The sequence below is a fragment of the Variovorax sp. HJSM1_2 genome (genome assembly GCF_049316285.1).
Taxonomy (GTDB): Bacteria; Pseudomonadota; Gammaproteobacteria; order Burkholderiales; family Burkholderiaceae_C; genus Rhodoferax_B.
In genome coordinates, this window is record NZ_JBMOXA010000010.1 from 172,718 (window position 1) to 227,645 (window position 54,928).

The 54,928-nt window shown below is 63.2% G+C and carries 50 protein-coding genes and 1 pseudogene (1 of these 51 only partly in view); 31 read left to right on the plus strand and 20 right to left on the minus strand.

The annotated features are described in order from the left end of the window. Positions 1-860: the 5' end (the start) of a pyruvate dehydrogenase (acetyl-transferring), homodimeric type gene (gene aceE, locus ACFQ95_RS13555; RefSeq protein ID WP_422831739.1), read on the minus strand. The gene continues 1,846 nt to the left of window position 1, outside the view; only the first 860 of its 2,706 coding nucleotides appear in the window; the start codon lies at positions 858-860; its stop codon lies off the left edge, out of view. Between the two features lie 197 nt (positions 861-1,057). Between aceE and ACFQ95_RS13560 the strand changes: the two genes are divergently transcribed. From ACFQ95_RS13560 to ACFQ95_RS13580, 5 genes are all read left to right on the plus strand, one after another. Continuing rightward, on the plus strand, positions 1,058-3,628 hold the full coding sequence (locus ACFQ95_RS13560; RefSeq protein ID WP_422831741.1) for a PAS domain-containing sensor histidine kinase: 2,571 nt from the start codon (positions 1,058-1,060) through the stop codon (positions 3,626-3,628). Positions 3,629-3,632: 4 nt separating this feature from the next. Beyond that, positions 3,633-4,256 (plus strand): response regulator transcription factor, encoded by a 624-nt coding sequence (locus ACFQ95_RS13565; protein ID WP_422831743.1) that lies wholly within the window; start codon positions 3,633-3,635, stop codon positions 4,254-4,256. 85 nt (positions 4,257-4,341) lie between these two features. Beyond that, on the plus strand, positions 4,342-5,199 hold the full coding sequence (folD, locus tag ACFQ95_RS13570; protein WP_422831745.1) for a bifunctional methylenetetrahydrofolate dehydrogenase/methenyltetrahydrofolate cyclohydrolase FolD: 858 nt from the start codon (positions 4,342-4,344) through the stop codon (positions 5,197-5,199). 90 nt (positions 5,200-5,289) lie between these two features. Then, complete coding sequence (locus tag ACFQ95_RS13575; protein WP_422831747.1) at positions 5,290-7,347, plus strand: M3 family metallopeptidase; 2,058 nt, start codon at positions 5,290-5,292, stop codon at positions 7,345-7,347. Between the two features lie 41 nt (positions 7,348-7,388). After that, positions 7,389-8,054: a glutaredoxin family protein gene (locus ACFQ95_RS13580; protein ID WP_422831749.1), complete on the plus strand. Its 666-nt coding sequence runs from the start codon at positions 7,389-7,391 to the stop codon at positions 8,052-8,054. A 72-nt stretch (positions 8,055-8,126) separates the two neighbouring features. Here the strand turns inward: ACFQ95_RS13580 and rpiA are convergent, their stop codons facing one another. Next, positions 8,127-8,819 carry a ribose-5-phosphate isomerase RpiA gene (gene rpiA / locus ACFQ95_RS13585; RefSeq protein ID WP_422831751.1) on the minus strand — a complete coding sequence of 231 codons (693 nt, stop codon included), beginning with the start codon at positions 8,817-8,819 and terminating at the stop codon, positions 8,127-8,129. Between the two features lie 44 nt (positions 8,820-8,863). Between rpiA and ACFQ95_RS13590 the strand changes: the two genes are divergently transcribed. After that, on the plus strand, positions 8,864-9,919 hold the full coding sequence (locus ACFQ95_RS13590) for a quinone-dependent dihydroorotate dehydrogenase (protein WP_422831753.1): 1,056 nt from the start codon (positions 8,864-8,866) through the stop codon (positions 9,917-9,919). An 81-nt stretch (positions 9,920-10,000) separates the two neighbouring features. Here ACFQ95_RS13590 and ACFQ95_RS13595 read toward each other — a convergent pair whose 3' ends face one another. The 6 genes from ACFQ95_RS13595 to ACFQ95_RS13620 form a co-directional block, all read right to left on the minus strand. Beyond that, on the minus strand, positions 10,001-10,246 hold the full coding sequence (locus ACFQ95_RS13595) for a hypothetical protein (protein ID WP_422831755.1): 246 nt from the start codon (positions 10,244-10,246) through the stop codon (positions 10,001-10,003). 67 nt (positions 10,247-10,313) lie between these two features. Further along, positions 10,314-11,501 carry a DUF3182 family protein gene (locus tag ACFQ95_RS13600; RefSeq protein WP_422831756.1) on the minus strand — a complete coding sequence of 396 codons (1,188 nt, stop codon included), beginning with the start codon at positions 11,499-11,501 and terminating at the stop codon, positions 10,314-10,316. Between the two features lie 306 nt (positions 11,502-11,807). After that, a complete protein-coding gene (locus tag ACFQ95_RS13605) occupies positions 11,808-12,269 on the minus strand; it encodes a surface-adhesin E family protein (protein WP_422831758.1) in 462 nt (153 codons plus the stop codon). Between the two features lie 63 nt (positions 12,270-12,332). Then, complete coding sequence (locus ACFQ95_RS13610; protein WP_422831759.1) at positions 12,333-13,442, minus strand: diguanylate cyclase; 1,110 nt, start codon at positions 13,440-13,442, stop codon at positions 12,333-12,335. After that, positions 13,439-14,566, minus strand: coding sequence for an NAD(P)/FAD-dependent oxidoreductase (locus ACFQ95_RS13615; RefSeq protein WP_422831761.1), 1,128 nt, complete (start codon positions 14,564-14,566; stop codon positions 13,439-13,441). Before ACFQ95_RS13615 ends, ACFQ95_RS13610 begins: the two co-directional genes overlap by 4 nt. Further along, positions 14,566-15,414 carry an N-formylglutamate amidohydrolase gene (locus ACFQ95_RS13620; RefSeq protein ID WP_422831763.1) on the minus strand — a complete coding sequence of 283 codons (849 nt, stop codon included), beginning with the start codon at positions 15,412-15,414 and terminating at the stop codon, positions 14,566-14,568. The genes ACFQ95_RS13615 and ACFQ95_RS13620 overlap by 1 nt, the downstream gene beginning before the upstream one ends. 192 nt (positions 15,415-15,606) lie before the next feature. On the opposite strand from ACFQ95_RS13620, the gene ACFQ95_RS13625 reads away from it, so the two are divergent. Next, entirely contained in the window at positions 15,607-16,341 is a 735-nt protein-coding gene (locus ACFQ95_RS13625; RefSeq protein WP_422831765.1) for a glutathione S-transferase family protein, read from the plus strand. A gap of 56 nt (positions 16,342-16,397) precedes the next feature. Here ACFQ95_RS13625 and ACFQ95_RS13630 read toward each other — a convergent pair whose 3' ends face one another. Together ACFQ95_RS13630 and ACFQ95_RS13635 are read right to left on the minus strand one after the other, a co-directional pair. Further along, complete coding sequence (locus ACFQ95_RS13630) at positions 16,398-17,153, minus strand: sulfite exporter TauE/SafE family protein (protein WP_422831767.1); 756 nt, start codon at positions 17,151-17,153, stop codon at positions 16,398-16,400. A 211-nt stretch (positions 17,154-17,364) separates the two neighbouring features. Next, positions 17,365-18,579 carry an MFS transporter gene (locus ACFQ95_RS13635; RefSeq protein ID WP_422831768.1) on the minus strand — a complete coding sequence of 405 codons (1,215 nt, stop codon included), beginning with the start codon at positions 18,577-18,579 and terminating at the stop codon, positions 17,365-17,367. A 267-nt stretch (positions 18,580-18,846) separates the two neighbouring features. Here ACFQ95_RS13635 and ACFQ95_RS13640 point away from each other — a divergent pair, with 267 nt between their 5' ends. Next, a complete protein-coding gene (locus tag ACFQ95_RS13640; protein WP_422831769.1) occupies positions 18,847-19,227 on the plus strand; it encodes a response regulator in 381 nt (126 codons plus the stop codon). Positions 19,228-19,363: 136 nt separating this feature from the next. Here ACFQ95_RS13640 and ACFQ95_RS13645 read toward each other — a convergent pair whose 3' ends face one another. Further along, entirely contained in the window at positions 19,364-19,996 is a 633-nt protein-coding gene (locus ACFQ95_RS13645) for a response regulator (RefSeq protein WP_422831770.1), read from the minus strand. A 179-nt stretch (positions 19,997-20,175) separates the two neighbouring features. Here ACFQ95_RS13645 and ACFQ95_RS13650 point away from each other — a divergent pair, with 179 nt between their 5' ends. The 6 genes from ACFQ95_RS13650 to ACFQ95_RS13675 all read left to right on the plus strand — a co-directional run bounded on the left by ACFQ95_RS13650 (position 20,176) and on the right by ACFQ95_RS13675 (position 25,299). Next, positions 20,176-21,558, plus strand: a complete 1,383-nt coding sequence (locus ACFQ95_RS13650) for a CHASE3 domain-containing protein (protein WP_422831771.1) — start codon at positions 20,176-20,178, stop codon at positions 21,556-21,558. Positions 21,559-21,769: 211 nt separating this feature from the next. Further along, the gene (locus tag ACFQ95_RS13655) at positions 21,770-21,934 is read left to right on the plus strand and encodes a DUF1328 domain-containing protein (protein WP_422831772.1); all 165 of its coding nucleotides are present in this window, start codon (positions 21,770-21,772) and stop codon (positions 21,932-21,934) included. A gap of 39 nt (positions 21,935-21,973) precedes the next feature. After that, positions 21,974-22,249: a hypothetical protein gene (locus ACFQ95_RS13660; RefSeq protein ID WP_422831774.1), complete on the plus strand. Its 276-nt coding sequence runs from the start codon at positions 21,974-21,976 to the stop codon at positions 22,247-22,249. A 198-nt stretch (positions 22,250-22,447) separates the two neighbouring features. Next, positions 22,448-22,765, plus strand: coding sequence for a BON domain-containing protein (locus ACFQ95_RS13665; protein ID WP_422831776.1), 318 nt, complete (start codon positions 22,448-22,450; stop codon positions 22,763-22,765). 155 nt (positions 22,766-22,920) lie between these two features. Further along, entirely contained in the window at positions 22,921-24,123 is a 1,203-nt protein-coding gene (locus ACFQ95_RS13670; protein WP_422831778.1) for a zinc-binding metallopeptidase family protein, read from the plus strand. A 312-nt stretch (positions 24,124-24,435) separates the two neighbouring features. Next, complete coding sequence (locus tag ACFQ95_RS13675; protein WP_422831780.1) at positions 24,436-25,299, plus strand: TIGR00730 family Rossman fold protein; 864 nt, start codon at positions 24,436-24,438, stop codon at positions 25,297-25,299. Positions 25,300-25,306: 7 nt separating this feature from the next. On the opposite strand, the gene ACFQ95_RS13680 is transcribed toward ACFQ95_RS13675, so the two are convergent. Further along, a complete protein-coding gene (locus ACFQ95_RS13680) occupies positions 25,307-26,758 on the minus strand; it encodes a SulP family inorganic anion transporter (protein WP_422831782.1) in 1,452 nt (483 codons plus the stop codon). Between the two features lie 152 nt (positions 26,759-26,910). After that, a complete protein-coding gene (locus ACFQ95_RS13685) occupies positions 26,911-27,891 on the minus strand; it encodes a tripartite tricarboxylate transporter substrate binding protein BugE (protein WP_422831784.1) in 981 nt (326 codons plus the stop codon). Between the two features lie 168 nt (positions 27,892-28,059). On the opposite strand from ACFQ95_RS13685, the gene ACFQ95_RS13690 reads away from it, so the two are divergent. Continuing rightward, on the plus strand, positions 28,060-28,965 hold the full coding sequence (locus ACFQ95_RS13690) for an AEC family transporter (protein WP_422831786.1): 906 nt from the start codon (positions 28,060-28,062) through the stop codon (positions 28,963-28,965). On the opposite strand, the gene queG is transcribed toward ACFQ95_RS13690, so the two are convergent. Then, a complete protein-coding gene (gene queG / locus ACFQ95_RS13695; RefSeq protein ID WP_422831788.1) occupies positions 28,962-30,065 on the minus strand; it encodes a tRNA epoxyqueuosine(34) reductase QueG in 1,104 nt (367 codons plus the stop codon). The genes ACFQ95_RS13690 and queG overlap by 4 nt on opposite strands. On the opposite strand from queG, the gene tsaE reads away from it, so the two are divergent. The 11 genes from tsaE (at position 30,024) to ACFQ95_RS13750 (ending at position 42,334) form a co-directional block, all read left to right on the plus strand. Beyond that, on the plus strand, positions 30,024-30,590 hold the full coding sequence (gene tsaE, locus ACFQ95_RS13700; RefSeq protein WP_422831790.1) for a tRNA (adenosine(37)-N6)-threonylcarbamoyltransferase complex ATPase subunit type 1 TsaE: 567 nt from the start codon (positions 30,024-30,026) through the stop codon (positions 30,588-30,590). The genes queG and tsaE overlap by 42 nt on opposite strands. Continuing rightward, positions 30,587-32,041: an N-acetylmuramoyl-L-alanine amidase gene (locus tag ACFQ95_RS13705; RefSeq protein WP_422831792.1), complete on the plus strand. Its 1,455-nt coding sequence runs from the start codon at positions 30,587-30,589 to the stop codon at positions 32,039-32,041. The genes tsaE and ACFQ95_RS13705 overlap by 4 nt, the downstream gene beginning before the upstream one ends. 125 nt (positions 32,042-32,166) lie before the next feature. Beyond that, positions 32,167-32,958 (plus strand): FadR/GntR family transcriptional regulator, encoded by a 792-nt coding sequence (locus tag ACFQ95_RS13710; protein ID WP_422831794.1) that lies wholly within the window; start codon positions 32,167-32,169, stop codon positions 32,956-32,958. Between the two features lie 113 nt (positions 32,959-33,071). Then, on the plus strand, positions 33,072-33,983 hold the full coding sequence (ltnD, locus tag ACFQ95_RS13715; RefSeq protein ID WP_422831796.1) for an L-threonate dehydrogenase: 912 nt from the start codon (positions 33,072-33,074) through the stop codon (positions 33,981-33,983). Beyond that, positions 33,980-35,248: a 3-oxo-tetronate kinase gene (gene otnK, locus ACFQ95_RS13720; protein WP_422831798.1), complete on the plus strand. Its 1,269-nt coding sequence runs from the start codon at positions 33,980-33,982 to the stop codon at positions 35,246-35,248. Before ltnD ends, otnK begins: the two co-directional genes overlap by 4 nt. Positions 35,249-35,265: 17 nt before the next feature. Then, positions 35,266-35,943 (plus strand): aldolase, encoded by a 678-nt coding sequence (locus ACFQ95_RS13725; RefSeq protein WP_422831830.1) that lies wholly within the window; start codon positions 35,266-35,268, stop codon positions 35,941-35,943. A gap of 22 nt (positions 35,944-35,965) precedes the next feature. Then, complete coding sequence (gene otnI, locus ACFQ95_RS13730) at positions 35,966-36,763, plus strand: 2-oxo-tetronate isomerase (protein ID WP_422831800.1); 798 nt, start codon at positions 35,966-35,968, stop codon at positions 36,761-36,763. Positions 36,764-36,832: 69 nt separating this feature from the next. Further along, on the plus strand, positions 36,833-38,089 hold the full coding sequence (locus ACFQ95_RS13735; protein WP_422831802.1) for a multidrug effflux MFS transporter: 1,257 nt from the start codon (positions 36,833-36,835) through the stop codon (positions 38,087-38,089). Further along, the gene (miaA, locus tag ACFQ95_RS13740; RefSeq protein ID WP_422831804.1) at positions 38,086-39,066 is read left to right on the plus strand and encodes a tRNA (adenosine(37)-N6)-dimethylallyltransferase MiaA; all 981 of its coding nucleotides are present in this window, start codon (positions 38,086-38,088) and stop codon (positions 39,064-39,066) included. The genes ACFQ95_RS13735 and miaA overlap by 4 nt, the downstream gene beginning before the upstream one ends. Further along, a complete protein-coding gene (locus tag ACFQ95_RS13745; RefSeq protein WP_422831806.1) occupies positions 39,063-39,719 on the plus strand; it encodes an ABC transporter ATP-binding protein in 657 nt (218 codons plus the stop codon). Before miaA ends, ACFQ95_RS13745 begins: the two co-directional genes overlap by 4 nt. A 14-nt stretch (positions 39,720-39,733) precedes the next feature. Further along, positions 39,734-42,334: an FtsX-like permease family protein gene (locus ACFQ95_RS13750; RefSeq protein WP_422831808.1), complete on the plus strand. Its 2,601-nt coding sequence runs from the start codon at positions 39,734-39,736 to the stop codon at positions 42,332-42,334. 19 nt (positions 42,335-42,353) lie between these two features. Here ACFQ95_RS13750 and ACFQ95_RS13755 read toward each other — a convergent pair whose 3' ends face one another. Continuing rightward, the gene (locus ACFQ95_RS13755; RefSeq protein ID WP_422831809.1) at positions 42,354-43,637 is read right to left on the minus strand and encodes a diguanylate cyclase; all 1,284 of its coding nucleotides are present in this window, start codon (positions 43,635-43,637) and stop codon (positions 42,354-42,356) included. A gap of 222 nt (positions 43,638-43,859) precedes the next feature. Further along, positions 43,860-44,774, minus strand: a complete 915-nt coding sequence (locus tag ACFQ95_RS13760; RefSeq protein WP_422831811.1) for a transglutaminase family protein — start codon at positions 44,772-44,774, stop codon at positions 43,860-43,862. Between the two features lie 169 nt (positions 44,775-44,943). Here ACFQ95_RS13760 and ACFQ95_RS13765 point away from each other — a divergent pair, with 169 nt between their 5' ends. Then, positions 44,944-46,008 carry a lipocalin-like domain-containing protein gene (locus ACFQ95_RS13765; protein ID WP_422831812.1) on the plus strand — a complete coding sequence of 355 codons (1,065 nt, stop codon included), beginning with the start codon at positions 44,944-44,946 and terminating at the stop codon, positions 46,006-46,008. A gap of 17 nt (positions 46,009-46,025) precedes the next feature. Here ACFQ95_RS13765 and ACFQ95_RS13770 read toward each other — a convergent pair whose 3' ends face one another. After that, on the minus strand, positions 46,026-47,009 hold the full coding sequence (locus tag ACFQ95_RS13770) for a Bug family tripartite tricarboxylate transporter substrate binding protein (RefSeq protein WP_422831814.1): 984 nt from the start codon (positions 47,007-47,009) through the stop codon (positions 46,026-46,028). 259 nt (positions 47,010-47,268) lie between these two features. Between ACFQ95_RS13770 and ACFQ95_RS13775 the strand changes: the two genes are divergently transcribed. Then, entirely contained in the window at positions 47,269-49,332 is a 2,064-nt protein-coding gene (locus tag ACFQ95_RS13775) for an AsmA family protein (protein WP_422831815.1), read from the plus strand. Between the two features lie 18 nt (positions 49,333-49,350). On the opposite strand, the gene ACFQ95_RS13780 is transcribed toward ACFQ95_RS13775, so the two are convergent. Further along, positions 49,351-50,004 (minus strand): peroxiredoxin, encoded by a 654-nt coding sequence (locus ACFQ95_RS13780; RefSeq protein WP_422829728.1) that lies wholly within the window; start codon positions 50,002-50,004, stop codon positions 49,351-49,353. 239 nt (positions 50,005-50,243) lie between these two features. Here ACFQ95_RS13780 and ACFQ95_RS13785 point away from each other — a divergent pair, with 239 nt between their 5' ends. The 3 genes from ACFQ95_RS13785 to ACFQ95_RS13795 all read left to right on the plus strand — a co-directional run bounded on the left by ACFQ95_RS13785 (position 50,244) and on the right by ACFQ95_RS13795 (position 53,125). Then, complete coding sequence (locus ACFQ95_RS13785; protein WP_422831817.1) at positions 50,244-50,990, plus strand: hypothetical protein; 747 nt, start codon at positions 50,244-50,246, stop codon at positions 50,988-50,990. A 78-nt stretch (positions 50,991-51,068) separates the two neighbouring features. Continuing rightward, the gene (locus tag ACFQ95_RS13790; RefSeq protein ID WP_422831818.1) at positions 51,069-51,695 is read left to right on the plus strand and encodes a hypothetical protein; all 627 of its coding nucleotides are present in this window, start codon (positions 51,069-51,071) and stop codon (positions 51,693-51,695) included. Further along, the gene (locus tag ACFQ95_RS13795) at positions 51,680-53,125 is read left to right on the plus strand and encodes a S1 family peptidase (protein ID WP_422831819.1); all 1,446 of its coding nucleotides are present in this window, start codon (positions 51,680-51,682) and stop codon (positions 53,123-53,125) included. The genes ACFQ95_RS13790 and ACFQ95_RS13795 overlap by 16 nt, the downstream gene beginning before the upstream one ends. A 107-nt stretch (positions 53,126-53,232) precedes the next feature. On the opposite strand, the gene ACFQ95_RS13800 is transcribed toward ACFQ95_RS13795, so the two are convergent. Both ACFQ95_RS13800 and ACFQ95_RS13805 read right to left on the minus strand, forming a co-directional pair. Beyond that, entirely contained in the window at positions 53,233-54,672 is a 1,440-nt protein-coding gene (locus ACFQ95_RS13800; protein WP_422831821.1) for an aldehyde dehydrogenase family protein, read from the minus strand. 157 nt (positions 54,673-54,829) lie between these two features. Further along, a pseudogene (locus tag ACFQ95_RS13805) lies at positions 54,830-54,928 on the minus strand (5-dehydro-4-deoxyglucarate dehydratase); the annotation flags it as partial.

Below are 54,928 nucleotides of genomic sequence, written 5' to 3' on the forward strand. Positions count from 1 at the left end.
TGGATGATCTTGCCGTTGCCACGCACCGGGCCGTCCAGGCGCTGCAGGTTGCAGTTGATGACAAAAACCAGGTTGTCGAGCTTCTCGCGCGCAGCCAGGCCGATGGCACCCAGGGATTCCACTTCGTCCATTTCACCGTCGCCGCAGAACACCCAGACCTTGCGGTTTTCGGTGTTGGCGATGCCACGCGCATGCAGGTATTTCAGGAAGCGTGCCTGGTAGATGGCCATCAACGGGCCCAGACCCATGGACACGGTAGGGAACTGCCAGAACTCGGGCATCAGCTTGGGATGCGGGTAGCTGGAGAGACCCTTGCCGTCCACTTCCTGGCGGAAGTTCAGCAGTTGCTCTTCGGTCAGGCGGCCTTCCAGGTAGGCACGTGCGTAGACACCAGGCGATACGTGACCTTGGATGTAGAGGCAGTCGCCGCCATGGTTTTCGCTCTCGGCATGCCAGAAGTGGTTGAAGCCGGCGCCAAACATGCTGGCCAAAGAAGCAAACGAGCCAATGTGGCCGCCCAGATCGCCACCGTCCACGGGGTGATGACGGTTGGCCTTGACCACCATGGCCATGGCGTTCCAGCGCATGTAGGCGCGCAGGCGTTCTTCGATCTCGATGTTGCCGGGACAGCGCTCTTCCTTGTCCGCCTCGATGGTGTTCACATAACCCGTGTTGGCGGAAAACGGCATGTCGATGCTGTTTTGGCGGGCGTGCTCGAGCAATTCCTCAAGCAAAGAGTGGGCACGCTCAGGGCCTTCGGCGGCGATGACGGCCGACAAAGCGTCCATCCATTCACGGGTTTCCTGATGGTCGACGTCGTTGGCGGCAGAGCCACGTGCGTTTTCGGGTATGGCGGACATGCGCTGTCTCCTCTTGGGTGTTGCACTATTTTGAACGGAACGATCATGATTTTGACCGGCGCGCGGAGTTTCTCACATTTGTTTTCTCGTTTCAATATATGAGGGATCATTTCACAATGTAATATCTTGTAGTTGAAACAATACTCAAATCAACTCGACCGAATTTCAATCAGGTCGCACCCGCCTACACTGCTCACATGTATTCGCGACCGACGCCCCTGAACCCCATCTCACCCAAGCGAACCAACTGGTGGAAACGCTGGTGGGGCAGACAAACGCCGCACCGGCAAGATCGCTACGCCATGCTGGCACCGCTGATTGCGGTGCTGCTTTTTTTTGCGGCCATAGGTTCGTCTTTTATGTACCTGCGACTGCAGGAACTCGACCGCGAGCAGGAAGCGGTAAAACGCGATGTGGAGTACACCCAGCAGCAGATTCGCCTGCGTCTGCTGGAGCGCCAAGAGCAGCTGATGCGCATTGGCCGCGACATTTCGAACGAAGAGGTGGACGCGCAGGAGTTCACCAGCCGCGCCGAATCGCTGATCGCCCAGCACCCCGAAGTACAAACCGTGAGCTGGATAGACGAGCGGCGGCGCATCATTGCCGCCTATTCATCACCCAGCCTGGCCGCCGCGCAGGAGCGCAAGGTGGACCAGGTGCTGCAGCCCGGGGGCGACACCGAAAGCACGTTCAGCCTGGCGCGCGATCTGCAACAACCAGTCTATGCGCAGCCCGGCGATGTCGAAGGCCCGGCCATGCTGCAACTGCACATTCCGCTCAGCGACCGCGGCCGTTTCTCCGGCATGTTGCTGGCCGAATACTCGAACGAGGGTTTGCTGCGTTTCGGTGTACCCGCCGAGGTGCAAGCCAAGTACGCCGTGTCGCTGTTGGGCGCGAGTGGCCAGACCCTGGCGGGCACGGCGCTGCCCAAGCGCACCGGCGGCAACCGCTACCTGCCGTGGTCGGCCCAGACCGAGTCTTATGAAGTGCCGGTGTCGCCGGTTGGCAATGGCCTGGTGCTGCGTGCCCAGGCCTACCGCACATCCCAGGGGGTGATTGGCAGCGGCCTGTTCTGGCTGGTCGGCGCCTTGAGTGTGCTCACCGCCTGGATGCTCATCGGCAACTGGCGCCACACGCGCCGCCGGCTGCAAGCCCAGCAGGCGCTGATGGCCGAAACCAACTTCCGCCGCGCCATGGAAAACTCCATGGCCACCGGCATGCGGGCCCTGGACCTGCAAGGCCGCATCACCTATGTGAACGCGGCCTTCTGCCAGATGACAGGCTGGAGCGACTTTGAACTGGTGGGCCGCACCGCCCCCTTCCCCTACTGGCCCGAAGAGGACGTGGACTACCTGGCCGCACGCCTGGAAGACGAGCTCAACGGCCGCTCCACGCCCGGCGGCTTCCAGGTGCGCGTGAAGCGGCGCGACGGCACGATTTTTGACGCGCGGCTCTACGTCTCCCCCTTGATCGACGCCGTGGGCAAACAGACCGGCTGGATGACCTCGATGACCGACATCACCGAGCCCAACCGCATCCGCGCCCAGCTCTCGGCCTCGTACGAACGCTTCACCACGGTGCTCGAAGCCTTGGACGCGTCGGTCTCCGTGGCGCCGCTCAACAGCCACGAACTGCTGTTTGCCAACAAGCTCTACCGCTTGTGGTTTGGCGTGCAGACCGAAGGCCACGAACAACTGCTGGCGCAAGCCGGCGTAGACAGCTCGGCCAACGACGAAAGCAGCGACGAGGTGGACTCGTTTGCCGGGCTGCCGACCGACAGCCTGACCAACACCGAGAGTGAAAGCTCGGAGATCTTCTCGCCCGGCCTGGGCAAGTGGCTGGAAGTGCGTTCGCGTTACCTCACCTGGGTGGACGGCCGCCTGGTGCAGATGGTGATTGCCACCGACATCACGCCGCGACGCCGCGCCGAAGAGCAGTACACGCTGCAGACCGAGCGCGCGCAAACCTCCAGCCGCCTGATCACCATGGGCGAGATGGCGTCCAGCGTGGCGCACGAGCTGAACCAGCCGCTGGCCGCCATCTCCAACTACTGCAGCGGCATGAGCTCGCGTATCAAGGGCCAGGGCATCAGCCAGGAAGATCTGCTCGCGGCACTCGACAAAACCGCGCGCCAGGCGCAGCGCGCGGGCCAGATCATCCAGCGCATCCAGTCGTTTGTGAAACGCAGCGAACCCAAGCGCACACTCTCCACCATCGAAGACATCGTCGACGAATCCATCGAGCTCGCCGGCATCGAACTGCGCCGGCGCAATGTGCGCCTGAGCCACTACCTGGCCGCACGCCTGCCCAAGCTGATGGTCGACCCCATCCTCATCGAACAGGTATTGGTCAACCTGCTGCGCAACGCCGCCGAAGCGATTGACTCGGCGCAACGCCCCACCGCCCAGCGCAACATCGAATTGCGCGTCTTGCCCAAGACCGACCAGGACCAGCAAGGTGTGGAGTTTTCGGTGACCGACACCGGTGCCGGCCTGGCGCCGGAAGTGCGCGATCGCCTGTTCGAAGCCTTCTTCAGCACCAAGGCTTCGGGCATGGGCATGGGCCTGAATCTGTGCCGCAGCATTATCGAGTCACACGCCGGAAGAATGCAGGCGCAGAACCTCTACAATGGCTCGGAGGGTATAGGGTGCAGGTTCTCCTTCTGGATACCGCTGGCTAAGCCCAATCTCCCTAGTGCCCCAAGTGTTCCGACTGTTCCTGCTGTGGCGCTTGACGCTCCAGCCTCTCCCACCATGACCCCGGAGTGACTGCATGAGTTTGATTCCGAAAAAAGGCACTGTGTATGTGGTTGATGACGACGAAGCCGTCCGCGACTCGCTGCAGTGGCTGCTCGAAGGCAAGGACTACCGTGTCCGCTGCTTCGATTCCGCCGAATCGTTTTTAAGCCGCTATGACTCCCGAGAGGTAGCCTGTCTCATAGTCGACATCCGCATGGGCGGCATGACGGGCCTGGAACTACAAGACCGCTTGATGGAACGCCGCTCGCCGCTGCCCATCGTCTTCATCACCGGCCATGGCGACGTGCCCATGGCAGTCGACACCATGAAAAAAGGCGCCATGGACTTCATCCAGAAGCCGTTCAAGGAAGACGAACTGGTAAGCCTGGTCGAACGCATGCTCGAACACGCCAAGGTCAACTTCACCGACCACCAGCAAGCCGCCAGCCGCGACGCCTTGTTGTCCAAACTCACGTCGCGTGAAAGCCAGGTGCTGGAGCGCATCGTCGCCGGCCGCCTGAACAAGCAGATTGCCGACGACCTGGGCATCAGCATCAAGACGGTGGAAGCGCACCGCGCCAACATCATGGAAAAGCTCAACGCGAATACCGTGGCCGACCTGCTGAAGATCGCCCTGGGGCAACAGAACCCCAAGTAACGCCACGCAAATTCACTACTACATTAGTAGCACCTTACGCCCGCCCACCTTACGTTAGCGGGCGTTTTTACTTAAATTTCAAACCATGACCGCAGCACTCATAGACGGCAACGCCCTCGCCCAATCCATCCGTACCGACGTCGCCGGCCGCACCCAGGCGCTCAAGGCCCGTGGCATCACGCCGCGCCTGGCGATTGTGTTGGTCGGTGAAGACCCGGCCAGCCAGGTCTACGTAAAGCACAAGGTCAACGACAGCCAGCAAACCGGCCTGGAAGCCACGCTGGAACGCTTTCCCGCCGACCTGACGGAAGCCGCCTTGCTGGCCCACATCGACAAGCTGAACAACGATGCCGCCGTGCACGGCATCCTGGTGCAACTGCCGCTGCCCAAACACATGGACGCACACAAGGTGATTGAGCGCATCGCCCCGGCGAAAGATGTGGACGGCTTCCACGTCGCCAGCGCCGGCGCGCTGATGGTCGGCCAACCGGGCTTCTGGCCGTGCACGCCGTTTGGCTGCATGAAGATGATAGAGTCGATTGGCTACAACCTGCGCGGCAAACACGCCGTGGTCATTGGCCGCAGCAACATCGTCGGCAAACCCATGGCACTGATGCTGCTGCAGCAAAACGCCACCGTCAGCATCTGCCACAGCGCCACACCCGATCTGAAAGCCATGACGCTGCAGGCCGACGTCATCGTCGCCGCCGTGGGCAAACAAAACATACTGACGGCGGACATGGTCAAGCCCGGTGCCGTGGTCATCGACGTGGGCATGAACCGCAATGACCAAGGCAAGCTGTGTGGCGATGTCGACTTCGACGGCGTCAAGCAAGTCGCCGGCTGGATCACACCCGTGCCCGGCGGCGTAGGCCCCATGACACGTGCCATGCTGCTGGTCAACACCCTCACGGCCGCTGAAAACGCCTCCAAATCCGTCTGAAGTTGGCCCACAACGGCAGGAACTAAACCAGCCTGCCGAAGTCCAGTTCTAAGCCCTTGAAGCCACCCCCATCGTCGCCACTTTGAGACTATGAACAATCCACTACTCGACTTCTCCGACCTGCCGCTGTTCGACCGGATCCTGCCCGAGCATGTGGCCCCTGCCATAGAAGTGCTGCTGGCCAAGGCCGACAAGGCGCTTGAAACCGTCACCGCAGCAGACTTCCCGGCCGACTGGAATGCGATGTCCGCCAGCCTGGACGTGGCCACCGAAGAACTGGGACGCGCCTGGGGCGCCATCAGCCACCTGAACAGCGTGGCCGACAGCCCTGAGCTGCGCGCCGCCTACAACGCCGCCCTGCCCATCGTCACCGAGTTCTGGACCCGCCTGGGCGCGGACGAGCGCCTGTACGCCAAGTACAAGGCCATGGACCCGGCCAAGCTCAACCCCGAGCAAGCCCAGGCACAGCGCAACGCCGTGCGCAACTTCGTGCTCAGCGGTGCCGAACTCACGGGTGCGGCCAAGGAACGCTTCGCGGCGATTCAAGAACGCGCGGCCGAGTTGAGCCAGAAGTTCAGCGAAAACGCCCTGGACGCGACCGACGCCTACGCCTACTACGCCGGTGCCGATGAAGTCCAAGGTGTGCCGGATGACGTGCTCGAAGCCGCAGCCGCCGCCGCCAAGGCCGATGGCAAACAAGGCTACAAGATCACGCTGAAACTGCCCTGCTACCTGCCGGTGATGCAGTTCGCCCACAGCAGCGCCCTGCGTGAAAAGCTCTACCGCGCCTACGCCACACGCGCCTCCGACCAGGCCCCGGCCGATGCGCTGAAGTTTGACAACAGCGCGCTGATCCGCGAAATCCTGGCACTGCGCCATGAAGAAGCGCAATTGCTGGGCTACAAGAACTTTGGTGAAGTGTCGGTGGTGCCCAAGATGGCCAAGTCGCCCGACGAAGTGATCCACTTCCTGCGCGACCTGGGCTCACGCGCCCGCCCCTACGCCCTCAAGGACGCCGCTGATCTGCGCGAGTTCGCGGCACAAAACCTGAACCTGGCCGACCCGCAGCCTTGGGACTGGGCCTATATAGGCGAAAAGCTCAAGGAAGCGCGCTACGCCTTCAGCGAGCAGGAAGTGAAGCAATACTTCACCGCGCCCAAGGTATTGGCCGGCCTGTTCAAGATCATAGAAACACTGTTTGAAGTGTCTATCCGCCGCGATCACGCGCCGGTGTGGCACCCCTCGGTCGAGTTCTACCGCATCGAGCGCCCTGCAGCCGCAGGCAGCACCGATGGCAAGCCGCAACTCGTCGGCCAGTTCTACCTCGACCCCTCGGCCCGCACCGGCAAACGCGGTGGCGCCTGGATGGACGATGTGCGCGCCCGCTGGCTGCGCCCCGACACCCACACGCTACAAACCCCCGTGGCGCAACTGGTCTGCAACTTCGCCGAAGGTGTGGGCGGCCAACCGCCACTGCTGACACACGACGATGTGACCACGCTGTTCCACGAGTTTGGCCACGGCCTGCACCACATGCTGACCCAAGTGAACGAGCGCGATGTCTCGGGCATCAGCGGCGTCGAATGGGATGCGGTGGAGCTGCCCAGCCAGTTCATGGAGAACTTCTGCTGGGAATGGGACGTGCTCAAACACATGACCGCCCACGTGCAGACCGGCGCCGCCTTGCCACGCGAGCTGTTCGACAAGATGACCGCCGCGAAGAACTTCCAAAGCGGCCTGCAAACCCTGCGCCAGATCGAGTTCTCGCTGTTCGACATGTTGCTGCACACCGAACATGCACCCGACCTGGACTTCATGCCGCTGCTGCGCAAGGTGCGCGCAGAAGTGGCGGTGCTGCCCGTGCCCGAGTTCAACCGCAGCGCCAACACCTTCAGCCACATCTTCGCCGGTGGCTACGCCGCTGGCTACTACAGCTACAAGTGGGCTGAGGTGCTAAGCGCCGATGCCTATGCCGCGTTTGAAGAAACCGCGGGTGCTGACGGCTTGCCAAACATAGAAACCGGCCGAAAATACCGTCAGGCCATTCTGGAAGCCGGTGGCAGCCGCCCGGCGATGGAGTCGTTCAAGGCCTTCCGTGGGCGTGAGCCCTCGCTGGACGCCCTGCTGCGCCACCAAGGCATGGCCTGATTTATTAAACGCCGGTTTTTGCTCAATCTCTGGAGTTGCTGATGCCTTTGCCCCCGAAGCTATTGCCCCTGCTGGCCACCACGATGTTGTTGCTGGCAGGCCATAGCGCCATGGCCCAGGCGGTCTACCGCATCGTCGGGCCGGACGGCAAGGTGACGTTTTCTGATCGTCCCCCGCCGCCCAGTTCGCCGGCCAAAGCCAGTGTGGATACCCGCGCCGAAGCCGCCGCCAACAGCGCCGGCACTGGCAATGTGCTGCCCTACGCGCTGCAGCAGGTGGCGCGGCAGTACCCGGTCACGCTGTACACCAGCAAAGACTGCGCGCCCTGCAACAGCGCACGCAATCTGCTCAACAGCCGGGGCGTGCCGTACAGCGAGCGCACCGTCAGCAGCAATGAAGACAACGACGCGCTGCAACGCATCAGCAACGACAACGCCCTGCCGTTTGGCACCATTGGCGGCCAGCAGCTCAAGGGCTTTTCGGATCTGGAATGGACGCAATACCTCGACGCGGCCGGCTACCCCAAGACCTCGCAGTTGCCGACCAACTACCGCCGTCCTGCGGCCACACCCTTGGTCGCTGTGAAGGCGCCTGAGCAGGCCGCCCCGGCTGCCGCGCCGCAAGCCAATGCGCCGCAAGCGCCACCACAAGACCCGCAGCCGCGCAACGCCCCGTCGCCAAGCAATCCGACCGGCATTCAGTTCTAGCAAACGCTTCGCCCCAAACAAAACGCCCGACTTGATCGGGCGTTTTGTTTGGATGCTTAGATGCGTTGCAGCTTAGAACGTCAGCGTCTTCACACCTTCGGCCGTGCCCAACAGGCACACATGCGCCTTCTGGTGCGCAAACACACCCACGGTGACAACGCCAGGCCATTGGCTCACGTCGGTTTCAAAGGTCAGTGGGTCGGTGATAGCCAGGCCGGTCACGTCGACGATGTGCTGGCCGTTGTCGGTCACCAGTGGTTGGCCGTTTTTCTGGCGCACTGCGGCCTGGCCGCCCATGGCCGCAAAACGGCGCATGACGTGGGCCGTGGCCATGGGAATCACTTCCACCGGCAGCGGAAACTGGCCCAGCGTCTGCACCAGCTTGGAGGCATCGGCAATACAGACAAACTTGCGCGACTGTGCGGCGACAATCTTTTCGCGTGTGAGAGCAGCGCCACCACCCTTGACCATGTGGCCCTGGTGGTCGATTTCGTCGGCGCCGTCGATGTAGACCGACAGCTCTTCCACCTCGCTGGCCTCAAACACCTTGATGCCCAGGGCCTGCAGGCGCTCGGTAGAGGCGACCGAACTGGACACCGCACCCTTGATCTGGTCCTTGATGGTGGCCAGCGCATCGATGAACTTGTTGACGGTGGAGCCGGTCCCCACACCGACGATTTCGCCGGGCACAACGTACTGCAGCGCAGCCTCGCCAACGAGTGTTTTCAGGGCATCTTGAGACAAAACGGGAGCGGGTGAGTTCATCTGGGAGAATCCGGGTTGCTATAAGTTACAGCCTGAATTATCCAATGTCTCTGATTCCTTACGGGCTCGCCCGTCCTTTCCTGTTCGGCATGGACGCCGAAGCCGCGCATGAGCTGACGCTCAACAGCCTCGCCATGGCCCAGGGCACACCGCTGCAATGGGCCTATTGCCAGACACGTGTGGACGATCCCATCACCCTGGCCGGCCTGCAGTTCCCCAACCGCGTGGGATTGGCGGCGGGCCTGGACAAAAACGCACGCTGCATAGACGCGTTTGCCACCATGGGTTTTGGTTTTGCCGAGGTCGGCACGGTCACGCCCAAGGGCCAAGCCGGCAACCCCAAGCCACGCATCTTCCGCCTGCCCGCGCGCCAGGCGCTGATCAACCGCCTGGGCTTCAACAACGAAGGGCTGGACGCCTTTATCGCCAATGTGCGCCGCGCCAGGTTTCGCCAGCAGCACCCGGGCAAACCCATGCTGCTGGGCCTGAACATAGGCAAAAACGCCAGCACCCCCATCGAGCAGGCAACCGACGACTACCTCATAGGCCTGGCCGGCGTCTACCCCCATGCCGACTACGTCACGGTCAACATTTCCAGCCCGAACACCAAGAACCTACGCGCCCTGCAAAGCGACGAGGCGCTGGACCAGTTGCTGTCGGCCGTGGCAGAACGGCGTGAAACCCTGGCCACCGAGCACGGCAAACGCGTGCCGATTTTCGTCAAGATCGCCCCCGACCTGACCGAGGAGCAGGTGCAGGTGATTGCCGCCACATTGCAGCGCCACGGCATGGACGGCGTGGTCGCCACCAATACCACCTTGAGCCGCGAGGCCGTGGCCGGTCTGCCACATGCCGAAGAGGCCGGCGGACTGAGCGGTGCCCCCGTGCTCGAGGCCAGCAACCGGGTCATACGCCAGTTGCGCTCGGCCTTGGGCAAAAACTATCCCATCATCGGGGTCGGCGGCGTGTTGTCGGCGCAGGACGCACAGAGCAAGATCGATGCGGGCGCGGACGTGGTGCAGATCTACACCGGCTTGATTTACCGCGGCCCCGCCCTGGTGCGCCAAGCGGCCGAAACCTTGCGGCAACACCGCAAGTAACGACCGCTTTAAAGCCCGCTAGCGCCTTTGGCGGCGCGGGCACGAAGCGGACCCCGGGCGCCGGCGGCGTTCATGCGGTGTTCAGGCCTTGACACGTTCCAGTAAGGCCCGGCCGCTGTCGGTGGTGCTATAGACCACCGCCACGTCTATCACCGGGCCGCCCTCCTCACCTGGGAATGAGGGCAGTATCTTGGCGTCCAGATAACCACCATCCACCAGCTTGGCCACATAGTCGATCATCACCGGACAAGACTCGGTGACCGGCGCACCGGCACTCTCGATGCTGCCATCAAGTTGTTTGAGGTAACTCAGCAAAACGGCTTCCATCAGATGCTCCCAGAAGTGAAATCGGCGATACGGTTGAAGATTGAGGCAGAGTTAAGCCCGACCACGTTCAGCGCAGTGTGCTGGCGGGCAGGCTGCTGCTGTAGCCATCGAGGTCCAGCACTGCGTATTTGGTGAGCGGGCCCAGATCGGGGTCCTCGCCCTGAAAATACACCACGGCATATTCGGGCAGCGCCTGGTACGGCCCAAACTTCTCAAAGCAACTCGCTCGCAAGGTCTTGAGACCCTTGTCCGCATGGAATGCCTCCAATGCAGCCATCTCCGCGGCAGACGCAGCCCCCATGTGCCACGACGGCTGCAGCACACCGGAGCAGCGCTGTCCAACGGCATTGAAGCCATGCACCACGTCGTAGTGCGCACGCGAGGCACAAAACCCGGGAAAGCAGGCTCTGACAGCCATGTCGTAGACCAAGGCATGTTCCACTGCGGTACGAACGGCCCCCGACGGCAGTGTGGCCAGCAGCACGTCAAAGCCGCCACGCACCACCATCAGATCGGCGCCGCCGTAGACCAGGGCGCCGTGCTGGTCTGGCGTCAACAGCTGACGGCCAAAATAGCTGGCCACGATGCCAGCCACAGACACCTGCCCCACACTCAAGGTCTCCACGTCGGACAACTCGTGCTCCAGCACCACCCCGTGGCTGCGCAGCTCCTGGTTGTCCATGACCGCCAGCAGCGCATTAAACGCCGTGCGGTCGTGCACCACGGTTTGCCCGCGCCCACCGGCGGCTGAAACCGGCTTGATGCGCATCGCCCCCAGCGGCAGCAGCCGTTCCGCCGCCAGTGCCGCATCTTCACGAGAAAAGGCGGTGTATCCGGGCAGCACCGCTTTGGCCACCATGGGGTAGAAGTCGGGGCTCCAGCCTCTAGGCGCTACCGCCTCGGGTGAATAAAGCGGGTGGCTGATGGCCTTGCTGGCGACAAAAGCCTCGGGCACCAGGCCACCAAAAAAATCATCCGCGCCGCGAATGCCCAAGGACTGTGCGTGGTCCAGGCCCACCAGGGTTTCGCAGGGCACCAAGTAGGTTCGCTCTGGCCAGCTGGGCTGCGGCAATTCATCCGCCAAGCGGTAGCCCTTGAGCCGCGCGATGCGCCGCGCAATTTCCCTGCGGGTGACAGCTTCGTGGCCCTTTTGCTGGCCTGGCAGTCCCTGGGTGTAGGGCATGACCACGCCCAGATCTTCGTTCGAACGCAAGGGCGATCGGATGGCGGAACGCTGCAAGGTCTCGACAAACATGGAACACCCCTTCAAAACCAAGGCAAAAAATACACGCAGTTTTTGTGCCCGGCCCGCCAAGATAAGCGGGATGCATGCACGCAAAAGTTCAGCAGAAAACGTCTGGCCGCCGGGACTTCATCAACTGAAGCTAAAGCCTGGCGTGGAGCAGGTTTTCATCTGAGCGCCATTGTTGAGGGCCGTGAGGGCCTGCGGTGTAAGCCTTGTCCGATAGGGCTGTCGGTCAAGAGAGGGTGTGTTGCCGCAACTGCGCGGCACAACCCGGGATTGACTCGAACACCGCCTGAGGGGCTGCGCCAGGCTACGTTATTTGCTCTTTTTGACCGTGTTGATGCTGCACGCGGCCTTGACGATGCGATCTTTTGGGTTTGCCGCCATGTCGCGAAAGGCCAGCATACGCACATCTTTTTCGTCGTAGACCACGCTGCGCATGCTGCCGGTCCACAGCGGCCCGGCATACAACATCTGCGAGCGGTGCCGCGCCACACCGGTTTCGCAGTCGATCATCACGGAGGACACATAGGAGCGAAATGCCTGGCCGTCCCGGGCCATGCGATCCTGTGACCGGTTGGCCCGGATGCTGACCAGGCGCGAAGTGTCAAAGACCACGGCGCTGGTCACATCGACCTGCACGGTCTCGCTCAGCGGGTCCAGCGGATCGCCCAGGATGGTGAGCCAGATGGGCTCGACCACCGGAGCCGCCGCATTGCCGCACAGCGACAGCAGCCAGAGGCCGGCAGCGGCAAGAAGGTGTTTCCCGGTGGTCATAGGTTGGAGTTTAGGCCAAGCACCAGCAGCAAAACCGTTTGATCACATTGCTTTTTGCGGCCGTCAAACCACCACCACGCGGTTTCGTCCGCCGGTCTTGGCGCTGTAAAGCGCTTTGTCCGAGCGGGCGATGGCGTCGTTCAAGGCCTCATAGGGCAATACCTCGGTGACGCCCAAGGACACGGTGAACGAAATGCCTTGCTCGGTGATGACGGCATCCGGCGCACGCAGGTCCAGGGTCAGGCGTTGGTCTTGTGCCACGATGCGAAAACGTTCAGCCAACTTTTGGGCGCCGGCGTGGTCGTTGTCGGGCAGCATCAGCAAAAACTCCTCACCGCCCCAGCGCGCAACAATGTCTTCTTCGCGGCAGGTGCGGCGCAGCAGTTCGCCCACGCGCACCAGCACTTTGTCCCCGGCGTCGTGGCCATGGATGTCGTTGATCTGCTTGAAGTGGTCGATATCGATCAACACCAGCGCCAACGGGCGTTTGTGGCGGTGGGCACGCGCCATCGCATGTTCGGCCAAGGCCAGGAAATGGCGCCGGTTCGACAGGCCGGTGAGTGAATCACGCGTGGCCAGTTCATGCAGGCGCTGCTCGGCATGGACCACCGCATTGCGGTACACGTGGGCGACGTAGGAGAACATGGCAAACACAATGCTCACATTGAACGCGTTCACCACATGAACACCCCAGCGGTTCAATGGCGTCCACGGGCCATAGGCTTCGGCCGCCATGTCCAGCCCAAGATAAAACGCCAGCAGCAGCAACACCAGACAGACCGCCTGCCGACGCGGCGCGTTGCTCACCACAATCGCCGGAATGAACATCATCAGGTAGTAATGAAAGCCCGCGCCCCAGCCTATCAGCATGGTGCCTATGGCGGCGTGGCCCAGCACCTCGGCCCAGATCAACACCAGCGCCAGAACATTGCGCCGCCGCTGCAGCAGCGCATAGGCCACGGCGTAGATGGCAACACTGGCCACATTCATCCAGGCCAGAAATGGCGAGTCCAGCAGGTGGAACAAGATGAACAGCAGGACGTCGACACACGCCGCCATCACGACCACACGCTGCACCATTACCCAAAAGGCCCGCCCCACGCGCCGCCCGTCTCCGGGCAAACGTCCGGCCTGCGGCGCGGCTTGCACCGGCGAACTCAAGCCCTGGTTCATCGCGCGCCTGGCTGGGCTTGCACGGGCGCCTGCAGGCAGGCCAGGACCTGCTGGGCAATCGCCAGTGAGCTTGTCAGCCCAGGCGATTCGATACCAAAAAGATTGACCAAACCGGGCACGCCATGCACGGCCGGGCCCTGGATCACGAAGTCTTTGGCGGCCTCATGCGGGGCCTGGATCTTCGGCCGTATGCCGGCGTAGCCGGGTTGCAGCGCGCCATCGGGCAGGCCTGGCCAATACTTGCGCACTTCGGCGTAAAAGCCGTCGCCGCGGCGCGGGTCGACCTGCAGGTCGGCGGGGTCGTCGACCCACTGCACATCCGGGCCAAACTTGGCCTGGCCACCCATGTCCAACGTGAGGTGCACACCCAAACCAGCGGCTTCGGGTGCGGGATACACCAGGCGCGAAAACGGCGCGCGGCCACTCAGGGTGAAGTAATTGCCCTTGGCGTAGTAGGCGCTGGGCACATGTTCGGCGGCCAGGCCGGCAAAGCGGCTGGCCAAAGCCGGGGCCGACAAACCGGCGGCGTTGACCACCCAATCGGCTTCAAGCTCGGTGCCGTCTTCCGCTACCAAGACAATAGCACCTTGCGCACACTGCGCTTGCTTCAGAGGCGAATTCAGTGCCAACATGCCGCCGGCGTTCTCAAGGTCACCTAGCAGGCTCAGCATCAGCGCATGGCTGTCGACAATACCCGTGCTGGGCGAATAAACCGCGCCCACACAAGCCAGATGGGGCTCCATGGCGCGTGCTTCTTCGGCGCTCAGCAACACCAGGTCGTCGACACCGTTGGCGGCCGCTTTGGCGATGATGCCCTGCAATTGCGGCAACTGCGCCTCGGACGTGGCCACAATCAGTTTGCCGCAACGTCTATGCGCAATGCCGCGCTCGACACAGTAGTCGTAGAGCAGCTGTTTGCCCTGCACACACAGCTTGGCCTTGAGCGAGCCTTGGGCGTAATAAATGCCGGCGTGGATCACTTCGCTGTTACGTGAACTGGTGCCTGTGCCTATGGCATCCGCCGCTTCCAGCACCATCACTTCACGCCCAGACAAAGCCAGGGCGCGCGCCACCGCCAAGCCGACAACACCGGCGCCTATCACCACACATTCGACGCGGTCCATCACAAGGCCCTGGGGTCGGTTTCAAGCAACAAGGCGACCAGCGACTTCAGGTTGGCCTGCAAGGCGTTGAAGCCTGCGTTCATTTCCAGGGTTTCTTCGTTCATGTACAACTTGCGGTTAATTTCGATTTGCAGACTGTGGCGCTGCGCCTGGGGTTGGCTGTAGCGGCGCACCAGCTCTACGCCTTTGTAGGGGTGGTTGTAGGCCACGTCATAACCCAGGCCACGCAGGTGTTCACACACCAGTTGCGACAGCGCCGGGTGCGCGGTCGTGCCATCGCGGTCGCCCACCACAAATTCGGCGTGCGCCTCGCCGGGGAAACCGGTGGCAAATTGCGAGGCTATCGCCGGCATGGAGTGGCAATTCAGATGGATGCAATAGCCGTGCCGTGCGTGGGCCGCATCAATCGCCGCGGCCACGGCCGCGTGATAGGGCTGCCAGCAATTGGCAATACGTGCCTCGCCCTCGGCCACCGACAGCTTGCGCTGGTACAGCGGCACGCCGTCATCGGTGGCGCGCCAGATCAGGCCCTTGCCCAGGCGCACCTTGGCCAGCACGGCGGGGTCTTCGGCTACCGGGTGCGGCCAGGGCGCGTCGAACATGTCGACATCAATCTCGGTGGTGTTGCGGTTGGCATCCAGATAACTGCGCGGAAAAAGCGCCTCCACCCATGCCGCGCCCATGGCCGGGGCAAAGTCGTAGAGCTTTTCAACATGGGTGTCTTCCGCTTGCCGCAGCAGCGGCAGCGCACACGCGTATCCAAAGTCGCTGGGGTAGTCGGTGCCGCTGTGAGGCGAATCGAGCACGAGAGGCGAGTCGCCCTCTTTGAATCGATAAACGGTATTCATTCATTGCCATTGTGCCCGACGAATGTGTTAAGCGCAGGTGGCGAAAGCCCTAGCGGCATCCTTCTTACAGCGACAAAATAGCCCCTGGAAACCCCTTTTTTCGCCACCCCTGGCATTTGGCTGGAAATGGGCAACGCGGGCATACTGGGTTTTTCGCCAACAGGTTTTTACTCATCTTTGCCGACACGCCACATGATCGAGTTCCACTACTGGCCCACACCCAACGGTTGGCGCGTTTCCATCATGCTCGAAGAGTGCGCCCTGCCCTACCAGATGGTGCCGGTCAATATTGGCCGGGGCGAGCAATTCACACCCGAGTTCATGGCCTTGATTGGCCCGCACAACCGCATGCCCGCCGTGGTGGACCACCAGGCTGGTGAGGGAGCTGCGCCGATCACGGTGGTGGAAAGCGGCGCCATCCTGACCTATCTTGCCGAGAAGACCCAGCGTTTTCTGCCGGTCTCAGGCCCAGCGCGTTATGAAACCTTGCAGTGGCTCGCCTGGCACTACGGCAACCTGTCGCCGGCCTGCGCGCAGAACATCCACTTTCGCCGCTATGCCCCCTCGGACAGCGGCGCAAACGCTTACGCGGTGGACCACTTCACGCGCGAGGTGCATCGCCTCTATGTGGTACTGGAAGCGCAACTCGAGAAAACCGGCGCCTATGTGGCGGGCGCCGAGTTCAGCATTGCCGACATCGCCATCTTGCCCACGGTACGGCTGCACACCGGGCACGAGATCGACCTGGCAAACTTCCCTCACGTTCAGCGTTGGTATAACCAGGTATCGGCACGCGAGGCTGTGCAGCGCGGCCTGAACCTGGGCCAGGAATTGCGCGCCCCCGTGCTGAGTGCGCAGGCGCGGCTAGCCTTGTTTGGCGACAACGACCCCGAGCCCCCCGCGCCGGAGGTCGACGAAGGCACTTAAGCGGCTCGTAAGCGGCGCTCAAGCCTCGTCACACACGGCAACAGCCTGCCAAGCGCCTAGCCCAGCCGCCCCAGCAAACGCGGCACCGACGCGGCCAACAGGGCCACGCCGGAGACGGTGAGCAGCCCCAGCACGATCTGCCGGAAACGGGCCTCGCTGAGACCGATATAGAGCTTGGCGCCTAGCCACACGGGCAACAACATGGCCGCCGCGACGATGGCCAGGAACGGCAACTGGTCGCGCGTGACGATGCCGGCGCCGATGTAGGTGCCCATGGTCACCAACAGCATGGACAAATTGAAGTTCTGGATCACCGCGCGTTGGGCCTCTTTTTCCAGGCCCCGCAGCGTGCACCACAAGGTCGGCAAGGTACCGCTAAAGCCGCCTATGCCGGCCATCACCCCACCCGCCGCGCCCACCGCACCGTCGGCCCACCGGCCACCACGGCGGATACGCGGCAGGCTCTTGGCCATCAGCATCACCGGGCACCAAAGCACCAGCAGCGTGCCCAGCGCAGCCTTGAAAGTATCCATGTCCAGGCGCGGCAGCAACCACACCCCCAGCGGCACGCCTAGCAGCCCGCCGAACACAAACGGCAGCAAACGCTTGGCATCAAAGCCGCGCCGTACCGACATCGCCGCGATGATCTGCCCGGTGAGCGCACCAAACACCGCCAACGTGGCCGCCAGCCGGGGCTCCAGCACCCAGGCCCAAAACGACATCGCCACCATGCCAAAGGCAAAGCCCGACAGCCCCTGCACAAAACCGGCTACCGCGGCGCCCAGCGCCACCACCAGGTAAATCCACACCATATGTCTCCTTGCTTGCGCTTGTTGGCAATTGACTCTGCACAAAAGCCATGAGGCCAGCCCCCGGATTCAGTTCGGCTACATCACACTGCTGTGGCCACGGCTATGGCCTGGGCCGCTTGATTGAAACCACCGGCAAAGCTATGAATTCGGAAGCACCCTACGCTCTACCTGTCTACGCAAACGCCCATTCCATCTACATTCCTGTGGCCACTCAAGACATGCGGTCACGGTTGGCCAAAGACGGAAACAGGCGCAGCCACAACGCCGCCACCAGCAGCGTCCCGACGCCGCCCAGCACCACCGACCCCACGGGCCCCAGCAGCGCCGCCGTGGCGCCCGACTCGAACTCACCCAGTTGGTTGCTGGCCCCAATGAACACGGAATTGACCGCGCTCACGCGTCCACGCATTTCGTTGGGCGTCTCCAGTTGCACCAGGGTCTGGCGCACCACCACACTGACCATGTCGGCACCACCTGAAATCGCCAGCACCAGCATGGACAACCACAGGTAGGGCGACAGCCCGAAGCTCACCATACACAGGCCATACACGGCGACTGCCAACAACAAGGTGCGCCCCACGCGGCGTTGCAGCGGCCAGCGTGTGAGCACAACCGATGTGAGCAAGGCGCCCACTGCAGGCGAAGCGCGTAGCAAGCCCAGCCCCCAGGGCCCGGTGTGCAGGATATCCTTGGCGAACATCGGCAACAACGCCGTGGCGCCGCCGAGCAGCACGGCAAACAGGTCTAGCGACACCGCGCCCAACACCGGCTTGCGCTCCCAGATGAAACGCACCCCGGCCAGCAGCGTGTGCATGGAAATAGGCTCGCGTGGCGGCGGTACGTGGTCGTAGCGCAAGCCGCCCACCAGAATGCAGCCCACACCGAACAACACGGCGCAAGTGCCATACACCGCGCTGGCGCCGGCGACAAAAATCACCCCACCCAGAGCCGGGCCACCAATCACCGCCGACTGCGTGCCCACCGAACTCAGCGCCATGGCGCGCGCCAGCATGTTCGGCGGCACCAGCATGGGCGTGAGCGCTTGCTGGGCCGGCATTTGAAACGCCCGCGCCACACCCAAGGCCACGGACAAGGCCAGCAGCAGGTCGCGGTGCACCCAGTGGCCATGGGTAGACCACACCAGCAGCAGCGAAACCGCCGCCTGCGTGACCATACACGCGGCCACGATACGGCCGCGGTGCACCCTGTCGGCCACATGCCCGGCCACCAGGGTGAGCAGCAGCGCCGGCGCAAACTGGTACAGCCCCACCAGGCCCAGGTCCCAGGCACTGCCCGTCAGGTCATACATCTGCCAACCAATGGCCACCATCAACATCTGCTGGCCGGCCGTGCCAAACAATCGAGAAACCCACATGCGCACATAGGCGCGTTGGCGCAACAGCGCCGCTAAACCAGCATCGGACATATTCTTTTAGGCAGCAGTTTTTGAAGACGGAAAACAGTGGCACGGCGACGCAAAATAAAGGCGCTCATGCGGGTTGAAATAGACCAGAAAATGTGTGGTTCTGTAGGCCAGGTCTTACAAGCGAGTGCCGTGGGCACTGGCAGAATCAAAACCGAATACAGGGCAAGATGGCAAGCATGCGTATTCGTATTTTTTTGAGGCCTTACAGCACCAGCCGAAGACGGCGGCTGACAGGGCTTCTGACCAACACAAGAAGAGTGGTTCATCGTGGGACTTAGAACATACATCGTCGAAGACAGTCCGACGATCCGCGAAAATTTGATCGCCACTCTTGAAGAATTGGCCGGCGTCAGCGTGGTGGGCACCACAGAATCAGAAAATGGTGGTACCTCTTGGCTGACCGGCAATACGCAAGGATGGGACCTTGCCATTGTCGACCTTTTCTTAAAACAAGGTAGCGGACTCGGCGTTCTCTCCGCCTGCCGCAAACGCGCACCCAACCAGAAAATGGTGGTGCTGAGCAACTACGCCACCGCTGACATTCGCCAGCGTTGCCTGCAGTTGGGTGTCGACGCGGTGTTCGACAAATCCAATGAGATTGATGCGTTGATCGACTTTTGTGTCGACCAGGCGGCGCAAACGCCTTGATGTCGGCCCAGCGTCGGCCGATTCCCGTTCACCCCACCGCCGTCACCTTCAAGGCTACGTGCACACCTCAAGACCCAAAGAAAAAGCCGAATGCAACTTCTGCATTCGGCTTTTTCCGCTGTCCAGAATCTGGCGATCAATCGATCAGCTTGTTCTTCAGCGCATAGTAGGTCAGATCGCTGTTGGTGGTCAGGTTGAGCTTTTCCATCAGGCGCGTGCGGTAGGTGCTCACGGTCTTGACGCTCAGCGACAAAGCGTCGGCAATGTCACCCGCCGTTTCACCCTTGGCCAACTTCAGGAACACCTGGAACTCACGTTCAGACAACTGCTCATGCGCTGGCGCGTCGCCCTTGCGGTTGATCTGCTGGGCCAGCAACTCGGCCACGGCAGGGGTGATATAGCGCCGCCCCAGCGACACGGTGCGAATCGCATTCACGATCTCCGAAGGATCACATTCCTTGTTCAGGTAACCACTCGCGCCCTGGCGAATCAGGTTCATGGCGTAATGCTCCTCGGGATAACCGCTGAGGATCAGAATCGCCAGGTCGGGTGCTTTGGCGCGGATCATCGCCAGCACATCCAGGCCGGACTGGCCGGGCATGGACAAATCCATCAACAACACGTCCATCTCTTCGTTACGCACCAGATCGATGGCCTCGCGCCCGCTGGCCGCCTCGCCCACCACGCGCAGGTCCACCTGCTCGGAAAAGAATTGGCGCAAGCCGGAACGCACGATGGCGTGGTCATCCACGATTCCAATTTTGATCATCTCAATTTCTCACAACTCGTTAGGTCGAATGCGACCAGTCAACTTCTTTTATCGCGCCGAACTTTGAACCGATTTTGCCGCCAACGGTCCTCTCCATTGTTCTGCAAAATTCGGCCCTTAGCCATCGGGCTCCCCACCAACCTCGGCGCCGTCCAAGCGGCGCCCCTTCCCTGCGCGTCATGAAACGACTCTCTATTCCCAAAATGGCCATCAGCCTGCCGCTGGCCATACTGGCTGCGGTACTGCTGGTAGGCATCAACGAAACCGGCTACGTGCGTTCGGTGGCTGCGTTGAAAAACATCACCGAGGCCCAGCAAAACGCCAACCAGTTGAGCAAACTACTGCAATTGATGGTGGACGCCGAGACCGGCCAACGTGGTTATCTGCTGACAGGCGATGCTGGCTACCTCAAGCCCTACGAAAGAGCCACTGGTGAATTGCAGAAAAACCTGGAGACACTGCAATCCTTCTACACCGCTCATTCACAGGACTTGCCGAGTTTTACGCAACTCTCGCGTTCGGTGCAAGGCAAACTGTCTGAAATGGATGTCAGCGTGCGCCTACGCATGCAAGGCAACGACGACGCCTGGAAGTTTGTGTTGACCACCGACGTGGGGCGCGAGCAAATGGACGCCATTCGCAACCAGTCGCTGGCCATGATAGAGCGCACACAGTCGGCCGTCGCCAGCGGGCAACATCAGATCAACCGCTCCCTGCTGTTGTCACGCATAGGCATTGCGCTGGTCGCTTTGGTGGGTTTGCTGGCGTTCTACATGTATCTGCGCCAAACCCGCGTGGTGCACGAACTCAATCTGCGCGAACAGGAAAACCTGCAGAAAGAGCGTGACCAGTTGGGCCAACTGGTGAAAGACCGCACCGCTTCGCTGGCCGAGCTGGCCACTCACTTGCAGACCGTGCGCGAGCAGGAACGCGGTCACCTGGCGCGCGAACTGCACGATGAACTCGGCGCCTTGCTGACCGCCGCCAAACTCGACGTGGCGCGGCTCAAGTCCAAGCTGGCGCCGGCAGCCCCGGAAATTGTCGAGCGGCTGCAGCACTTGTCGGAGTCCCTCAACAGCGTGATCGCACTCAAGCGGCGCATCATCGAGGACCTGCGCCCTTCGGCCCTGTTCAACCTCGGTCTGCTGGCCTCGCTGGATATTTTGACGCGCGAGTTCAGCGAGCGTTCCGCGATTCCGGTCGCGGTCAACTTTGAACCGGTGGAGCTGGAGGACGGCATAGAACTCATCATCTACCGGCTGGTGCAGGAGTCGCTCACCAACATCTACAAGTACGCCCAGGCCACAGAAATTGAGGTCAGTCTCACCGTCAAAGGCGCCAAGCTCAGGGTCTGTGTGTATGACAACGGCGTTGGTTTCAACACAAAGCTCACGAGTTCCGGCCACGGCTTGGCAGGCATGCGGCACCGCGTGGAAGCCGTCGGCGGCACACTGGACATTGAATCGCCGCCCTCTTCCGGCACCCGCAAAGGCACGCTGGTTCTGGCCGTGCTGCCGGTTCTCAAGCCCACACCAGCCGTCGACAGCCCGACCGAAGGCTAAGCGCCAGCGGCCATTCCGTTCACCGGGCTTGCGTGTATTGAAGTGGTTTGTGTGCGGGTTTTAGCCTACAAAGGCGGCGCGCAGCCACTGACGTGCTGATCCGCTTCCTGCCGATGCGAGCCCTTTGGGGCCGCCCTTAAGCTTGCGTCAGGTCATTCGAATCCGAGTGCCCGCAACCCACAAAAGGGCGCAGCCCTAGAAGGAGCTCGAGATGCTGCACTATTCAGTCGTGTTCTTGGTGATCGCCCTGATTGCCGCCGTCTTCGGCTTCGGTGGCATTGCCGCTGGCGCTGTCGAGATCGCCAAGATCCTGTTCCTGATCTTCGCCATCATGGCTGTGGTGACCTTCGTCATCAGCTTGTTCAAACGCGGCTGACGACCGGGCCAGTAGATCACACCGCAAGGAGCCAACACCATGCCGTTTTTCGAATCTCAAACACCTGCCGCCAAGGAGCAGCCGCACCAGGTCAAGACGGCTGGGCGCAAACTGTCGGACAGCGTCTTGCAGTCGGCCGAACAAGCCGTGGTCGACGCCGGGGTACAAGCCCGAGCCGGATGCGGCATGGCAGAAAGCACGGCCCGATGCGCGCGCCAGTATGTTGTCGAACGCCCCTTGAGCGCCATCATGGTGGCGACCGCGGCCGGCGCCTTGGCAGTAGGTGCGCTGTGGGCCTTGCGCTCGCAACCTTGACAGCCCGGCGCTGCAAGATGTTCCACCGCGCAGGCAAGGCGGGTTCTTTTTATGAAAGCGCTAGATCAAAGGCCTCAGCGCAAAGTCAATTCATCAAGCCGCATGGCTTTTCCAAACACCATGCAATCGGTCGGGGTGGTGCCACAGACCGGTCAGTTTTTCTAACCCAGGCACTGTAGTCACAAAGAAGGAATAACTATGAAATACGCTCGTGCACTTGTTTTTGCTGCCATGGCAGGCATCACCATCGTCACCGCCACTGGCTGTTCCGTCGCACGTAACCAACAATCTGTTGGCTCCTATGTGGACGACTCCACCATCACGACCGAAGTGAAGGCCAAGATGGTGGGCGACAAAACGGTAGATGCCGGCGCCATCAATGTGCAGACCTTGAAGGGTGTGGTGTCGCTGGCTGGTTTTGCCAAGTCCGGTGCCGAAAAGTCGCAGGCTGAAACCCTCGCGCGCAGTGTCAAGGGCGTTACTGGCGTAGAAAACAAGCTGGTCGTGCGCCCCTGACCGCAGCCCGCCGTTTCAGTTGCGTTGACCATATCGGACAAGGCCACTGATTCGGGTCACAATCATGCCGAGCCAGCCCATTTTGACGGGGCTGGCTCGGCGTTGCTTTTTGTGCTGAACAAAAACAGCTTCGCCGCTGCCTTACCGCTGCCACCATGAAACTCTTTAGCTGCGACAACTGCGGGCAAGCATTGTTTTTTGAAAACGTGCTGTGCCTGAACTGCGGTGCCAAGCTTGCAGTTTTGCCCGAACCTGGCCTGCCACTGGCGGCGCTCACAGCGGTGGCAGTCGATGTGCCGCCGCCCACAACCGAAGCCTTGACACAACCGGCCAACACAGATGCCACGAATGCCACTGACGCCGCCGACAATGCAGTTGCGCCGCCAGCCGTCGCGCCCGTAGCACCTGCCGCGGCAGCTCTCTGGCAACGCGTTCAGGGTGCAGACGGCGCACCACGTTATCGCCTTTGCCACAACCACGAGGTCTACCAAGCCTGCAACTTCGCCGTGGCAGAAAGCGACACCAATCCGCTGTGCATCTCCTGCCGGCAGACGCAGTTGCTGCCCGACTTAAGCCTGCCCGACAACGTGCAACGCTGGGCCAAGATCGAAGCCGCCAAGCGTCGCATGTTCTACACCCTGGCACGCCTGGGCCTTGCCGCCACCCGCAACACCGACGCGGCGCTGTTCTCCCCGGTCTACGCCTTTTTGGCCGATGTCCCCGGCCAGCCGCCGGTGCTCACCGGCCACGCCAACGGCGTGATCACACTCAACATCGCCGAAGCCGACGACGATGAACGCGCCCGCCGCCGCGTCGCGCTGGGCGAGCCTTACCGCACGCTGCTGGGCCATCTGCGCCACGAATCAGGCCATTTCTACTGGGACCGGCTGATCCGTGACGGCAATCGCATCGAGGACTTCCGAGCGGTGTTTGGCGACGAATCACAGGACTATGGACAGGCTTTGCAGGCGCACTATGCCAACGGGACATCAAGCGTCTGGCACGGCGCCTTCGTCAGCGCCTATGCCCAGGCCCACCCCTGGGAAGACTGGGCCGAAACCTGGGCCCACTACTTGCATATGGTCGACCTGCTGGAAACGGCAGCGGCCTACCAGACCAGCCTGGTCATTCCAAGCCCCGGCCCTGACGAAACCCAAAGCCCCGACAATCCGTTTGAAGGGGGTGAAAGCGACTTCGACGCCATGATCCACCAATGGGTGCCGGTCACCTTGTTACTCAACAGCTTGAACAGGAGCCTGGGGCAAAACGACGCCTACCCTTTTGCGTTGTCGGAAGCGGCGCTGCACAAGCTACGCTTCGTACACGAGGTCATCCAAGGCTGCAATCGGAACAACTAGGGCCTGTTAACACTATGGATGGGAGCGCGAACGTGATTAAAAAGCCGCCAATCAAGGCGCTGTGTCATCAGAACTTTGGCGGCCAGGCGTCCGCCTGGCCTAGGAGTGCAACGCGGAGTGGCGGCTTTTTAAGCACGTTCCCAACGGGTTGCGGCCCAAAAGACCAGCCGCGTCGTTGCAAAGCCTTGCCGGGGTTCACCCCGGCTGCGTTTTGCGCCTCGCCCCTGGCCTTTTGGACTCGCAACGCGTCTCCCATCCATAGGGTTAACAGGCCCTAAAAAAACGTGCGCCAACAGACGCACAATCAACACCATGGAAACCACCGAAAAACTCAACGACCGTGCCGTCGCCCTGGACTGGAGCGACCTGCAAGCCCACACCAACGACGGCGAACCGCTGGCCCCCGACGCCTACCGCCTGGCCTTTGCCGACCCCGAATTTCTGCTGCGCCGCGAGACCCGCGGCATTCGTTTCCAGTTGGAAATGCTCAAACCCGACCTGGCGCAGCAAGCGCAAGGCATAGAGAACACCATCGTGGTGTTTGGCAGCGCCCGTTTTCCCGAACCCGAAGTGGCCGCCGAAGAACTTGTCAAAGCCAAAGCCGGCGGTGATGCGCTCGCCATCAAAACCGCAGAGCGCCGCGTGCGCAACGCCCACTTCTACGACCAGGCGCGCCTGTTTGGCCGTGTGGTGGCCGAATACAGCAACGCCCGCCCGCCGGCCGAGCGCCTGTACATCGCCACCGGCGGCGGCCCCGGCGTGATGGAAGCGGCCAACCGCGGCGCGCACGACATGGGCGCCATGAACGTGGGCCTGAGCATCGCCCTGCCGCACGAACAAAGCGGCAACCGTTTTGTATCGCCGTCGCTGAACTTCAAGTTCCATTACTTCGCGCTGCGCAAAATGCACTTCATGATGCGCGCCAAGGCAATGGTGGCCTTCCCGGGCGGCTTTGGCACACTCGACGAATTGTTTGAAGTGCTGACACTGGTGCAGACCGGCAAGGCCAAGGCCGTGCCCATCATCCTGTATGGCACCGACTACTGGAAACGCCTCATCAACCTGGAGGTGCTGGTCGAAGAAGGCGCCATCTCGCCGGCCGATGTCGACCTGGTGAAGTACGTCGACACACCGGAAGATGCCTGGCAGGTGATACGCAGCTTCTACCAGTTGTAGAAGCGGCTCAGCCCGCGTCGAGGTCTAGCCTGGCCACCAGCGCCTGGCTGTGGGGATTCAGCCCCAGCACCTCGACGCTGCTGCCATGTTTGCGCAAGCGCTGGCATACCTTGTCGAGCGCGGCCACGGCCGTGATGTCCCAGAAGTGTGCGCCCGACACGTCGATCTGCACCGCACGGCCGTCCACCTCGCGCACATCAAAAGCATCCACCAGCATGTCGGCCGATGCAAAAAACACCTGACCGGACACTCCGTAGGTCAGCACTTCCTGGCCACTCACCGTCACCTTCAGCAACTGCGCCACCTTGAAGGTGAAGAACACACCGCTGAGCAACACCCCCACGGCCACGCCGGCTGCCAGGTTGTGTGTGAGCAGTGTCACCACCACGGTGACCAGCATCACCGCACTCGACAACTTGGGATGGCGCACCAGGGTGCGCAGCGAACCCCAGTCGAAAGTGGACACCGACACCATCACCATGATGGCCACCAGCGCCGCCACCGGCACCTGTGATACCCAGGGTTTGAGCAGCACCATCAGGATCAACAAAAACACCCCCGCGAACAAGGTCGACAAGCGCCCACGCCCGCCGTAACGCACATTGCTCACCGTCTGGCCAATCATGCCGCAGCCCGCAATGCCACCGAAGAAACTGGCGGCCAGATTGGCCATGCCCAGCCCGGCACACTCGCGGCTCTTGGAACTGGGGGTGTCAGTCAGGTCATCGACCACGCTGGCGGTCATCATCGACTCCAGCAGGCCAACCATGGCAATCGCCAAGGCCGGCAGCGCGATCAGGCGCAGTGTTTCAAGGGAAAACGGCACTTGTGGCAGCGCAAAGCTGGGCAAGGCATCGGGCAGCAAGCCCAGGTCGGCCACGGTTTTCAGCGGCAACCCGAAAACATGTGCGGCAATGCTCAACAGCACAATACACACCAGCGGTGACGGCACGGCCGTGGTCAACCGCGGCAACAGGTAGATCACCACCAGGCCCACACCCACCATGGCCCAGGTGGCCACATTGGCGCCGACCAGGTGCGGCATCTGCGCCGAGAAAATCAGCACCGCCAAGGCGTTGACAAAACCGGTGCGTACCGAGGTCGAGACAAAACGCATCAGCACCCCCAGCCGCAGCACACCAAAGAGTATCTGTACCAAACCGGCCAGCACGCCAGCAGCAAACAAATAGTGCACACCATGGGCCTGCACCAGCGGCGCCGCCACCAGCGCCACCGAGCCAGCGGCGGCGGACACCATCGCCGGGCGTCCACCCGTGAAAGCAATCACCAGCGAAATCACAAACGAGGCGAACAGGCCAACGGCAGGGTCCACTCCCGCAACAAACGAAAACGCGATGACTTCGGGGATCAGCGCAAACGTGGCCACTGCGCCGGCCATCAGTTCGCGCGGAATGCTGGGGCACCATTCGGTGCGCCAGCGGCTGTGTTCTTGGGTCATAAAGATAAAAAAGCGGTCCCGCGCCACCACGGATGTGCAGCAGCGCGGCCTCACCAAATTGTAGGCACGGCGCTACCCTTAGCGCGGGCGTAAAAAAACCGCCTCTGAAGGCGGTCTTGGTGCAGCTCTTTGAAGAGGCCGGGCTGTTGTGCTTAATCCAGCGTGAGCTTTGAATCGGTCACCACTTTTTTGTAGACGTCGAATTCGGCCTGGATCTGCGCCGCAAACTGCTCTGGCGTGTTGCCTATGATGATGGAGCCAGTTTCTTCGATGCGTTTGCGCACGGCGGGTTCTTCCAGGGCCTTGCGCACACCGGCGTTGATCTTGTCGACCACTTCCTTGGGCAGGCCCTTGGGGCCGTAAATGCCGTAATAGGCCATGCGGTTCACCGGCTCCAGGCCAACTTCCTTGAAGGTTGGCACATTCGGCAGGCTGGCCACACGCTGCGGTGCAGCCACCACAATCGGCACCAGGCGATTGCTTTGAATAAACGGCAGCGCCGATGGCAGATTGTCAAAAATCATAGGCACCTGGCCGGCCACGGTGTCGTTCAGCGCCGGTCCGGCACCACGGTAGGGAATGTGCGTGACGAAGGTCTTCGTCATGCTTTTGTACAACTCCATCTGCAGATGGCCAATGCCGCCGGTGCCCGAAGATGAGTACGAATACTTGCCCGGCGATTTCGCCAGTTCGGCCGCAAAAGCCTTGTAGTCCTTGGCCGGGAAGCCAGGGTTCACCGCAATGATGTTGGGTGTGGCCGCAATATTGATGATGGGGGTGAAGTCCGTGGTCGGGTTGTACGGGATCTTGGGGTTGATCGCCGGGTTGGCCGCCGTGGTCGACACCGTGGCGATGCCTAGCGAATAACCATCGGGCGTGGCGCGCGCCGTTTCCAGTGCGCCCACCACGCCGCCGCCGCCGGCCTTGTTCTCCACAATCACGCTTTGGCCTAGCGCCTTGCCCAGCGGATCGGCGATGACGCGCGCAATGATGTCGGTGGTGCCGCCGGGTGCAAACGGCACCTGCAGTTTGATCACTTTATTCGGGTAAGCCTGGGCCAACGCCTGGCCCGCGAAAGTCGCCATACCAATGGCGCCCAGGGCCATCACACTACGCACAATTTGCCGTTGCATCAAACCGTCTCCTTGTAAACAAAAAAATCCCCCACCGAGGCTCTTGTGAAACCTCGCGGGCCAACTGTAGAAACACTATACCGACAGACTTATTTCCCGGAACTGGTGATAGCCCGTGGCCCGTCGCGGGTGTGCCAGGCGCCGGCCGATCGCTGGTATTCTCAAACGGTGAACTACGCCCAACTTCTTTTCCCCGACTTCTCACTCATACTCTGCGGCTTTCTGATTTGCCGCTACACGGCGTTGAACCGCACCGTCTGGGCACAGGTGGAAAGCCTCACCTACTACTGCCTGTTCCCGGTGCTGCTGTTCCACTCCATCGTCAAAAGTCCGCTGGATCTGCGTGCCGCCTCGGCCATCATAGGCTCGGGCTGGACACTGGGCCTCATGGCCATTGGCATCGCCTACGCGCTGCCTTACCTGCCCTGGCTGGGCCGCCACATCGACCGCCGCGAGCATGCGGCCTGCGCGCAGGTCTCCTTCCGCTTCAACTCATTTGTGGCCTTGGCCCTGGCCGAACGTCTGGGGGGCGCACCAGGCCAGCAGTTGATTGCGGTGCTGATCGGTGTGTGTGTGCCGCTGTACAACGTGGCCGCCATCTGGCCCATGGCGCGCCAGGCACAACGCAAATTTGGCCGCGAGTTGGTGCGCAACCCCTTGATCGTGGCCACCGCCTCGGGTTTGCTGGCGAATGTGCTGGGCTTTCAAATTCCCACCTGGCTGGAGCCCACGGTCACGCGTATCGGCGCCGCCTCACTGGCCATGGGCCTGATGGCGGCAGGTGCGGGCATGCAGTTTGGTTCGCTGGCGCGCGCCAAGGCGCTGGCGATTTCGATACTCGCCATCCGCCATTTCATCGCGCCGCTGCTGGCCGTGGGTGTGGCCTGGGCGTTCAAGTTGTCACCGGTAGAGACCACGGTATTGGTCGCGTTCTCGGCTCTGCCCACGGCGTCGAGCTGTTACGTACTGGCGTCCAAGATGGGCTACGACGGCGCACTTACCGCAGCCCTGGTCAGCCTGTCCACCTTGCTGGGCATGCTGAGCATTCCGTTTGCGCTGGGCTTTTTGAACTAGGGCGAGGTAGGTGGCGCGACACCTTGCGCCAACGCCCAGGACGCATGTTCGCGCACCAGGGGTGTGTCGTTGCTAGCGCTCGCCTCCAGCGCTTGTTGCATGTGTGCATCAGCCAAGCCACCGCGTATCGCGTTGCCCATGGCCACCGCGATGTTGCGGCGCCAGCGCTCCACACCAATGCGGCGGATAGGGCTGCCTTCGGTGTAGCGCAGAAACTCCTCTTCGGTCCAGCCCAGCAGCGTGATGAGTTTGGCGCCGCTCAATCCCGCGCGTTCGTCGAAATCGGGCAGTGCCGAGCGTTGGGCAAATTTGTTCCAGGGGCAGGCCAGTTGGCAATCGTCACAGCCGTAGATGCGGTTCGCCAGCAACGGCCGCATTTCTTCGGGAATGGGCCCGGCGTGTTCAATCGTCAGGTAGGAAATACAACGCCGCGCATCCAGCCGCTGCGGCGCCAGAATGGCTTGTGTAGGGCAAATGTCGATACAGGCCGAGCAACTTCCGCAATGCTCACTCGTTGGTTCGGTGGCCGGCAGCGCCAGGTCCAAATAGATTTCACCCAGGAAGAACATTGATCCGGCATCGCGGCTCAGCACCAAGGTGTGTTTGCCGCGCCAGCCTTGGCCGCTGCGTGAAGCCAGTTCCGCCTCCAGCACCGGCGCCGAGTCGGTGAACACCCGAAAACCCAGCGGCCCGACATGCGCAGCGATGCGCTCGCTGAGCTTTTGCAGGCGCGCGCGCAACACCTTGTGATAGTCGCGGCCACGCGCATAGACCGAGACAATCGCCTCGTCCGGCCGCGTCAGACGCGAAAATTCCACCGCCTGCCAGTCCGCTGGTGTGTCGCGCGGCAGATAATTCATGCGTGCCGTGATGACACTCACCGTTCCCGGCACCAACTCGGCGGGGCGTGCGCGTTTGAGTCCATGCGAGGCCATATAAGCCATTTCGCCGTGGAACCCTTGGGCCAACCAAGCACTCAGACCGGCTTCGGCCGAGGATAAATCCACCGAGGCCACGCCGATTTGGGAAAATCCCAGCTCACGTGCCCAAAGCTGAATTTGAGACACCAACTGGAGACCTGTGTTCTGAGTACTGTTCATCACCAGTCGATTGTAGAAAGCCCTTCGTCCCTGCCCCGGCACCTGCTGCTGGAATGGCCGGACGAAGCCGCCACCCAGCGCTTTGCCGAAGCCTTGGCCGCCTGGCCCGGCATTGCCAATGCCGTCATCACGCTGCAGGGCCCGTTGGGCACGGGCAAGACCACGTTCGTGCGTTACCTGCTGCGCGCCCTGGGTGTTCAGGGGCGCATCAAAAGCCCCACCTATGCCGTGGTCGAACCCTATGAACTGGTGCACGCCGGTGCCCCGCTGGCCATTTCCCATTTCGATTTTTACCGCTTTACCGATCCACGCGAGTGGGAAGACGCAGGCTTTCGCGACATCTTTGCCAGCCCCGGCCTGAAGATTGCCGAATGGCCCGACCTCGCCGGCGCCCTGCTCCCCTTACCCGACCTCGCCATTCAATTGACCCCCATGGACGAAACCCGCCGTCAGGTTCAACTCACCACACACACGGCCGCAGGCGCGACACTGCTCGCACAATGGCCGCAGGAGCGCGCCGCATGAAGCGCCGCGACGTTCTACACGGCCTGCAGGGTGGCCTGCTGGCCCTGCTGCTGGGTGCCCAAGAAATTACCCGCGGCGCAGGCATTGTGGCCGTGCGTGTATGGCCCGCACCCGACTACTCACGTGTGACCATAGAGTCCGACACCGCCTTGGTGACACGCCAGACCTTTGTCGCCGACCCACCGCGCCTGGCCGTGGACATTGAAGGCATAGACCTCAACCCGGCCCTGCGTGAACTGGTCGGCCGGGTGCAGGCCGACGACCCGAACATTGCCGGCATTCGCGTCGGGCAAAACGCCCCGGGCATTGTGCGCATGGTGATAGACCTGAAACGCGCGGCCAAACCGCAGGTGTTCACACTCGCCCCCGTAGCCGCCTACCAGCACCGTCTGGTGTTCGACCTCTACCCCGCGCAAGCCGAAGACCCGCTCGAGGCCTTGATTGCCGAACGCATCAAGGACCGCACGCCCGCCACCAATGTGGTGACCACACCGGCCCTCGCGCCCAACACCGCACCCGATCCGCTGGCCGAGCTGATCGCCAGGCAATCGGAAAAACCGATCCTGGCGCCGGCCGACAAACCAGCGCCCTCTGCACCCCACGCAAACGCTCCTGTTTCTGTAGCTGGCGTCACTGATGCAGAAAGCGCAAAAGGCCAAAACCCCTCAAAGGCCAGGCCCAGCCCGGACAACGACACCGGCAGCGCCAGCGGCAAAGCCAACCGCACCGACCGGCTGATCATCATTGCGCTGGACCCCGGCCATGGCGGCGAAGACCCGGGCGCCATTGGCCCCAAGGGCACACGCGAAAAAGACATCGTGCTGCAGGTGGCACACCGCCTGCGTGAACGCATCAACGCCTCGACCATCAACGGCAGCCCTATGCGCGCCTACATGACACGCGACGCCGACTTCTTTGTGCCGCTGCAAGTGCGTGTGCAAAAAGCGCGGCGTGTGCAGGCCGACCTGTTTGTCAGCATCCATGCCGATGCCTTCATCACGCCGCAGGCGCGGGGTGCCAGCGTGTTTGCGTTGAGCCATGGCTCGGCCTCGAGCAGCGCCGCGCGCTGGTTGGCCAACAAGGAAAACAACGCCGATTTGATTGGCGGTGTGAACACCCAGGTCAAGGACGCACAGGTGCAAAAAGCCATGCTGGACATGAGCACCACCGCACAAATCAACGACAGCCTGAAACTCGGCAGCGCGCTGCTCGGCGAGATTGGCCACGTCGGCCGCCTGCACAAGCCGCGTGTGGAACAAGCCGGCTTTGCGGTGCTGAAAGCGCCGGACATTCCCAGCGTGCTGATCGAGACCGCCTTCATCAGCAACCCCGAGGAAGAAACCCGCCTGCGCAGCGACGCCTACCAGCAGCAGCTGGCCGACGCCATCATGCGCGGCATCGTCGGCTACTTCTCGAAAAACCCGCCGTTGGCGCGCAACCGCACGGTTTAAAGCTGTTCCAGGGGCAGCGCCGAGGCGGTGTAATCCACACCCCGCGGCGCGTGGAGGCTGGGGTAAAGTCCCCCGCTGCGGCCGCCTGCTGGGCTGGCTCCTCCATCCACACTAAGGCGCACTGCATGCCGGTTTCTTTTGTTGCCATCAAACCTGGGGTCAAGCTGTCGGACCAGGTCGCCCACGCGCTGGAGGCCGAAATCCGCTCCGGCCGCATTGCCACCGGCGACAAACTCCCCACCGAAGCCGCTTTGGTGCAGCAGTTCAACGTCAGCCGCACGGTGGTGCGCGAAGCCATGTCGCGGCTGCGTTCGCAGGGCCTGGTGGATGCACGCCAGGGCAGCGGGGTTTATGTGCAACCGCCGCCGGCCGCCGAGGCGCTGCGTTTTGAACCGCTGCATTCCGACTCTATGGAAGCCGTGATACAGATCGTGGAAGTGCGCCGCGCGCTCGAAGCAGAAGTGGCCGATCTCGCCGCCCAGCGCCACACAGCCGCGCAGATGCAGGCCATCCACAATGCCGTGCTGGCGATTGAAGCCGCCGTGCGGCGTGGCGAGGACGGCGTGGCCGAAGACGTGCAGTTCCACCGTGCCATCGCACTGGCCGCGAACAACAGCTATTTGCTGCACACCCTGGACTACCTGGCGCAGTTTTTACACGGCGTGACCCGCGTCACCCGCGCCAATGAAGCACGCCGCCAGGACTTCGCGGCGGCGGTGACTTTTGAGCATGCCGAAACCGTAGCCGCGATTGCCGCACGCAACCGCCAGGCGGCTCGCGCGGCGGCGACGGCCCACATGGACAACGCCATCCAGCGCATACGCGAAGCCGGCACGGCGTTCTGGCAACACGATGGGCAACGTTTGGCGCGCAACCTGCTGGATCTAGGGCCTATGCCGGGCGAGCCGCACAAGTAAGCCCCTGCGCTCAACTTCGCCGCGCTGCTTGTATGCGGTGTTTACCCGATAGCTGAAGTCTCTTAAATTTGTATGATGACCCTACAAATATCATCAATAGAACAGGACACAGCATGCATGCAGCGCTTCCTTCCGTCGGCGTCATAGGCCTGGGCGCCATGGGTTTGGGCATTGCCAAGACCCTGCGCAGCAATGGTTTCTTGGTGCATGTGTGCGATGTACGCGCCGAAGCGGCCGCGGCCTTCGCCAGCGAAGGTGGTGTGGCCTGCGCCACACCAGCCGCACTGGCTGCGGCCTGCACCGTGGTGGTGTCGGTGGTGGTGAACGCGGCGCAAAACGAGGCCGTGCTGTACGGCGCGGACGGCGTGGCCGGTGCAGCCCAGCCCGGCAGCACCTATGTGATGTGCTCCACCGTCGACCCCAACTGGTCCATCGCGCAGGAAACCCGGCTGAACGCCATGGGCCTGCACTATGTGGACGCGCCGATCTCGGGTGGCGCCGCCAAGGCCGCCTCGGGACAGATGACCATGATGACCTCGGCCAAACCCCAGGCCTATGCCGCCGCAGACGCCGTGCTCAACGCCATGGCCGGCAAGGTCTACCGCCTGGGCGACCAGGCGGGCGCTGGCAGCAAGGTGAAGATCATCAACCAGTTGCTCGCCGGTGTGCACATTGCCGTGGCCGCCGAAGCCATGGCGCTGGGCCTGCGTGAAGGGGTGGATGCCGCCGCGCTGTACGAGGTGATCACCCACAGCGCGGGCAATAGCTGGATGTTCGAGAACCGCATGGCCCATGTGCTGGCGGCCGACTACACACCGCTCTCGGCGGTCGACATTTTTGTCAAGGACCTGGGCCTGGTGCTGGACACCGCGCGCGCCAGCAAATTCCCGCTGCCCCTGGCCGCCACGGCGCACCAGATGTTCATGCAAGCTTCCACGGCGGGTTATGGCCGCGAGGACGACAGCGCCGTGATCAAGATCTTCCCCGGCATCACCCTGCCCTCGGCCCAGGAGGCCACACCATGACCCAAGCACTCTTGCTCGGCTGTATTGCCGACGACTTCACCGGCGCCACCGACCTGGCCAACAACCTGGTGCGCGCCGGCATGCGTGTGGTGCAAACCATTGGTGTGCCCGTCGCGCCATTGCAGGACGATGTGGATGCGGTGGTGGTGGCGCTGAAATCGCGCACCATCCCCGCCGCAGAAGCGGTGGCGCAGTCGCTGGCTGCGCTGCATTGGCTGCGCCAGCAAGGCGCCCGGCAAATCTATTTCAAATACTGCTCCACCTTTGACAGCACCGCCGCCGGCAACATAGGCCCGGTCACCGATGCGCTGATGCAGGCGCTGGGCACGCCCTTCACCATCGCCACACCGGCCTTCCCCGACAACCAGCGCACCGTCTTCAAAGGCTACCTGTTCGTGGGTGACAAGTTGCTCAACGAGAGCGGCATGCAGCACCACCCGCTGACCCCCATGACCGACCCCAACCTGGTGCGTGTGCTGCAGGCGCAGACCACGCAAAAGGTCGGCTTGATCGACCACCGCGTGCTGGCCCAGGGCGAGGCGGCCATCCGCGCGCGCATCAGCCAGCTGCAAGCCGAGGGTGTGGCCATGGCGGTGGTGGATGCGGTGTCGAACGACGACCTGCTGCGCCTGGGCCCGGCGCTCAGCGACATGGCCTTGGTGACGGCAGGCTCGGGCGTGGCGATTGCGCTGCCCGCCAACTTCGGCATCAAACCGTCCAGCCAAGCGGCCGCCCTGCCCAAAGCCCAAGGCCACCGCGCCATCGTGTCGGGCAGTTGCTCGGTGGCCACCAACCAGCAGGTGGCGCATTTCATCGGCAGCGGCGGCCACGCCATCGCCATAGACCCGCTGCGCATCGCCGCAGGGACCGACGTGGCGGGCGAGGTTCTGGCCTGGGCCAAAGACAGGCTGGCGCAGGGGCCGGTGCTGGTCTACTCCACCGCCACGCCCGATGCGGTGAAAAGTGTCCAAGGCCAACTCGGCACCGCCGAGGCGGGCGCCATGGTGGAAGACAGCATTGCCAACATCGCCGCCGGCCTGGTGGCCATGGGCACCCAGCAACTGGTGGTGGCGGGTGGCGAAACCTCGGGCGCGGTGGTGCAGAAGCTGGGCATAGGCCAATTGCGCATAGGCCCGCAGATCGACCCCGGCGTGCCGTGGTGCCACGCTAGCGTCACCCCTCAGCAGGGCTTGCACCTGGCGCTAAAGTCGGGCAACTTCGGCAGTGCCGACTTCTTCACCAAAGCCTTCGCCCAACTGTCATGACCGCAGCCGACGACTTTCTGCCCGAAGCCGAGGCCCGCGCCGAGATCTGCCGCGTGGGCGCCTCGCTGTTTGCCCGCGGCTATGTACACGCCACGGCCGGCAATATCAGCGTGCGCCTGGCAAATGGCTTTTTGATCACGCCCACCGATGCCTGCCTGGGCCAATTACGTGCCGAAGATCTGGCCCTGCTCGATGCCCAGGGCCAGCAGATCAGCGGTGCACGCGCCAGCAAGACCATCACCCTGCACAGACGCATTTACGAGGCCAGCGCCGGCACCCCACAAGCGGCGCGCTGCATCATCCACACCCACAGCACACATGCTGTGGCGTGTTCATTGCAGGCCGACATGCAGGCCGAAACGGCCGCTGAATTGCTGCCCCCCATCACACCCTACTTTGTGATGAAGGTTGGCCACGTGCCACACATTGCCTACCACCGGCCCGGTGCGGCCGAGGCGGCCGAGCTGGTGGCCCAGGCAATTGCCGCCTACGCCGCTGCAGGCAGGCCGATTCGCGCCGTGATGCTGGCCCGCCTGGGCCCGAATGTGTGGCATAACAGCCCGGCACAAGCCATGGCCACACTCGAAGAACTGGAAGAAACCGCACGCCTGTGGCTGCTCGGCGCCGGCCGCTGCAGCGTGCTCACCGAACCCCAAATCGACGAACTGCGCCGCAGCTTTGCGGCCTCCTGGTAAGCCGCCACCGAAAAGGAAACCCATGCCCCGTTTCGCCGCCAACCTGTCCATGCTCTACAACGACGTCGACTTCCTCGACCGGTTTGCCGCCGCCGCACGCGACGGTTTCAAGGCCGTGGAGTTCCTGTTTCCCTATGCGTTTGCGCCGGATGTGCTGGCCGCCAAGCTCAAGGAACACGGCCTGCAGCAAGTGTTGTTCAACGCCCCGCCCGGCAACTGGGACGCAGGTGAACGCGGCATGGCCTGCCTGCCGGGGCGCGAGGCCGAGTTTCGCGCCAACTTTGCCAAAGCATTGGAATACGCCCAGGCCCTGAACTGCCCACGTGTACACACCATGGCCGGCCTGATGCCCGCCGGTGCCGACCACGCCACGTTGCGCGCCACCTATGTGGCGAACCTGCGCAGCGCCGCGGCCATGGCCGCGCCGCTGGGCATCAACGTGCTGATGGAGCCCATCAACCCGCGCGACATGCCTGGCTACTTCCTGAGCCGCCAGGACCAGGCCCATGCGGTGGTGGCCGAAGTGGGCGCGCCCAACCTCAAAGTGCAGATGGACCTGTACCACCTGCAAATCGTCGAGGGTGACCTGGCGATGAACATCCGCCGCTACCTGCCCACGGGCAACGTCGGCCACATGCAAATCGCCGGTGTGCCCGAGCGGCACGAACCCGATGTGGGCGAGATCAACTACGCCTACCTGTTCAAGCTGCTCGACGAAGTCGGCTACGACGGCTGGCTGGGCTGCGAGTACCGCCCGGCACGCGGCGCCGCCAAGGACGCCACCAGCGATGGCCTGGGCTGGGTCAAGCCCTGGCTTTAAGACGCTGGGCTGAGCGCAAGCAAACCCCAGTCGGAGGCAAAGGCGTGGCGCATCTGTTAGCCTCGCCGCATGTCTGTTTCTCCACTCAAGTCCGCGGCTTCCAGCGCTGGCGACCTTGCCCCACCCGCCATGCTGCCCGGCATGGTGGTGCTGATCCTGGCGCTGTGCCTGGGCCTGCAACCGGTCACGACTGACCTGTACCTGCCGGCGCTGCCCGCACTCAGCGAAGGCCTGCAAGCCACGGTCTCCAAAACCCAGCTCACACTCAGCGCCTTGCTGCTGTCGTTTGGCATTTCGCAATTGATCTGGGGGCCGCTGTCCGACCGCTTTGGCCGACGTCCCATCATGCTCGCCGGCCTGCTGGTCTACACACTGGCGGCCGCCGGTGGTGCCACGGCCACATCGATAGAGATGCTGGTGTTGTGGCGCGCGCTGCAGGGTGCGGCCATGGGTGCGGGCGTGATGTGTGCACGCGCCATCATCCGCGACCTGTACGCACCCGAATCCGGCGCACGCGTCATGTCCAAGGCGCTCAGCGGCCTGGGGGTGATGGCCTGCCTGTCGCCACCAATAGGCGGCCTGCTGGCCGAAACCATGGGCTGGCGCAGCGCCTTGTTGGCGCCCGCCCTGGTGGGCGCCATGGTGCTGGCCGTGGTGTTCTGGCGCTTTGAAGAAACCGTGGCGGTGAAGAACCCACACGCGCTGCAATTCGGCGCGTTGGGGCGCAACTGGCTGGCCATCATGCGCCACCCCAGCTTCATCGCCTACACACTGCTTGGCATGGCCTCTTACTGTGTGTTGTTCACCATGCTGGCGAGTTCGCCGTTTGTCTTCATCAAGATCATGGGCATGAGCAAGGCGCTATGTGGGCTGGCCATGTTCAGCGTGGCGTTTGCCTACCTGTGCGGCACCTTTTTGTGCCGCCGCTGGTTGCCGCGTTACGGCGTGCGCAAAACACTGCTGCGCGCCGGTGCCTTGTCGCTCATCGGTGGCACGCTGCTCGGCGGCTTGGCGCTGGCGGGGGTGCTCAGCCCCTGGGCGATTCTGCTGCCGGTCTATCTGGTGGTGCTGGCACACGGCGTGCACCAGCCTTGCAGCCAAAGCGGCGCCGTCGGGCCGTTCCCGCGTGCGGCAGGCGCGGCCTCGGCGCTCAGCGGCTTTGTCATGATGCTGGGCGCCTTTGGCATGGGCGCCTGGTTGGGCGCACACAACGACGGCACGGTGTTTGCGCTGACCAACGGCATGTGGTTCTGGACCGTGGTGATCGCCTTGATTTGCTGGACCCTGGTGCAAAAACACGGCGACCCTTCGGCCAAAGCAGCATGAGTCTTGCGCTTCCCAAAGCCATCGTCCTGGCCGGCCCCACAGCCTCGGGCAAAACCGCTGCAGCCCTGGCGATTGCGCGCCATTTGGCACCGCGCGTGCCGGTGGAAATCATCAGTGTGGATTCGGCCTTGGTGTTCACCGGCATGGACATAGGCACCGCCAAACCCGATGCGGCCGAAATGGCCGTGGCCCCGCACCACCTGATCAACATCCGCGACCCGCTACAGGTGTACAACGCCGCCGAATTTGCCAGCGACGCCGAGCGGCTGATGTCGGAGATCAGCGCGCGCGGCCACCTGCCGCTGCTGGTGGGCGGCACCATGCTCTACCTCAAGGCCTTGTTCGACGGCCTGGACGACATGCCGCAAGCCAATGCCGAGGTGCGCGCCCAGTTGGAGGCCGAAGCCGCCACGCTGGGCTGGCCCGCCATGCATGCCAGGCTGGCGGCCGTGGACCCGGTCACTGCCGCGCGCCTGCAACCGGCCGACGCGCAGCGCATACAACGCGCGCTCGAGGTTTATGCGCTGTCGGGGCAACCGATGTCGGCCTTGCACACCCCTAAAACAGAAGCAGCCTACGCACAGCGCATGGGTGCCGTGGCCTTTATTTCCCTGGAGCCCGACGACCGCGCCTGGCTGCATACGCGTATTGCCCAACGTTTTGACGCCATGCTCGCCGCCGGCTTCCTGGCCGAAGTGCGCGCCCTGCGCGCACGCGGCGACCTGGCGCCCGACATGCCCAGCATGCGTTGCGTGGGCTACCGCCAGGCCTGGACCGCGCTGGATCAAGACCCCGATCTGCAGCCCGCCACCCTGTCCGCCCTGCGCGAACAAGGCATTGCCGCCACGCGCCAGTTGGCCAAGCGCCAGATCACCTGGCTGCGCAGCATGCCGCAGCGCCAATGTGTCGCCGCCGACGCTGCCGACCCGGTGGCCGAAGTGCTGCGCCTGGTCGACCAGCACCTTGCGCGGCTATGAGCGCGCAGCCCATACTGCAACTCCAAGGCCTGGGCAAACGCTACGGCGACACCGCGGTCTTCGCCAACGTAGACCTGAGCGTGTACGCCGGTGAGTTCGTCGCCATCGTCGGTGAATCGGGTGTGGGCAAGTCCACCCTGCTCAACTGCATGGCCGGGCTGGACAGTTGGAGCAGTGGCAGCGTCACCCTGGACGGCACCGATCTGGCGCAGCTGAACGACGACCAGCGCGCCCTGCTGCGCCGCGAAAAAGTCGGTTTTGTGTTCCAGGCATTCCACGTGCTGCCACACTTGGATGTGGCACAAAACATCGCCCTGCCCTTGATGCTGCTGGGCCGCAGCGACCCCGCGCGCATAGACGCCCTGCTCGACGCCGTGGGGCTGGCCGGCCTGGGCGCACGCCTGCCGCAGCAACTCAGCGGCGGGCAGAACCAACGCGTGGCGATTGCACGTGCGCTGGTGCACCAGCCACGCCTGCTGTTGGCCGACGAACCCACCGGCAACCTCGACCCCGGCACCGCCCGGCGTGTGATGGACAGCCTGATCGCGCAGGCGCGCGAACACGGCACGGCGCTGGTGCTCGTAACGCATTCCGAAGCCGCCGCGGCACGCGCCGACCGCGTGCTGCAACTCTGCGCCGACGGCATCGTCTAGGGGTTGGTGACACTGTGGACACACAGCGCTCTCCCAACCCGGTTCTCGCGCTGCTGGCCAGTTACTCGTGGCAGGAGTTGCGCCACCACCCCTGGCGCAGCGCCACGGCGGTGCTGGCGGTAATGCTGGGTGTGGCCCTGGCGTTTTCCGTGCATTTGATCAACACCTCGGCCCTCAGCGAGTTTGCCAGCGCCGCGCGTGTGCTCAGCGGCCAGCCCGATCTCACGCTGCGCGCCACCCAAGGCCACTTTGACGAGTCTTTGTACACGCGTGTGGCCACCCGGCCGGAGGTGGCGGTGGCCAGCCCGGTGCTGGAGATCGATGCCACCGCAGCCACCAAAGAAGGGGGCCTCAAAAACATCCGCCTGATCGGTATAGACAGCCTGCGTGTGGCCGCCGTCGCGCCCGGCCTGCTGCCACGCCTGGGCGACGACCAGCCGCGCCTGGACCTGTTTGCCCCGGATGTGGTGTTCCTCAATGCGACGGCGCGCCAGCAGTTGTCGCTCACGGCCTGCGCGCTGGATGCCAAGGCCGAATGTGTGCTGCTGCAGCAGGGTGAAACACGCCAGGCCTTGCGTGTTGCCGGCAGCGTGCCGGCCGAAGGAGCGCCCTTGCTGGTGATGGACATTGGTGCGGCGCAAGATCACTTTGCACGCCAGGGCCAGCTCTCACGCATAGACCTGCGCCTGCAAGCCGGTGCCACACAAAGCAGCTTGCTGGCGGCGCTGGTGTTGCCGCCTGGTGTACAAGCCGTTCAACCCAGTGATGCGGCCGAGCGCATCAACAACCTCTCGCGCGCCTACCGCGTCAACCTCACGGTACTCGCCCTGGTGGCCTTGTTCACGGGGGCTTTTCTCGTGTTCTCGGTGTTGTCGCTGAGTGTCGCCAAACGGCTGCAGCAGTTTGCGCTGCTGGGTGTGCTCGGTCTCACCGGGCGGCAGCGGCTGCAGCTGGTGCTGGCCGAGTCGCTGGTGCTAGGCCTGGTGGGCAGCAGCGCCGGGATTGCGCTGGGCACGGCACTCGCGGCCTTGGGCCTGCGTGTGCTGGGCGGCGACCTCGGCGGTGGCTACTTTTCGGGGGTAGCGCCCGCGCTGCAATGGCAGAGCGGCATGGCGCTGGTGTTCGGCACGCTGGGCCTAGGCGCGGCCCTGGCCGGTGGCTGGTGGCCGGCACGGCTGGCGCAGCGTTTGCCACCGGCGCAAACCCTCAAGGGGTTGGGCCAGGTGGGCGGCCCCGCGCTCGCGCGCTGGCCCGGCATCGCGCTGCTGCTCGCCGCCCTGGCCTTGGCCTTTGTACCGCCGATCGCGGGCATGCCCCTGGCCGCCTACGTGGCCGTGGGTTTGCTGTTGCTCGGTGGCATCAGCGTGCTGCCGTGGTGGATAGGCCTGCTATACGACCGCCTGGCGCCGCGGCTGGCGCACCGGCTGCTGCCCACGCTGGCGATAGAGCGTGCCCGGCGTGTGCGCGAAAGCGCGGCCGTGGCGGTCAGCGGCGTGGTGGCCGCGCTCAGCCTGGCGGTGGCCTTGACGGTCATGGTCACCAGCTTTCGCGGCTCGGTGATCGCCTGGCTGGACGTGGTGCTGCCCGCGGACCTGTATGTGCGCGCCGCCACGGGCGCCGGCAGCGGCGACAGCGCCGTGTTGCCACCCGCCCTGGCCCAGGCCGTGGCCGGCTTGCCCGAGGTGCAACGCCTGAGCACGCTGCGTGTGGTGCCGCTGCAGTTGGATCCCGGCCTGCCCAGCGTGGCCTTGATGGCACGCCCGGGGCTGAACGCCCCGGCCAGCAGCCTGCCCCTGGTGGGTGCCGCCCTGCCCGTGCCGCCCGGCATGATCGCCGTCTATGTGAGCGAACCCATGGTCGACCTGTATGGCGCACACCCGGGCAGCACGTTCAGCGCGCTCGCCCAGACCTTTGAGCGTTCTGCGGCCTCCGGGCAATCTGACAAAGCGCAGACGGCTCCATTTTTCATAGCAGGCGTGTGGCGTGACTACGCCCGCCAGTTCGGTGCCATCGCCATGGACCAGGTCGACTACGTGGCGCTGACCGGCGACACCCGGGTCAACGATCTGGCCGTCTGGCTGCGCCCGGGCAGCGATGCGGCAAGCGTAGAACAAGCCGTGCGTGCGCTGGCCCCGGCACAAGGCGCATCCCTCAGTTTTACCCAGGTGGGCGATATCCGCGCCACCTCGCTGCGCATCTTCGACCGCAGCTTTGCCGTGACCTACTGGCTGCAGGCGGTGGCGATCGCCATCGGGCTGTTCGGTGTGGCGGCCAGCTTCAGCGCCCAGGTGCTGGCGCGCCGCAAGGAGTTCGGGCTGTTGGCCCATCTGGGCCTCACGCGCAGGCAAATCCTCTCCGTGGTGGCGGGCGAAGGTGCAGCCTGGACGCTGGTGGGCTCTGCGGCCGGACTGGGGCTGGGCATTGCCGTGGCCATGGTGCTGGTGTTTGTGGTCAACCCGCAAAGCTTCCACTGGAGCATGGACCTGCGCCTGCCCTGGCCGCGCCTGCTGGGCTTGTGCCTGGCGGTGGTACTGGCCGGTACCGTCACCGCCTGGCTGGCGGGCAGATCAGCGGCCAACCGCAATGCGGTGTTGGCGGTGAAGGAAGATTGGTAAGCGTGTTGCCGCCCAGGCTCTAAATCAGCACTTCCAGCGCCCCACCCAGCACCACCTGGTTACGCCCACGCTGCTTGGCCTTGTACAAGGCAGCGTCGGCCTGGCCGATCAACATCTCCGGTGAACCACCGGCTGTGGGCACCATCACCGCCACACCAATGCTCAGCGTGACGCAGCCCAGAGGCGACTTGGCGTGTGGCATGCGTTTGTGCTCGACCACGGCACGAATCGTTTCCGCCAGGTGCTGCATCTCGGAGGCATCCAGTCCCGGCGCCACAAAGACAAACTCTTCGCCGCCATAACGCGCGGCCACATCACCGGCGCGCCGCACATGGCTGCCGACTGCTGCCGCCACGATACGCAGGCAATCGTCACCGGCTTGATGGCCATAGAAGTCGTTGTAGAACTTGAACCAGTCGACATCGATCATGGCCAGCGCCAGCGGACGCCCCTGGCGCGCCTGACGGTTCCACTCCTGGACCAGGACATCGTCGAAATGGCGCCGGTTGGCAATGCCGGTCAGGCCGTCGGTGGCGCTGAGGGCCAGCAGGCGGGCATTGGCGGCCTCCAGCTCGGCCGTACGCTCTGCCACCAATTGTTCCAGCCGCCATTCCTGGTGGCGCAAATGGGCCACAAGTTCGGCTTCAGCCCGGTCCTGTGCCGACTTGGACAACTCACGTTGGCGCATCAGTTGCGCCACACCGAGAGCAAACACCCCCGTCAGCAGCGTCTGGATCACGGCCAGCGCCAGCGTCAGCATCAAGTGCTGCGACACCGCGGCACGCTGGCGGTCCAGCGCTTCGGTGGTGATGCTGTGCACGTGCAGCATGTAGTCGGAAATCGGATCACGCAAATCGAGCTGGGTCTTGCTCAGCAGCAGCAGGGCGGCGGCAGCGTTGTATTCGCGGTCGGGCGCTTCACCCAGGTAGTGGTCGGCTTCTTCGACAAAATGTGTCACCGCTCCATGCACGGCACGGTACGACATGTCCCGGCCGGTGTAGGGGCGGTGAATCGCATTGGCGAACACCTGCACCTGGTTCACAAACAAGTCATAGCGCAGCTGCAGGTGGGCGCGGCTCTCGGCGCTGCGTTGGTAGCTGTCGCGCTCGAGTGCACGCTCGAAACGCTCGAATTCGCTGAGCATGGTGGACGCCCGGCGCATGGCTTGCACATTGCGCCCCGAAAGGCTGGAGCTGAGTTGCACAAACTGGCGCACTTGAAGCCAGGCCAGGCCGATGAACACGAGGATCAGCGCCACGCCTATCATCACCACCCATTTTTTTTGCAGCTTCAAACTGCTCATCAACACCCAGCCCGGTCGTCGACGAGCCGACACCTGTCGTGCCCCATGTCACAGCAAAGCCAGCAGCAAGTGCTCAAATCCATGAAACGTTTTGACCTCATCACCCAGCAAGCTTGAACCCGCAGTGCTGCGGGCGCCAAGATGGGATGATAGCGTTTGATGCCTGGTGGAGACCCATTCCGGACTTTGAATGAATCAAATGAAACGCAAATACGGGACAGCTCAGCGTCGCCTCACCATCACCTCGACCTCCATGCCCAGGTAATCGCCGGGCTCGCCATCCCAACTGCCGGAGATGGGCGAAGCCTGTGACGGGTCGCGCGCGGTCGCCACACGAATCAGGTTGGTGCCGCCAAAAAACGCATTCGTCGGATCAAAGGCCACCCACCCCGGCCCCGGAAGATAAACCTGCACCCAGGCATGGGTGGCGCCCGCGCCCACCACGGCCTCGCCTTCGGCAGCAACACGGTCCAGCGCCGGGTCGTAGAGATAGCCCGAAACAAAACGGCAGGCATAACCGAGGCGCCGCGCGGCTTCCATCATCAGCAAGGCGTAGTCGCGGCAGGAACCGCTTCCCAGCACAAGGGTTTGCGCCGGGGTTTGTGTGCCCTCTTCGTCACGCGAGGCATAACGCAAGCCGTTTTTGATGTGGTGTGTCATGTCCACCAGGATTTGCCGGCTGTTGGGCATGACGATGGCACCGCTGCCATCCGTGGCCAGGCTGGGCCGCACAAACTGGCGCGCCCAGTTCTGGACCACGCCATCGGGGTCCGCGTAATGCGGCCGCAGGTAATGCTCCAGGTCCAATCGGTCGCTCGCCGCATAAGAAAACGGGTAACTGATCGCCTGCGCGTCCATAGGCAATTCGAGGTTGAAGGAGCCGGCATGTTCAATGGTGAACGAGCACACAATGCGCAGTTCGGTCGCGGCCTCCAGCGGCTGCACCAGCGCGACGGAATTCGAAAACACGTCCTGCACCAGATACTGCTTGGCGTGCGGGCTGACTTTCAGGTCACTCGCCAAAACCCGGATATCGTGGCTGGCACGGGGCCGGTACATCACCCGATGCGGCCCAAAGCTCACCGGACGCGAATAGCGGTAAGTGGTGGAGTGAACAACGTCAAAAATAGGGTGCATAAACAGACTCTGTATGCGACAGCAAATGCCGCCGGCATGGTACACCAGCCACATCACCAGCAGCGCGCTGCTGCATCGCCGCGCCAAGGCCCTACAAGGCCCTATGAGGCTCTGACACAATCGAACCTATGCCCGCCCCTGCTGCTTTGTGGACCCCACACCCGCTTTGATGTTGCGCCGCCACCTGCTCGGAACGGCCAGCGCTCTGGCCTTGTGGCCAGGTCTTGGCCATGGCCTGCCGCCCGCACAGCTGCGCTTTCCGCGCGACCATGGTAGTCATCCGGATTTTCAAACCGAGTGGTGGTACATCACCGGCCATGCCACCTCGGGTGGGCGCCAGTTTGGCTTCCAGTTGACGTTTTTTCGCTCACGTGTGGCCTCCACACAAGCCATGTCCTCGCACTTTGCCGCCAAACAACTGCTGCTGGCCCACGCCGCCATCACCGATGTGCAAGGCCAGAAACTGTGGCATGACCAACGCCTGGCGCGCGCCGGTTTTGCCGTCGCCGAGGCCAGCGAGAGCGACACCAGTCTGCGCCTGCTGGACTGGTCGTTGCAGCGCGAGCCCGGCCCGCCGGCACTCTTCACGGCGCATTTACCGGCGGCTGATTTCAGCCTGGACCTGAGGCTCAGCGCCACACAGCCGCCGCTGCTGCAGGGCCAGCAGGGCTTGTCGCGCAAAGGGCCACAGGCCGAACAAGCCAGCTACTACGTGAGCCAGCCGCAGTTGGCGGTGGCAGGCACACTCAGCCTGCAAGGCCGAAGCTTCAAAATCGACGCCGGCCGCGCCTGGCTCGACCATGAGTGGAGCCAGGCCGTGCTGCACCCACAAGCCGTGGGTTGGGACTGGATAGGCATGAACCTGGACAACGGCGACGCCCTCACGGCGTTTCATCTGCGCCGGGCCGATGGCTCGGCTTTGTGGGCCGGAGGCTCCTACCGCAGCGCCGAGGGCAAGCTCCAGGTCTTCGCGTCAGAGGCGGTGAGGTTCACGCCCGGGCGCATCTGGCTCAGCCCACACAGCCAGGGGCGCTACCCGGTCGAGTGGCGGGTGCAAACACCTGCTGGCACTTTCGCGGTGCATGCCGTGGTGGACGCGCAGGAACTCGACAGCCGGGCCTCCACTGGCACGCAGTATTGGGAAGGCCTGAGCACGCTAAGTGATGCCGCGGGCCGCCGCCTGGGCCTGGGCTATCTGGAGATGACCGGCTATGTGGGGCGGCTGCGGCTGTAGCCCCAGGCGCCCGGCGCTCAGTTCGGCTCTATGCCGGCCTGCTTCACCACGGCCGTCCACTTTACGGTTTCAGACTGAATGAAACGGCCAAACTCCTCGGGGGAGTTGCCCACGGTAAAGGCGCCGATGTCGTCGTAGCGTTTCTTGAATTCAGGCGCCTGCACAATCGCCTGCAAGGCCTGCGAGACACGGCTCACGATGGCGCTGGGGGTGCCGCTGCGCACCACCACGCCATACCAGGAACTCACCTCAAACCCAGCAAAGCCCGCTTCCGCCGCCGTGGGCACCTGGGGCAACCATGGCACCCGTGTACGGTAGGCCACGGCCAGCGGCTTGAGCTTGCCCGACTGCACTTGTGGCAAGGCCGTGACCACCTCGTTGAAGATGAACTGCGTCTGCCCGGACAACAAATCGACCAGCGCTGGCGCCAGCCCCTGGTAGGGAATGGCGGTGAAGTTTGCCCCGGTCTGGCTGCGCAACAATTCACCCGCCAGATGCGGATAAGAGCCCAGGCTGACGCCGTAATTCACCTTGCCGGGGTTTTGTTTCGAGTAGTCGATCAACTCACGCATGCTGTTCACCGGCACCGACGGGTTCACCAGCAGCACCTGCGGCGTTTGCACCAGCAGCGACACCGGGGTGAAATCACGCGCCAGGTCGTAGCTGAGGTTTTTGAACAAGGCCGGCTGCACCGTGAGGTTGGAGGCCGGGGCCAGCAACCAGGTGTAGCCATCCGCCGGCTGGCGCGCCACATAGTCGAAACCGATATTGCCTGCCGCACCGCTGCGGTTCTCGACCACCACCGGCTGCTTCAAGCGCAGCGCCAGTTGCTCGGCAGCCTCGCGCGCAATCTTGTCGGCAATGCCACCCGCTGGATACGGCACCACCAGTTTCAACGGCTTGTGCGGAAAGTCATCTGCCGCCAACGCCACCAAAGGCAGTGCCGCCAGCCATGCCGCAACCAGGCGATGAAGGCGGCGCGTGCGCAATGCAATTTGCATAAAGAAACCTCTAAGCACAAAACCAGACAGTAGACACCAATCGCCCTTGCTTGGGAACAAACCTTTAGCGATATACATAAGCGGCCCACCCCGGGCGGCTCTACGCCCTGTCCCAACGTCAGCCATCACCTACGGCGATATGCGGCGCGCCCTCGCCGCTGCCTTCGCCAAAGCCCGGTAGGCTTGATCCCATGAACGAATGTGTCTGTCAGACCACGGCTTGCGGCATGAGCCTGCCCTGCATTTGGAGGCTTGGGTGATGGCGGCCCCAAGCCTGGCGTCCTTCCCGCGCCGTCATGCTGTTTTGACGGCGCTGGTGGCCGCACTGATTCTGCTGGTCGTGTTGTTCGACTGGAACTGGCTGCGCCATCCGCTGGAGCGCTACATCTCCGACAAAACACAACGCACGTTCACCATTTCAGATCTGCACGTGCGTTTGGGATTAACACCCACCATCCGCATGCGCGATGTCTATTTCAGCAACACCGATTGGTCCAAGGAGGATGCGATGGCGCGCATCGAAACCCTGGAGTTCTCGGTGTCGCTGCGCGACCTGCCCGAGAAGATCTTGATACCGCGTGTGGCGCTCACTAAACCGGACTTGATCTTCGAACGTCTGCAAGACCAGCGGCGCAACTGGACCTTCAAAGCGCCATCCGAAACCCAGGAACCGAGCAAATTGCGCATAGGCACTTTGTCGGTGGACCAGGGGCGGCTGCGTTTTCTCGACCACGGCCAGCGCTTCAACATCGACGTGCAGGCTGAGACCTTCGACCCCGCCCAGCAAGAGCGTGTGAAAGACGCCGACGCCAAGCCCGAGAACAAGCGCTACGCCACACGCTACAACTTCAAGGGCAACTACCAGGGCGCCAGCTTTTCCGGCCAGGCCCTCAGTGGCGAGGTGCTGAGCTTTCAGGAGTCTGGCGTGCCGTTTCCCTTGAAGGGGGAACTGGTGGCGGGCAGCACCAAGCTGTCCGTCGAAGGCACGATTGCCGATGCCGCCAACATCAGCGCCATCGACACACAGTTGAAGATTCAAGGCCAGACCCTGGCCAATCTGTATCCTTTTCTGCTGCTGCCACTGCCAGCCTCGCCGCCATATACCTTGCAGGGCCATCTGGTGCTCGAAGGCAAGCGCTACCGCATGGACAACCTGAACGGCAAAATTGGCTCGACCGACGTGCGCGGCTCGGCCGCCTATGTGGACCAACAGCCGCGCCCCTTGCTCAGCGCCGACCTGCGCAGCAACAACCTGCAGCTTGCCGACCTGGGCCCGCTGATCGGGGTGCAGACCAAAAACAGCGGCGGCAAGCCGCCTTTGACCCAAGCGCAGACCAACACCAAGACGGCCGCAACGGCAGCAGCCGCCGGCCGCATCGACCCTAGCCATGTGTTACCGGCGGGCACTTTTGATGGCAGCAGGCTACAGAAAATAGATGCCGACGTCAGCCTCGTGGCCAGCAAGCTGCTGGTGCCCAAGGAAACCATAGACCTGCCGCTGGAGAGCATGAACGCAGCCTTACACCTGCGCGACGGTGTGCTGAAGCTTTCGCCACTGGACTTCGGCTTTGCCGGCGGCAAGATGACGGCTGAAATCACGCTGGACGCGCGCAAACCCGTCATCCACACCGATGCCAAGATCGACTTTCGCGGCATCCGCGTCGACCGGCTCACGCCCGCTGATTCCAGGCTTGCGCAAGGTGCGGGACTGGTGGGCGCCAGCCTGCAGATCGCCGGACGCGGCAACTCCATTGCCGACGCCGCAGCCCATGCCAACGGCAGAATATCGGCGGCCATTTCCAACGGCCGGGTGTCGAATCTGCTGGATGCGGCCAGTGGCCTCAACGGCGGCAAGGTATTGCAACTGCTGGCCGGTGGCGACAAAACCATCACCGTGAACTGCGGCGGCCTGGCCTTTGACATTGCCGACGGCATAGGCAAGTCGAAACTGTTTGTGGTCGACACCGAGCAGACACAAATCCTCGGCGAGGGCGGCTTCAACCTGAAGGACGAGAGCTTTGACATCACCCTCACACCCCGGCCCAAGAGTGTCGGCATCCTCTCGCTGCGCACGCCTGTGCGGCTTTACGGCCGCTTCAACCAGGCCGACTACGAACTGCACAAAGGGCCGCTACTGGCCCGCGCGGGTGGTGCCGTGGCCTTGTTCACCCTGACACCTATCGCCGCTCTTTTGCCGCTGATCGAAACCGGCCCGGGCGAGGACTCGGATTGCCGCCGCCTGCAAGCCAGTGCCGGGGTCAAGGAAGCCGAAAAACAAGCGCTCACAAAACCCAGCTCCAAGAAAAAAGCCGGGGCCAAGTGAGCAGGCCCAGCCAAGGGATCAGACCGGCTGCTTGGTGGTGCGCAGGTAGGGCTTGATGGTCTTGAAGCCTGGGAAGGCCTTTTCCGCGTCTTCGTTCGACACTGCCGGGGTGATGATCACGTCGTCGCCGTGTTTCCAGTTCACCGGCGTGGCCACCTTGTGTTTGGCCGTGAGTTGCATGGAATCGAGCACACGCAGGATTTCATCAAAATTGCGGCCCGTGGTCATGGGGTAGGTCAGCATCAGCTTGATCTTTTTGTCCGGGCCAATGATGAACACCGAGCGCACGGTGGCGTTGTTGGCGGCGGTGCGGCCATCGGCACCAACTTCGTCGGCCGGCAGCATGTTGTAGAGCTTGGCCACGGCCAGGTCGCTGTCGCCAATCATCGGGTATTTGACGGCAGCGCCCTGGGTTTCCTCAATGTCCTTGGCCCATTCGCCGTGGCGTGCCACGGGGTCGGCGCTCAAGCCTATCAGCTTGGTGTTGCGCTTGGTGAACTCGGGTTCGATCTTGGCCATGTAGCCGAGTTCGGTGGTGCACACCGGCGTGAAGTCTTTGGGGTGCGAGAACAGGATGGCCCAGCTGTCGCCAATCCAGTTGTGGAAGTCTATGCTGCCCTGTGTGGTGTCGGCGGTGAAGTTGGGCGCGGTGTCGTTGATGCGAAGGGACATGGTGGTTTCCTGAGAAGGTTCCAAATGGGTTTGAGAGTTTTGGGGATGGGGCTCCCCTGCGCAGTTTCCACTTTTCGAACGGAAAATGGAACGCGCCAAAAAAGCCACTATGCCGGGATATGTTCGGCGTTCAAAAGAACACTTATTCATATGCTTCTTACGGCGTGTAAAGAGTACTCTTTTGGCTAGCTTCTTTCCAGGTTTTCCAGGTGACAAGCATCACTTCACTACACTGCCCCATGCCCCCCGCCTCACCCTCGCACCCCACCGCCCACCGCCTGAGCTGCCATTACTGGAGCGGCGACGCGCTGCGCAGCCGCAGCGTGAGCCCGCTGGTGCGGTCGGGCACGCTGGACGTGCCAGCCCCGTCCGCCAGGCTGGTCGCAGACTGGCAGCGCGAAACCCTGCAAAACCTGCAGGTGGCGCCCGGTGAGGTTGAGCAACTGCCTCTGGCACGCGCGCGCCTGCGCTGGCCAGACTACAAGCCATGTGTGCAGGCCATGGCCGACTGGACACGCGGGCTTGGTTTGGCAGACATACTGGGCGAGAGCGAAATCGCGCTCATGACATGCCGCGGCGCCAAGTACCACCACGATGTGGGCCAATACGGCGGCGCGGCGTTCTGCAATCTGTTCATGAGTGAGGACAAGGGGCTGGACCTGCACTTCCCGCATGCCGGTGTGCGTATTCCCTTGGTGCGCGGCACGGCCGTGCTGTTCGACACCGGCCAGCCGCATGCCGTCATCAAGCGCCATAGCAACGGCTTCGACGCCGCAGACTTCGCACCCGAGCACGACGCCACGCTGGTCTTTCTCACCTGGGAGTTGCCGATTGAAGAAGACTCGGTGGCACGTGCGCTGCAGTTGGCGTTCGATGTGAGCCCTGCTCCGGTGCCGCCACCAAACGAAGAGCAACTTTGGCGCGACGGCGCCCCAGCCCAGGTGGACCCCGGCTCGGGCCAGTGGCGCCCCGCGCAGCCCGACTGAACCGCCCGGGCACCCGGGTTCAGTGGGCTGCACAGATCGCAGCAACTATGGCACCATCCACCTCAGCACACCAAGGGGATGACTTTGGCTGTTCAACTGTTCTCTGGCGCCAGTATTGGGCTATTGCTAGGCTTGCTCATGGGCTTGTCGGCCTCGCCCATCGTCTCGCTTGTGGTGGCGGCGCTGGCCGGGCTGCTGGGCACGGTGGTGCTGCCGCTGACCAAGGCCAACGACAGCACACCCGCGCGGCAACGCGACGCCGCCTGGCGCTCGGGCGCGTTGGGCGTGGCGGCCATCGCGGGCTTGATGGCCGGCATTTGGATGCGCACACACGATGTTTTGTCACCGCCACGCGCAACACTGGCAGAACAGGTGCAGGCGGTGCAAGCGGCCGGCTTCAGCGCCGATGAAGCGCGTCGCCTGGTGGCCGGGCGCGAATTTGCCACCAGCCGTGCAACAGCGGCGTCAACCCCTGCCAATGCCGATGTGCGTTCCACCGTTCTCTTCGGCGCGGATGCCAGCGCCTGTGAAAAGCTCGCGCCCTCGCGTTTCAAGGACGTGGCAGCCGCTGCAGCGGCCTACGAGGCCGCCGGCTACGCGGCACTCGCCAGCTTTGCGCGCTCGCTGGGCAGCGAGCTTGTCGAAGAAAGCCAGCGCAAGGTGGCGCTGGTCGCGGTCGTGGGTGCCACATGCGCCGCGCGTTGATTTTTGGCGGCGCTGCGGCGCTGGCGCTGCGGCTCAGCGGCAAGGCTGGCGCACAGCCTGCAGCGCAGGCGAGCGACATACTCGCCGGCGCGAATGCCTCCGTGGTCAAGATAGACGCTGGCACCTACACCGCCTCGGGTTTTCTGTGGCCGGACACGCAGCATGTGGTCACGGCATTACACGTGGTGGACAGTGCGCAGAATGTGGTGGGCCATTGGGTCGATGCTCAGGGCAGGATAGAAGCTTCACATCCACTGCTGGTGGAACGTTTGCTGAAGTCCGCCGACTTGGTGCTGCTGCGCCTGCCCAAGCCGCTGGCCCGCCCCGCGCTGCAACTCAACACCAGCCTGCCGCAGGTCAAGCAAACCATGGACGCACTGGGTTTTGCGATGAACAGCCCGGGCGCCAGCGCCACTGAAGTCAAGCGCCGCTTTGGCGGCGACCGCTTGTCCGCCATCCTGCCGCCCAAGGTATTGGCTACGCTGACCGACTACCCCAGCGCTTCGTTGGAGATATTGAACCTCGAGGGCAATCTGGTGCCAGGCCTGTCGGGTGCGCCATTGCTCGACAACCGGGGCCGCGTCGTCGGCGTGGCCAACGGCGGGCTAGAAGAAGGCGCGGTGGGCATTTGCTGGGGCATTCCGGCCAAACATCTGGAACAGTTGGCACTGTCCAACACCACCGAGCTGCCACGCGCCCAGGCCGTCAAGCTGCGCTTCGCAGCCGACCTGCAGCCCAACGTGAAAACGCTGCCGGCACTCAACGGGGTCACACTCACCCGGCTGCGCAGCCGCAGCTTCGCCCAATTGGCGGCCAGTGCCGATGACCAACTTGGCCTGCGCCAGTTGGCCAACGTGTTCCAGGCTTTTCAGCCGGAACACTTTCAATACGACATCTACCAGGACCTGCAACTCGGTGCAACGCTGGCGGTGCCACAGGGCGCCACGTTACGCACACAGGGTGAATTCATTGGTGTGCAAGGACCTGGCTGGCCACGCATGTCCATGCTGGTGCAGATACGGCCGGTCGCCGATGCGGCAGACACCCAGCGCCAGGCCGAACTGTTTGAGCGCCTGGTGACAGAAATGGACACGCCTGGCACCCAGGTGGCGCTAGACCCGGCGTGGTCCTACCTCGCGCCCATGCAGAAAGGTGCGCTGCGTGTCAGCCGCAAAGGCGCTTACCGCGCACGCTTCAAGGACGGCATGCTGCAGCGCGATGCCTACTTTTTCGGCACGGTCGCCACCAATGGCCGCGCCTTCCTGGGAGTGGTGGCCATCAACAAGGACGACAGCATGCCGACCAACGTGCTGGAGGTGCAATGTGCGCAGGGGCTGGGCCACCAGCGCTGCCCAAGCCTGGTGGGCGAACGGCGTGCCTGGGCGCAGATGGTCCTGGCGGCGCAGTTCTCCACCTTTCCAGCCGCGTGACAGCGGCGAATGCCGCCGTCAGCAAAAACAAAAAAGCCGCCTCGAGACCAGCTCGGGGCGGCTTTCTCAAACCCCACGGCCAGCACGCCGCGGGGTACAGGGCGCCATCAAACGCCCACGTAAGCGGTCTTCACGGTGGTGAAGAACTCCTGTGCGTAGCGGCCTTGTTCACGCGCGCCAAAGCTGCTGCTCTTGCGGCCGCCAAACGGCACGTGGTAGTCGACACCTGCGGTCGGCAGGTTGACCATTACCATGCCGGCCTGGCTGTGGCGCTTGAAGTGCGTGGCGTATTTCAGCGAGGTGGTGGCAATGCCAGCCGACAGGCCGAAAGGCGTGTTGTTCGACTCGGCCAGCGCTTCTTCGTAGCCCTTCACACGGATGATGCTAGCCACGGGGCCGAACACTTCTTCCTTGTTGATACGCATGTCGGCAGTGGTGTCGGTCAACAAGGCCGGGGCCATGTAGAAACCTTCTGTGCCGAGCTTCAGGCGTTGGCCACCGGCGACCAGCTTGGCGCCTTCGTCCTGGCCGATTTGCACGTAGCCCAGGTCTTGCTCGAGTTGCGATTGCGAAGAGACCGGGCCGATGTCAATGCCGGCGGCCAGCGCGTCGCCAATCTTCAGCGTGGCCATACGTGCGGCCACGGCGTCGACAAACTTGCTATAGATGCCTTCGGTGACGATCAGGCGGCTGGATGCGGTGCAGCGTTGGCCGGTGGAGAAGAACGCGCTTTGCACGCTCAGTTCCACGGCTTGGGCCAGGTCGGCATCGTCCAGAATCACTTGTGGGTTCTTGCCGCCCATTTCCAGCTGCACCTTCTTCAGGTTGACAGCGCATTGCTGGGCAATACGTGCGCCAACACCTTGCGAGCCGGTGAAGCTGATGGCGTCGATGCCGGGATGGTTGACCAGTGGGTCACCAATGACAGAACCACGGCCCATCACCAGGTTGAACACGCCCGCAGGAATGCCGCTGCGGTTGATGATGTCGGCCAGCGCCCAGGCGCAACCAGGCACCAGGTCGGCAGGCTTGATCACCACGCAGTTGCCGTAAGCCAGTGCAGGCGCGATCTTCCAGGCGGGAATGGCGATGGGGAAGTTCCAAGGGGTGATCAGCCCCACCACACCCAGCGGCTCGCGGGTGATCTCAACGTGCACGCCGGTGCGCACGGAAGGCAGGATTTCACCGGCCAGACGCAGGCATTCGCCAGCGAAAAACTTGAAGATGTTGCCTGCGCGGGTGACTTCGCCAATGCCTTCGGGCTTGGTCTTGCCTTCTTCGCGCGACAGCAGCGTGCCGAGTTCTTCGCGACGCGCCAGAATTTCGTTGCCTATCTTGTCGAGTGCGTCGGCACGGGCTTGCACGTTGCCGGTCGACCAGGCGGGGAAGGCTGCGCGGGCGGCCTTGACGGCGGCGTCCAGTTGGGCCGCATCCGCTTGTGTGTACTCGCCGATCACGTCGGACAGGTTAGACGGGTTGATATTCGGTGCGTAGGTGGCACCGGCGATCCATTGGCCGTTGATCAGGTTGTCATGCTTGGTTGTCATGTTGCGGGTTCCTTGAAGGGGGTTCGGAAGACAGGCTGCTGGGCTTGAAGACACCAAACACAACAGCTGGAAAATGATGGCCGGGACGGGCTCAAATGCGCAAAGGCGATGGTAGCAAAGCTAGCATCGCCTGTCGCTCTAACGAGCTAAGCCGTGGTTACTGTGGGCCAAGCTTCTTAATCAGCGCAGCCAGCATTTCCACTTCGTTGGGCTTCAGATCGGACAGCGGTGCACGCACCGTACCGGCATCGTGGCC

Bases quoted from the DNA above. Each gene is read 5' to 3' on its own strand.
- ACFQ95_RS13560 (WP_422831741.1), top strand. From the start codon at position 1,058: ATGTATTCGCGACCGACGCCCCTGAACCCCATCTCACCCAAGCGAACC.
- ACFQ95_RS13565 (WP_422831743.1), top strand. From the start codon at position 3,633: ATGAGTTTGATTCCGAAAAAAGGCACTGTGTATGTGGTTGATGACGAC.
- folD (WP_422831745.1), top strand. From the start codon at position 4,342: ATGACCGCAGCACTCATAGACGGCAACGCCCTCGCCCAATCCATCCGT.
- ACFQ95_RS13575 (WP_422831747.1), top strand. From the start codon at position 5,290: ATGAACAATCCACTACTCGACTTCTCCGACCTGCCGCTGTTCGACCGG.
- ACFQ95_RS13580 (WP_422831749.1), top strand. From the start codon at position 7,389: ATGCCTTTGCCCCCGAAGCTATTGCCCCTGCTGGCCACCACGATGTTG.
- rpiA (WP_422831751.1), bottom strand. From the start codon at position 8,819: ATGAACTCACCCGCTCCCGTTTTGTCTCAAGATGCCCTGAAAACACTC.
- ACFQ95_RS13590 (WP_422831753.1), top strand. From the start codon at position 8,864: ATGTCTCTGATTCCTTACGGGCTCGCCCGTCCTTTCCTGTTCGGCATG.
- ACFQ95_RS13595 (WP_422831755.1), bottom strand. From the start codon at position 10,246: ATGGAAGCCGTTTTGCTGAGTTACCTCAAACAACTTGATGGCAGCATC.
- ACFQ95_RS13600 (WP_422831756.1), bottom strand. From the start codon at position 11,501: ATGTTTGTCGAGACCTTGCAGCGTTCCGCCATCCGATCGCCCTTGCGT.
- ACFQ95_RS13605 (WP_422831758.1), bottom strand. From the start codon at position 12,269: ATGACCACCGGGAAACACCTTCTTGCCGCTGCCGGCCTCTGGCTGCTG.
- ACFQ95_RS13610 (WP_422831759.1), bottom strand. From the start codon at position 13,442: ATGAACCAGGGCTTGAGTTCGCCGGTGCAAGCCGCGCCGCAGGCCGGA.
- ACFQ95_RS13615 (WP_422831761.1), bottom strand. From the start codon at position 14,566: ATGGACCGCGTCGAATGTGTGGTGATAGGCGCCGGTGTTGTCGGCTTG.
- ACFQ95_RS13620 (WP_422831763.1), bottom strand. From the start codon at position 15,414: ATGAATACCGTTTATCGATTCAAAGAGGGCGACTCGCCTCTCGTGCTC.
- ACFQ95_RS13625 (WP_422831765.1), top strand. From the start codon at position 15,607: ATGATCGAGTTCCACTACTGGCCCACACCCAACGGTTGGCGCGTTTCC.
- ACFQ95_RS13630 (WP_422831767.1), bottom strand. From the start codon at position 17,153: ATGGTGTGGATTTACCTGGTGGTGGCGCTGGGCGCCGCGGTAGCCGGT.
- ACFQ95_RS13635 (WP_422831768.1), bottom strand. From the start codon at position 18,579: ATGTCCGATGCTGGTTTAGCGGCGCTGTTGCGCCAACGCGCCTATGTG.
- ACFQ95_RS13645 (WP_422831770.1), bottom strand. From the start codon at position 19,996: ATGATCAAAATTGGAATCGTGGATGACCACGCCATCGTGCGTTCCGGC.
- ACFQ95_RS13650 (WP_422831771.1), top strand. From the start codon at position 20,176: ATGAAACGACTCTCTATTCCCAAAATGGCCATCAGCCTGCCGCTGGCC.
- ACFQ95_RS13655 (WP_422831772.1), top strand. From the start codon at position 21,770: ATGCTGCACTATTCAGTCGTGTTCTTGGTGATCGCCCTGATTGCCGCC.
- ACFQ95_RS13660 (WP_422831774.1), top strand. From the start codon at position 21,974: ATGCCGTTTTTCGAATCTCAAACACCTGCCGCCAAGGAGCAGCCGCAC.
- ACFQ95_RS13665 (WP_422831776.1), top strand. From the start codon at position 22,448: ATGAAATACGCTCGTGCACTTGTTTTTGCTGCCATGGCAGGCATCACC.
- ACFQ95_RS13670 (WP_422831778.1), top strand. From the start codon at position 22,921: ATGAAACTCTTTAGCTGCGACAACTGCGGGCAAGCATTGTTTTTTGAA.
- ACFQ95_RS13675 (WP_422831780.1), top strand. From the start codon at position 24,436: ATGGAAACCACCGAAAAACTCAACGACCGTGCCGTCGCCCTGGACTGG.
- ACFQ95_RS13680 (WP_422831782.1), bottom strand. From the start codon at position 26,758: ATGACCCAAGAACACAGCCGCTGGCGCACCGAATGGTGCCCCAGCATT.
- ACFQ95_RS13685 (WP_422831784.1), bottom strand. From the start codon at position 27,891: ATGCAACGGCAAATTGTGCGTAGTGTGATGGCCCTGGGCGCCATTGGT.
- queG (WP_422831788.1), bottom strand. From the start codon at position 30,065: ATGAACAGTACTCAGAACACAGGTCTCCAGTTGGTGTCTCAAATTCAG.
- ACFQ95_RS13705 (WP_422831792.1), top strand. From the start codon at position 30,587: ATGAAGCGCCGCGACGTTCTACACGGCCTGCAGGGTGGCCTGCTGGCC.
- ACFQ95_RS13710 (WP_422831794.1), top strand. From the start codon at position 32,167: ATGCCGGTTTCTTTTGTTGCCATCAAACCTGGGGTCAAGCTGTCGGAC.
- ltnD (WP_422831796.1), top strand. From the start codon at position 33,072: ATGCATGCAGCGCTTCCTTCCGTCGGCGTCATAGGCCTGGGCGCCATG.
- otnK (WP_422831798.1), top strand. From the start codon at position 33,980: ATGACCCAAGCACTCTTGCTCGGCTGTATTGCCGACGACTTCACCGGC.
- otnI (WP_422831800.1), top strand. From the start codon at position 35,966: ATGCCCCGTTTCGCCGCCAACCTGTCCATGCTCTACAACGACGTCGAC.
- ACFQ95_RS13735 (WP_422831802.1), top strand. From the start codon at position 36,833: ATGTCTGTTTCTCCACTCAAGTCCGCGGCTTCCAGCGCTGGCGACCTT.
- miaA (WP_422831804.1), top strand. From the start codon at position 38,086: ATGAGTCTTGCGCTTCCCAAAGCCATCGTCCTGGCCGGCCCCACAGCC.
- ACFQ95_RS13745 (WP_422831806.1), top strand. From the start codon at position 39,063: ATGAGCGCGCAGCCCATACTGCAACTCCAAGGCCTGGGCAAACGCTAC.
- ACFQ95_RS13755 (WP_422831809.1), bottom strand. From the start codon at position 43,637: ATGAGCAGTTTGAAGCTGCAAAAAAAATGGGTGGTGATGATAGGCGTG.
- ACFQ95_RS13760 (WP_422831811.1), bottom strand. From the start codon at position 44,774: ATGCACCCTATTTTTGACGTTGTTCACTCCACCACTTACCGCTATTCG.
- ACFQ95_RS13765 (WP_422831812.1), top strand. From the start codon at position 44,944: ATGTTGCGCCGCCACCTGCTCGGAACGGCCAGCGCTCTGGCCTTGTGG.
- ACFQ95_RS13770 (WP_422831814.1), bottom strand. From the start codon at position 47,009: ATGCAAATTGCATTGCGCACGCGCCGCCTTCATCGCCTGGTTGCGGCA.
- ACFQ95_RS13775 (WP_422831815.1), top strand. From the start codon at position 47,269: ATGGCGGCCCCAAGCCTGGCGTCCTTCCCGCGCCGTCATGCTGTTTTG.
- ACFQ95_RS13780 (WP_422829728.1), bottom strand. From the start codon at position 50,004: ATGTCCCTTCGCATCAACGACACCGCGCCCAACTTCACCGCCGACACC.
- ACFQ95_RS13785 (WP_422831817.1), top strand. From the start codon at position 50,244: ATGCCCCCCGCCTCACCCTCGCACCCCACCGCCCACCGCCTGAGCTGC.
- ACFQ95_RS13790 (WP_422831818.1), top strand. From the start codon at position 51,069: ATGACTTTGGCTGTTCAACTGTTCTCTGGCGCCAGTATTGGGCTATTG.
- ACFQ95_RS13795 (WP_422831819.1), top strand. From the start codon at position 51,680: ATGCGCCGCGCGTTGATTTTTGGCGGCGCTGCGGCGCTGGCGCTGCGG.
- ACFQ95_RS13800 (WP_422831821.1), bottom strand. From the start codon at position 54,672: ATGACAACCAAGCATGACAACCTGATCAACGGCCAATGGATCGCCGGT.